We start from the raw sequence: 57,671 nt of genomic DNA on the forward strand, positions 1-57,671 counted from the left end.
GCCGACAACGGCGCCCGCGCCGGGCACGCGTTCAACCAAAGGCACGAACTGCTCGCTGCCGCCGGAACGCATCAGCACGCCGGAGGCGGTGATCTGAGCCAGTTCCCAGCCATCCGGCGTCGTCTTGCCCAGCAACAAGGCCACCGAACGGCCATTGTCGTCTATTACCGCGAAGCCGGGCACGCCGGAAGTCTGCGGCGCGTACACACCAATCAACTTGACCGGCGGCAAAGCCGCGGCTTGTTGCGCCACCGGCTCGCCAAACCAGTGCGCCATCGCCACATTGGCGGCGGCGGACTGCGGCGCCGGCTCGCTTAAGCCTCGCCACTGCTTGGCGGCGGGCCCCAGCAACGGCGCGGCGACCGTACCCAGCCACACGGCGGCGCTTGCCAGCGCCAGCCAAGGCAAAGCGGCGACCAGACGCCCCAGCGTCGCCGCCGACGGCAACAACCGCTTCCCCTTTTCACTCCAATGGACCACTTGCTTCATTGCATCCTGGCTTCTGTATTCATTCTTGAAATCTAAGCGCGGACCTTGCGGCCAAGTTCAAGCGGGCGCCTCGCGCCGCGATGGGATCGGCCGGGACTTGGCTCGAGCTTGGCTGTGAGTCATGCAGCGGATTATTTGCACGCCATCAGGATACGGTCAATCCAAAAAAAGACCGAATTGCATAGCCAGGCAATATTCAAGCGAATATCAGCGCGCTATGCGATTAATTCTTCTATTAAGAACTATTTTTCCGCCTGATTTCGCATACCGCCCGTAGCAAGGGGCGGTGCAAACACTATGCGGCAAAATATTTTTAATGACAAACAGTTTTTTATGCCGCGCCGCAGCAACTCACAACAAGGTCTTTTCCATTATCTCAAAGCCTGATTACAAGCTCATGCAAGAATCGCTCTTGCCCGCACGGCCATGCAAAAACGCCGCGGCGTGTCGACTCGCAGCAAGCTTGGGCTTGGAACCGGTTCAAAGTCTCGCGAACAGAGAGCGAGAAAAGGGAGAAAGTAGCTAGCTGCACAGCACATGAACTTCGAAGCGGCGCTCTCAGTGTTAGCCCTCACCACGCTCGACATACATTGGATAGCTGATATGGGTACGGCAGCCATGTGAGCAAGTCAAGACACTGCAAGCCCCTCCTCAAGGAAGGATGATGCAACGCTTCAGTACAATCCTGATAGTCAACCATGATGACTCATCAATACCGATACAAATAATAGAAACTACTTGCATTTTACATAATGAAAACAGAGTGCCACTAACAAGCCCATACCAACGAAGAGAAGCAGAGAGATCAGCCAGAATGGTGTGCTCTCCCCCCAAAATGGACTAGCGAGAACCGTTGAAAGGGAAAAATACACGATCAATATTGCAACTCTCCCCCCCCCTGCCCACATAGAGCCAATAGCTCCACACAAAGCAAGCAAAGCTGCGAAAATAGCAGGCGTAAAAGCCAAACTGGCCACAAAAGCCGCTACCGATAATAACAAGCAAAGCCAACCCACCCACAAACCCAACCTCACTCCTAATTTCGGCCTCATTGCCTGCTTCCATTCTGCTCATTGACCTTTTTTACATCTAGACTGATTTTCTCTGCAATCGCCATCGCCTCCGCTCTATTCATATTCAGAGTACTGATCGAAAAATCTCTACCACCACTCGACCAATGCACATTGATAATTTCCTTCTTATTTGAGTCATACAAACGCTCAACGGTTGCTGGAGCTCCGGCAATATAATCATTCACATTATCGGAAAATCGCCTAACACTCGTATCATTATTACCCAAGTAAATTTCACTCAATTCAACTCGTCTGACATCATTTCTCTCATTCAATAAATAGAATGCAGACCCCCATCCCTTTTCGGGGATAAAAACACCTGTGCGATCTGCCCCGACAATATCCATATCCGGCAACACACGAGCAAGATCAACTGAAGAGTAGCTTAGCCTTTTTCTCACGCCCTCCACCCCACCAAGCTCTAAAGCTCTTCGCTTTAAAAAATTATCGCTAACAAATTCATGCGTCACCTTACCACCGCTAAAGCTACCTTTTATTTTTAAATTATCAGATGACTTTCTAAAATCTTTTTTCATTTCCTCAGGATAGTTAGAGGAAGCAATTGAGATCAATAAAACCTCAGCACTTGGTTCATCAAAATCTGGAGTCCAAGACTTTAACAAACTAGCCACAACCGGTTTACCCCCACCCATCTGATCTGCTTCAACCTTATTCACCAGCCCATTTACCACACTTTTCCCTGCAAAAGACTGTTTCAAATTTTTATCTTCCCCCTTTAAAAACCACACCCCTACAAAGACAAACAAAAACAATATCAGAACGGTCTTCATAAGCAAACCCTCCGATCAAGTCCCGCGTCATTAACAATGACGCGGGATATTCATATAATTCACCAATCACCTGGATTGCAACCAGATGCGGCAGTAGTCCTAAAAGAAACCTGACTATTATTATCCAAGCGCTCCCAGTGCCGTCCTTGAATGCTGAAATTTGAGTTCAACACATTCCTCCCAGCATAATGCCTCCAACTACTCGAGTAGGGACTTGGCGACCTTAATACATCCACCCGGCCAGAGGCTCTATCTCGCTGATGAGACTCAACATAGGCTGAGTGCCCAGTTCCTCTTGGATCCCAAGTTACCGACTCATTAAATGTCGCACAATTAGCTCTGCTTAAAATATTTCCAAGATATGGAGCGGAAAATACAGCCGAGGACGCAAAAAGGGCAGACATGGTTAAAGCTATACTTAGTCCTAGCTTGAACATAAAACCTCCTGATTAGATAAATTCAATAACAATGCAATCACATTGACCAATTATCAATAGCAATGAGATGCACTTTCCACTTGAGGTCAGAAAAGCCATCAAAGTCAACCAAACTTATCCAATCTTTTAAAATCGCATCAATATAACAACACAAACATTAAATCAGCTGATATCCACTCACATTAAATAAATATATTTAATAAATAACAAAAAAAGTCGCGCTTATAGCGCGACTTTTACCAACGGCCTAACACGGTTTCAGAACCAGGCTTCGTCCATCTCCAGCACGCTGTCCGCGCCGTCAACGATGGCGGCCGCCAAGCCGCCCGCCTGCGGCAGCAGATGTTCGCCGTAGAAGCGCGCGGTGGCCAGCTTGGCGTTGAGGAAGTCTTGATCCGCGTCGGCCTCGCCCAGTTTGGCCTTGGCGATCAGCGCCGCGCGCGCCATCTGCCAGCCGCCCAGCGCAATGCCCATCAGCTTAAGGAAGGGCACGGATCCGGCCGCCGCCCGTTGCGGCTGTCCGGCGAAGGTGGCCAGGATGAAATCGACGCTGCGACGCGCCTGCTTGACCGCTTCGTCCAGATTGTCCGCCAGGCTGGCCAGCCCGGCGGCGCGCAGCTTGGCCACGCAGCCGGCGGCTTCTTCCAGCAAGGCGCGCGCGGTGATGCCGCCCTCGCCCGCGGTCTTGCGGCCGATCAAATCCAACGCCTGAATGCCGGTGGTGCCTTCGTAGATGGCGGTGATACGCGCGTCGCGATAGTACTGCGCTACGCCGGTTTCCTCGATATATCCCATGCCGCCGTGCACCTGCAGCGCCAGGCTGGTGATTTCATTGGCCTGCTCGGTGTTCCAGCCCTTGACGATGGGGATCAGGAAATTGGCCAGCGCCTGGTTGCGCGCTTTTTCACTCGCCACCGGATGGCGCGCGGCGCGGTCCAGCGCCGCCGCGGTATACAGGGCCAGCGCGCGCTGCGCCTCCACCTGGGCGCGCATGGTCAGCAGCATGCGGCGCACGTCCGGATGCTGGATGATGGCCACGCCGGACGGATCGGGCGAACCCACCGCGCGGCTCTGCACCCGTTCGCGCGCGTATTCCACCGCCTTCTGGTAGGCGCGCTCCGACACCGCCAGGCCTTCGATGCCCACGCCCAGACGCGCATGGTTCATCATGGTGAACATATAGTTCAGGCCCTTGTTGGCTTCGCCGACCAGATAGCCGACCGCGCCGTCCTGGTCGCCGAAGCTCATCACCGCGGTGGGGCTGCCGTGGATGCCCAGCTTGTGCTCCAGCGACACGCAGCGCACGTCGTTGCGCGCGCCCAGGCTGCCATCGGCGTTGACCAGGAATTTGGGCACGATGAACAAGGAGATGCCCTTCACCCCGGCCGGCGCGTCCGGCAGGCGGGCCAACACCAGATGGACGATGTTGTCCGCCATATCGTGCTCGCCCCAGGTGATGAAGATTTTCTGGCCGCTGACGCGATAGCTGCCGTCGGCCTGCGGCATCGCCTTGCTGCGCACTTGGGCCAGGTCTGAACCGGCTTGAGGCTCGGTCAAATTCATGGTGCCGGTCCAGGCGCCGCTGGACATCGGCGGCAGATAGACGCTCTTGAGTTCTTCCGAGGCGTGATGATGAATGGCCTCGATCGCGCCCAGCGTCAACAGCGGCGCCAGCGAGAAGGCCAGGTTAGCGGAACACCACATCTCCTCGGCCGCGGTGGCCACTAGGGCCGGCATGCCCTGACCGCCGTAGGCCTCCGGCGCGCGCAGGCCCACCCAGCCGGACTCGACGTATTGCCGCCAGGCGTCCTTGAAGCCGGGCGCGGCGCTGACTTCGCCGTCGCGCCATTTCGCGCCCTGATCGCCTTGCTTGTTGATCGGCGCCAACACGCCCTCGGCGAACTTGGCGCCCTCTTCCAAAATAGCGTCCACCAGTTCCACCGAGCACTCGCCATAGCCCGGCAGGCCGCAGACGGCCGGCAGCTCGGCCAGCTCGTTGAGCGCGAATTGAATGTCCTTGATCGGTGCTTGATAAATCATCGCCTTCTCCTCGTGTTTGGATGGCTGGGATTGCCTCTGCCGCCGGCAATCGGTTTCTATTCGCAGACATGAAAAAGCCGGCAAGCGCCGCGGCGGGTCCGGCCCGCATCGGGCCGATGACTGCGCGCGGGCGTTGCCGGCTGAATATTATTGTTCCGGGCGGCTCGCCCGGCCCGCTGTCCGCGCCGGCGAGAGACTCGCGGCGCGGATCCGGGATTATTTGGACAACTCGGCCATCAACTCCGGCACCACGGTGAACAGATCGCCGACGATGCCGTAATCCGCCACTTGGAAGATAGGCGCTTCCTCGTCCTTGTTGATGGCGACGATCACTTTGGAATCCTTCATGCCGGCCAAGTGCTGGATCGCGCCGGAAATGCCGACGGCGAAGTACAGCTGCGGCGCCACCACCTTGCCCGTCTGACCCACCTGGTAGTCGTTTGGCGCGTAGCCGGCGTCCACCGCGGCGCGGGAAGCGCCGACGGCGGCGGAGAGTTTGTCCGCCAGCGGATCGATCACCGCCTTGAACTGTTCCTCAGAACCCAGCGCGCGGCCGCCGGAAACGATGACCTTGGCCGAGCCCAGTTCCGGACGATCGGACTTGGTCAGTTCCTGACCCACAAAGCTGGACAGCTGCGCGTCGGCGGCCACGGCCACGGCCTCCACCGCGGCGGAGCCGCCCTGGCCCGCCGCGTCGAAGGCGGTGGTGCGCACGGTGATGACCTTGATCGGATCGGCGGACTGCACGGTGGCCAGCACGTTGCCGGCGTAGATGGGCCGCACGAAGGTATCGGCGGACTCAATGGCGACGATCTCGGAGATCTGCGCCACGTCCAGCAGCGCGGCCACGCGCGGCAGCAGGTTTTTGCCGAAGGAAGACGCCGGCGCCAACACGTGGCTGTAGCTCTTGGCCAGGCCGGACACCAGCGCGCCCAGGTTCTCCGCCAGGCCGTGCGCGTAGTGCGCGGCATCGGCCAGCAGCACTTTGGCGACGCCGGCCACGCTCTTGGCGGCCTCGGCGGCAGCGGCGGCGTTGTGGCCGGCCACCAGCAGGTGCACTTCTCCCAGCTTGGCGGCGGCGGTAATGGTATTCAGGGTGCCTGCTTTCAGGCTCTGGTTGTCGTGTTCAGCGATAACGAGAATGGCCATGGCTTACAGCACCTTTGCTTCGGTTTTCAGTTTGGCGACCAGCTCGGCGGCGTTGGCCACCTTGATGCCGGCGCTGCGCTTGGAAGGCTCCGCCACCTTCAACGTCTTCAGACGGGGAGCCGCGTCCACGCCCAGTTCCGCCGGCGTGGTCTTGTCCAGCGGCTTTTTCTTGGCAGCCATGATGTTGGGCAGCTTGATGAAACGCGGCTCGTTCAGGCGCAGGTCGGAAGTGACCACCGCCGGAAGACGCAGCTTGACGGTTTCCAAACCGCCGTCGATCTCGCGGGTCACATCCACGGTCTCCGCCGACAGTTCCACCTTGGAGGCGAAAGCGCCCTGGCCCCAGCCCAACAGCGCGGACACCATCTGGCCAGTTTGATTGGCGTCGTCGTCAATCGCCTGCTTGCCCACGATCAAGAGCTGCGGCTGTTCTTTCTCCGCCACGGCTTTCAACAGTTTGGCCACAGCCAGCGGCTGCAGCTCCACATCGGTTTCCACCAGGATGGCGCGATCCGCGCCCATCGCCAGCGCGGTGCGCAGGGTTTCCTCGCATTGCTTCACGCCCAGCGACACCGCGACGATTTCACTGACCTTGCCGGCTTCCTTGAGACGCACCGCCTCTTCCACCGCGATTTCGTCAAACGGGTTCATCGACATCTTGACGTTGGCGATATCCACGTCAGTGCCGTCGGCCTTGACCCGAACCTTCACGTTGTAATCCACAACGCGTTTCACAGCGACTAGAACTTTCATATTCCTCCAACAAACCTCTGGACATCTCTAAAAAGAAACCTGGAGCGGCTGATTGCCGCCGCCGCGCCGCCAAGCGCGGCCGTTTCAGAAATGCCGCCGTCTGGATTGATCGAACGCGGAAGCAGCTATTGCCGAAGCAAGCCTGATTATGCCCCAAGGACAAATTCAAACGAGCGTTTGGTTGATTTGTATTGCATACAGCGTGGCAAAAACGCAACTTATCTCCGATAGTACGTGATTTCTCGGCAATTTGCATTTCGGCCAAAAGCTGTCACAATGCACTGCAGCATTTCCTCGTCATATCAAGTCAGGAGCGGTCATGACTGTTTGGTTTGAAGATCTTCAGCTCGGCGATTTCTCCGAATTCAGCAAGACCATCACCGAAGCCGACGTGCTGATGTTCGCCGCCGTATCCGGCGACAACAACCCGGTGCACATCAATCAGGAATACGCGGAACAAACGCCGTTCGAGACACGCATCGCGCACGGCATGTTGACCGCCAGCCTGATCTCCACGGTGGTGGGGACCCAATTGCCCGGCCACGGCACCATCTATCTATCGCAATCCACCCGCTTCAAAGCGCCGGTGCGCATCGGCGATACTGTTACCGCCCGCGCCACCGTGATAGAGCTGAACCCGGACAAACACTTCGTCAAACTGGCGACTCAATGCTCGGTCCGCGGCAAGGTGGTGCTGGAAGGCGAATCCCTGGTCAAGGCGCCCAGCAAACCCTGAGCTTCAGACGATGACGCCGTGCCGGCCCAGCGCCCAGCGCACCGGCTCGGCCACCATCTCGTCGGGAAAATCCAAGCGCGCCCGCAGCCCCGCCACCACTTCCGGCGTGGTTGGCGCGTTCCCCAGGCCCACCGCCAAGTTAGACAGCCACTTCAGGTAGCCGATGCGGTAAATCGGGCTGCCGGCCATCTTTTCCTTGAACTCGGCCTCGCTCCAAGCGAACAACTCTAGCAAGCTCACGTCGTCCAGACCATGACGCACCGCAAAATCGGTCTCACGGGTATCGACCGCGAAACGGTTCCACGGACAGAACAGCTGACAATCGTCACAACCGTAAACCCGGTTGCCGATCAAGGGCCGCATCTCCTCCGGAATCGCTCGCTTCAATTCTATCGTCAGGTAGGAAATGCAACGCCGCGCGTCCACGGTATAGGGGGCGACGATGGCCGCGGTGGGACAGACATCGATGCAACGAGTGCAGCGGCCGCAATGGCCGTCCTCTACCGCGTCCTCCGGCAAGGGCAGATCGGTGAAGACCTCGCCCAGGAAAAACAAGGAGCCCTCGTTCTTGGTCAGCAGCAGAGTGTGTTTTCCGCGCCAACCCAGCCCGGCCTGGGCCGCCAGCGCCACCTCCGCCACCGGGGCGCTGTCGGTGAACACCCGATAGCCGAAATCGCCTATTTCCCGCTTGATTCGGTCCGCCAACGCCTGCAGTCGATTGCGCAAGACCTTGTGGTAGTCTCGCCCCAGCGCGTAACGCGATAAATAGGCTTTGCCGCCGTCGGCCAGCACTTCGGCCGAAGCGCGGGCCTGAGGCCAGTAATGCATGCGCAGAGAAATAACGGACAGGGTGCCGGGTACCAGATCCGCCGGCTTGACCCTCAAGGATCCGTGGCGGGCCATATAGTCCATCTCACCGTGATAACCGGCGGCCAACCAGGCGTTCAACTTCTGTTCCGCCTCCGGCGGCAGGCCGGCGCGACCGATTCTGGCGTCGGCGAAGCCCAATTCGCGCGCCCAGGCTTTGATTTGGCGCGCCAATTCGGGATAATCCGTTTTTTGTAAAGAGTTTTCGGTCATGGCCATGGATGATACCAGCGTTCGCTGCGGCTACCTGGAAGATGAAACCGCCACTCTGGCGCTGGGCAAAGCCTTCGCCGAAGCGGCGCGAGCCGGCCTCGTCGTCTATCTATTAGGCGACCTGGGCGCCGGCAAGACCACGTTCACGCGCGGCCTACTGACCGCGCTCGGCCATGCCGGCAAGGTCAAGAGCCCCACCTATACTCTGGTGGAGAGCTATTCTTTTCCTCACTATAGCGTGCACCATTTCGACCTGTACCGTTTCGCCGATCCCGAGGAATGGGAGGATGCCGGCTTCCGCGAATACTTCGGCCCAGACAGCCTGTGTCTGGTTGAATGGCCGGACAAGGCCGCGGATTTGCTGCCGCGCGCCGACATCGTACTGGAACTAGCCGTGGCCGGAAATGGTCGCAATTATCGTTTACTCGCCCACTCAGAAACCGGACAGTCATGCCTGATTCGACTTTCGATCCCATCCGCCGCCGCTTGATCGGCGCCGCGGCCGCCACCTTCATGCTGTCGGTGAGCCGCGTCGGCTTCGCCTCCGGCAGCCAGGTTGTCGCCTTGCGCATCTGGCCGGCGTCGACCTATACCCGGATCACGCTGGAGGCCAGCGAGGCCATCCAATACAAGCAGTTCACCATCGCCAACCCCAACCGCTTGGTGATCGACCTGCAAGGCGTGCAACTCAACAGCGTGCTAAAAGACATCGGCGGACAGATTTCCGCCGCCGATCCCTATATCAAAACAGCACGCGCCGGTCAGTTCGATCCGGAAACCGTGCGCCTGGTGCTGGAGTTGAAGGCCGACATCAAGCCGCAAGCCTTCACCCTGGCGCCGGTGGCCGAATACAAACATCGGCTGGTGGTGGACCTCTACCCGGCCGGCGGCCAACAAGACGATCCCCTGCTCGCCCTGCTTCAGGACTACAACAAGGGCAAGCTGGAACAACCGGCGCCGCAGATCAAGCCCAAGAAAAAAGACAGCAACCGCCCCATCATCGTGATGCTGGACCCGGGCCACGGCGGGGAAGACCCCGGTGCCGTCGGCCTGAACGGCACTCGCGAGAAAGACGTGGTGCTGCGCATCGGCAAGCAGTTGAAACGGCTGGTCGACGCGGAAAGCAATATGAAGGCCTATATGACCCGCGAGGAGGACGTGTTCATCCCGCTGGGCGTGCGCGTGGCCAAGGCGCGCAAGCTGAACGCCGACTTGTTCGTTTCCATCCACGCCGACGCCGCGCCCAACCGCGCAGCGCGCGGATCCTCGGTGTTCGCGCTGTCGGAAAAAGGCGCCACCAGCGCCTTCGCCAAAGCCCTGGCGCAAAGCCAGAACGACGCCGACCTGATCGGCGGCGTCAAGATAGGCAGCAAGGACAAATACCTGGCGCACACCCTGCTGGATCTGACCCAGACCGCCACCATCAACGACAGCCTGAAATTGGGCAAGACCGTGCTGGGGCATCTGGGCGGCCTCAACAAACTGCACAAGAGCGCGGTGGAGCAAGCCGGCTTCGCAGTCCTGAAAGCGCCGGACATCCCGTCCATCCTGGTGGAAACCGCCTTCATCTCCAACCCGGAGGAAGAACAGCGCCTGCTCAGCAGCGACTTCCAGCAGCAAATGGCCAATGCCATCTTCACCGGCATGAAGGGTTATTTTTCGCAAGGCGCGGCGCTGGCCGCCCGAGCCTGAATTCCCCTCCGCCCAAACAAAACAGGTCCCGTATGGGACCTGTTTTTCATTGAGGCCGGGCGCTTACTCGCCGCTGCTCGCCTCGCTCGGCGACTCTTCCTGCGCCGGCACTCGGTAGCTTTCCGTCGCCCACTCGCCCAAATCAATCAGACGGCAACGCTTGCTGCAAAACGGACGGAACTGGCTTTGCGGCTCCCAGCGCACCGGGGCGCGACAAGTGGGGCAGGCAACAACACGAACAGAATCAGACATGGCTTCTCAAAACGGGGCAAAGACCGGCGCACGTCGGTCAGAACTTGCAATTGGTCAGGTGAAACTCGACATCCTGCTCAGTCTGCCGCGGCCGGGATTCCCCGGTCACCGCGCTGACGAAGCGGATATTGAGCGCGTATTTATTGGCGGACAGCTCGGGCAACAGTTCCAGGCCGCCGTCGTAGGCCACGCGGATCAGTTGCACCACCTTGCCACCGGACATCTGCTGGAACACGCCGCGGCGCGCCACGTAATGGTGGGTCTTGCCGCTGTCGCGCAACAGGGTCAACAGAATGCCCGCCGCCTCGGCTGTGGGCATCAGCGGCGACGCCCAGCGTTTGATATCCTGGCGCCGCACTTCAGCCGACTTCTGCTGCCACTGGTGGTAAGACGGCAAATCGAACTGGCAGGTGCCGCCGGGAATGCCGGCGCGCTGCTTGATCGCCATCAGCCATTCGTTTTCACGCAAGTGTTGGCCGAACTTGCCGGTCAGCGCCAGCAGACGGCTGGACGCGTGCTCGATGTCCTCCAGCACGCCCTCCAGGGTTTCCTCCGCCACCTGCGGATTCTCGCGCAGCGCTTCCAGCATCTGTTTCTGCCGCTCCAGCTCCTGCAGCAGATCCGCCTTCAAGTCCGCGCGCGAGGCGGTTTCCATCAGCTCGAACAACACCAGCAGGGCCGCATGATGATCATACGGATGGTCCTTGCCGATGAAATACCCAAGACGTGCGTAAAGATGCTCCAGGCGGAGCAGGATGCGGGTTCGCTCGGTGACGGGAAACTCAAAACTGATCACGGCGCATCGGCCCTTCTGCTTGGCTCGCGAGAGCCCGGTTATGATCTATCGGCTAGGCTGGCAAGATAATAATCGTGTTTGGCGTCGACTTGAAGCCTCAATGCAGCCAAGCTGTCATTATTACAAATTATATCGTCGGCGCGTTCACGTCGCTGCGCTCGCGAACATTGCGCCGCCATGATCGCGCGCACGGCCTTTTCGTCCATGCCGTTGCGCCGCATCACCCGCTCCAGTTGCACCGACTCTTCGCAATCCACCAGCAAGGTGCGCGCCAGCATCGGCAGATAATGCCCGGTTTCGAACAACAAGGGCACCACCAACACGCAATACGGCCCGCGCGCAGCGGCCACCCTGGCCTCGCTCTGCCGCCGGATCAGCGGATGCAACACGCTCTCAAGCCGCTGCCGGCTGCCTGCGTCGGCGAACACCCGTTCGCGCATCCAGCCTCGATCCAAAGCCCCGTCGGCTCGCACCGCCCCCGCGCCGAACTCCGCCTCCAAGGCCGGCATCGCCGCGCCACACGGGCCGGTCAACTCGTGAGCAATGGCGTCGGTGTCGATCACCGGCACGCCCAATTCGGCGAAACGATCAGCCGCCGCGCTTTTGCCGGAGCCAATGCCGCCGGTCAAGCCCACGACTTTAATAGGCATGCAAATACCAATTCACGATGTCCTGCCCCCATATCAAAGCGATCCAACCAGCGGCCGCAAGATAAGGGCCAAACGGCAAGGGCTGACCACGGCCATGCTTGGCCAGCAAAATCAAGACCACGCCCACCGCCGCGCCCACCAGTGAAGACAACAAGATCACCAAAGGCAGCAAAGTCCATCCCAACCACGCGCCCAAAGCCGCCAGCAGCTTGAAGTCGCCATAGCCCATTCCTTCCTTGCCAGTGGCCAGCTTGAAGCCGTGAAACAGCAACCACAGACACAGATAGCCAGCCATCGCGCCTATCACCGCATCGGCCAGCGGCACGGTGCCGGTCAGCAAATTGAACAACAAGCCTCCCCACAACAAGGGCAAAGTCAGGTTGTCCGGCAGCAGCTGCGTATCCGCGTCGATAAAAGTCAGGGCCAACAGCACCGCGGTCAAAACCATATAGGCCGGCAGCTGTTCCGACCAGCCGAAGCGCCAGGCTAGGAAAGCGAACAACACCCCGGTCGACAGCTCCACCACCGGATAGCGCCAAGGGATCTTGGCCCGGCAGCTGCCACAGCGTCCGCGCAGCAACACAAAGCTCAACACGGGGATATTCTGCCACGGACGCACCGCAGCCCGGCATTGCGGGCAGTGCGAGCCCGGCCGCATTAAATTGTAGGGCTCGGACGCCTCGCCCTCTTCCAACTGCAGGCAATCAACGCAATTGCGTCGCCACTCGGCTTCCAACATCTTCGGCAAGCGATGGATGATCACATTCAAAAAGCTGCCAAGCAACAAGCCCAACGCCAGCGCTGCGCCGGCGAAAGCCAGCGGGTACGAGCCGGCGATCCAGCGCCACTCCTCAATCATCCAACCACCTGCCCCATTTTGAAAATCGGCATATACATCGCAATGATCAAACCGCCGATCAAGATCCCCAGAATCACCATAATGGCCGGCTCCAGCAAACTGGACAGCGCGGCAACCGCATTGTCGACTTCTTCTTCGTAAAAATCCGCCACCTTGTCCAACATCTGGTCCAGCGAACCGGACTCCTCCCCAATCGAGGTCATCTGCAGCACCATATTAGGGAACAAGTCGGTGCGCTGCATCGAATAGTTGAGGCTGGAACCGGTGCTGACATCGTTCTGAATCCGCTTGGTGGCGTCCGCATACACCTGATTGCCAGAGGCGCCACCCACCGAATCCAGCGCTTCCACCAACGGCACCCCGGCGGCGAACAAGGTGGACAAGGTGCGCGCCCAGCGCGCAATGGTGGCCTTGCGGATGATATCGCCGATCACCGGCAGACGCAGCAGGATGCGATCCATCCGCTCTTGCAGCTTAGGCGTGCGCTTGAAGGCGTAGAGAAAGCCGAACAGACTGCCGAAAATCACCCCGAAAATCAGCCACCAGTAATGGACGAAGCCATCCGACAGCCAGATCACGAACAGCGTCGGCGCCGGCAAATTGGCGCCGAAACTAGAGAACAAATCCTTGAACGCCGGAATCACGTAGATCATGATCACGGCGGTAATGATGAAGGCGGTGCCGACAATGGCAGACGGATAGATCAGGGCAGACTTGATCTTGCCCTTGATCGCCATCACCTTTTCCTTGTAAGTGGCCAATTTGTCCAGCAAGGAGTCCAGCACGCCGCCGGTTTCGCCCGCGGCGATAATGTTGCAGAACAGCTTGTCGAAGTACAAGGGACGTTTGCGGAAGGATTCCGCCAGCGACAAGCCGGTTTCAACGTCGGCTCGCACCTCCAGCAGCATCTTGGTCACGGCGGGGTTGCTGTGGCCCTTGGCCGCGATATCGAAAGCCTGCAACAAGGGCACGCCGGCGCGCATCATGGTCGCCAGTTGCCGGGTGAACAAGGTGATGTCCCGCTCGGTGATGCGCTTGCCAAAACCAGCGCGCCGGCGCTTGATCTTGACGACATTAATGCCCTGGCGCCGCAGTTGAGTCTTGGCCACCACCTCGGACTCCGCTCGCAATTCCCCGCGTATCGCCTTGCCCGCCCTGTCCTTGCCTTCCCATTCCCAGACAAAGCCCGGCGTCGCTTTTTTTGCTACCGTGACTGCCATTCCATGGCCTCTTTCTTATTCCAAGCCGTTAAGTCAGCGTTCCGGCGGCTGCCGGAGGTGAAAAGCCGCTCTTAGAACCTGTTCAAAGTCTCGCGAGCAAGAGCGCAAACGGCTTAAGAAGCTGGGTGTCCATACAGTACATAAGCATTCTGAAGTCGGTTTCAACGCCCTTATCTAAACAATCCTGCTGAAGCGCAGCAGACATTGAACAGGTTCTTACTCGTTAGTCACCGCCTCAATCTCCGTCAACGACGTCAAACCCGCCTTCACCTTAAGCAAACCGGCATGGCGCAAGTCCACCATGCCCTCCTTGCGCGCCAAGTCGGCGATATCGATGGCGGTGCCGTTCTGCATGATCAAACGCGTCATCGCATCGGTAATCGGCATCACTTCGTAAATGCCGGAACGGCCGCGATAGCCGGTATTGCGGCACTCCTCGCAGCCCACCGGCGCATAGGGCTTCCAACTGCCGTCCAGCTCCTCTTTCTTGAAACCCGCTCGCAGCAGCGCCTCTTCGGGAATGTCCGCCGGCTTCTTGCAATGCGCGCACAGACGGCGCGCCAAGCGCTGCGCCATGATCAGCAGCACTGAACTGGCGATATTGAACGGCGCCACTCCCATATTCAACATCCGGGTCAATGTCGCCGGCGCATTATTGGTATGCAGGGTGGAAAACACCATATGGCCGGTTTGCGCCGCCTTGATCGCAATGTCAGCCGTTTCGAAGTCCCGGATCTCGCCCACCATGATCACATCCGGATCCTGCCGCAAAAAAGCCTTCAAGGCCGAGGCGAAGGTTAGCCCGGCGCGCTCATTGACATTGACCTGGTTAATGCCCGGCAAGTTGATTTCCACCGGGTCCTCCGCCGTGGCGATATTGATATCAGGCTTATTCAACAAATTAAGACAGGTATACAACGATACCGTTTTACCGCTGCCGGTAGGCCCGGTCACCAACACCATGCCGTAAGGACGCTCGATCGCCTCCAGCAACAAGCGCTTCTGCTCCGGCTCGAAACCCAGCTGTTCGATATCCAGATTCGCCGCCGACGAGTCCAGGATACGCATCACGATCTTCTCACCGTACAAGGTAGGCAAGGTGCTGACCCGGAAGTCAATCGCCCGCGCCTTGGAAATGACCAGCTTCATGCGGCCATCCTGCGGCACCCGTTTCTCCGAAATATCCAGCTTGGAAATCACCTTGATCCGGGAAGCGATCTTTTCCTTCAATACCAGGGGAGGCTGCGAAATCTCCTTCAACACCCCGTCCACCCGGTAGCGAATGCGGTAAAACTTCTCATAGGGCTCGAAATGAATATCGGACGCGCCGCCATTGATCGCGTCCAACAGCACCTTATGGATGAACTTGACCACCGGCGCATCGTCGACATCCGGCTGTGGGCCGGTATCCGTCGGCGCATCCGGATCGGCGAATTCCAGATCGCCAAAATCCTCGTTCTCCAGGGCCTTAATCGCGGCAGTGGCGTCTTCGCTGTACTTACCGAGCATCTTGCCCAGCTTATCGTCCTCCACCACCACCACCTCCACCGTCATCCCGGTCTTGAAGGTGATGGCGTGATAGGCCGAAGTCTGGGTGGGGTCGGAGGTGCCGACATACAGCTTGTTGCCTCGCTTGAGCAGTGGCAGCAAGCGCCGGCTGGCGATCAACTCGTCATCCACCACGCCCTTGGGCAACTGATCAAGATCGATGGCCGACATGTCCAACAAGGGATAGCCAAAGGTCTTGGACGCGAACATCGCCACATCCTGCGCCGTCATCTTCTTGCTCTGAATCAGCTGCTCGACAAAGCTGATATGCGATGCCTGAGACTGACGCAGGATCGCATCCGCATCCTGCTGCAACAGCATATTGTTTTGCACCAAGGCCCGACCCAAGCCGGAAATGCCAGCCGAAGCTTCCATACGCTTGCAACTCACCAGTGAACAGATTAGACGACACCGCGCGGCGCTCCTGCGTCATAGCTCGCCACCTTGAAGACAGCCGCACTACCGTTACAACATTATATGCAAAATGCGGGGGCTGCTTTGACTTAAATCCCGGCGCAGCCGGATTACGCCAAGCATCCGCGCAAAAACAAAAAGGACTGCCGAAGCAGTCCTTTCAAGGTGGTACTCAGGTGCGCTTAGAAGCGGTGCACCAGACCCAAGCCGAAGGAGTTTTCCTTCTCCACATTATTGCCCTTCCACTTCACGTGACCGTAGGAAGTGTAAACCTCGGTACGCTTGGACAAGGCATAGTCCAGAGCCAATACATATTGGTCGTAACCAGAGTTGTTGACATCGCTACCACCAACGCTGATGTCGTAACCCTTCACGTAGGAGAAGTACGGGGTCAACGAACCGAAGGTATAACCCAGAGTCAGGGCCAGTTCGCGGGTTTTCACTTCTTTGCTCACATCCAAATTGCTAGAGCCAGCGGTCAAAGCGTTAAAGGCGGCTTTGTTATACAACACGCCCTTGGTATCGGCATAAACGCCGGCAGTGCCATCGATATAGCCACGAATTTGTTGATAGCCCAAGACCGCATAGATATTGTTGGCCATGTAGCCGCCTTCAAAGCGGTGCCAATCTTTATTCGAGCTACGACCGCCAGACACAAGCGCCTTATCGGCGTCACCCCAGTTCTGGTAGTTGTACTTGCCGAAGAAGCCGGAGTTTTCATAGCTCAGGCCCAGGTTCCAAGTCTGGCGATTGGTGCGGCTGCCATCAGTGCTTGCCCCGCGAGCTTCGTCGGTGCCATACAGGAACGCGAAGCTGAAGCCGGCCCAGTTCGGGCTGTCGTAGCGAATGGCATTGTTGACGCGGTCGTCAAGGCGGGTGAAGTAAGCCAGACCACCTACGCTTTGCGAACTGTAATAGCCCGGGTCCACCTGTTCCATCGAATCGTTAGCGTAGTTGGACAGACGCCCCAGACGGAACTTACCCCAGCTGTCGCCGGCCAAGCCGATGAAACTGTCGCGGGTATTAAAGCCAGAGGATTCGGAGCCGTCGATATTCACGCGATTCTCAACCTGCCAGATGGCTTTCAAGCCATTGCCCAGATCTTCGTTGCCCTTGAAGCCGATGCGCGAGGTCCAGTCGTTGATCTGGGAGTTACCCTGGGGCTTGCCGTTGGAGTCAAGGCTGGTATTCGAGCGGTAGGTCTTGTTGTACTCGTAACCACCGCGGATTTCACCATAGATGGTGACGTCGGCCATCGCGGCGGCGGCCGGCATCAGGGCGGCGATTGCAAGAGCGATATGCGTCTTGTTCATTGCAGTTCCTTTCAAGTCAGTTGATGTTGTCCTGTTGATTTCGCTGTTCTAAAGCCAGAGAACCCGGACATTTATGTGCCACCGATATGCTTCGGTGATCGCTAGCCTCAATATAAGACTGACGTTGCGAAAAAACAAAAACAGCATGTACTTTCGACAAAAAAGCACTCAAAAAAACAACACAAGCATCACAAGCCATTGTTTTACATGAACTCGACAGCTAAGTACCACCGCCATTTAGATGCAGTTACGCAACACAAGCAGTAATTTAGTGCAAAAAAGCAACAAACCCATGGGCATAAAAATGGACAATTCATTGTCAGACAATCAAACCACAGCAAATCTACCTACGAGCAAGGCTGTACTTTACTGGCTCAGGCGCGATTTGCGCCTGGAAGACAATCACGCCTTGCAGCAAGCGCTGGCCTCGGGTCTCCCGGTTCAATGCGTCTTTGTCTTCGACAGCAATATTCTAGACACGCTCTCCCCCACCGATCGGCGCCTCGGCTTCATCTGGCAATCCCTGCGGGAAATTCAGAACACCCTACGCGCGGCGGGCGGCGAGCTGTGGTGCGAAACCGGACCAGCGCCAGACATCATCCCCAGACTAGCGGCGCAGCTAGGCGCCGACGCCGTTTACGCGAACGAGGATTACGAGCCCTATGCGCGCCAGCGAGACACGCAGGTCGCTCAAGCCTTGGCGACGATGGGCAAGACCTTCCACGCCTACAAGGACCAGGTCATTTTCGCCCGGGACGAACTGCTCACGGCCAGCGGCAAACCATTCACCGTGTTTACCCCATATTGCAATGCCTGGCTCAAAAGGCTGAGCCCACAGCACAGCCAAGCGCTGACCGTGCCGCCGCTGACCGGCCGGCTGCGCCCGCCAGCGGGAACGCCGGCCATGCCCAGCCTGGCAGAATTAGGATTTGCCCAGACCGAGCCTTGCTTACTGGCGCCGGGTGCGTCCGGCGCAAAAGAACTGTTTGCCGATTTTTGTCAGCAACGCATCCAACGCTACCATCAACAAAGAGACTATCCCGGCGTAAAGGGCGTGTCCTACCTCTCCACCCACTTGCGTTTCGGCACCCTCTCGATTCGCCAATTGGTGCAATTCGCCTGCTTCGACGGCGGCGAGGGCGCTATGTGCTGGCTGAAGGAGTTGATCTGGCGAGAGTTTTATCAGCAACTGCTGTGGCACTTTCCGGATGCGTCCACTCACAGCTTCAAGCCGCAATACCGCGACCTGCCCTTTCCCAATCGCCCGGACTGGTTGGAAAGCTGGCAGAAAGGACTAAGCGGTTATCCGCTGATTGATGCGGCCATGCGACAACTGAACCAAACCGGCTATATGCACAACCGGCTGCGCATGATCGCCGCCAGCTTTCTGGTCAAGGATCTGCTGATTGACTGGCGTCTGGGAGAACGCTATTTCGCGGAGAAACTGCTGGATTTCGATCTGGCGTCGAACAACGGCGGCTGGCAATGGGCCGCCTCCACCGGCTGCGACGCACAGCCCTATTTCCGCATCTTCAACCCAGTGACTCAATCGCAGAAATTCGACCCGGACGGCCGCTTCATCCGCCGCTACGTACCGGAGCTGGCGGCACTAAACGATCAGGCGATTCACGCCCCCTGGCAAGCCAAGGCGCTGCCGGAAGGCTTCGAGCTGGGCCGCGACTATCCGCTCCCCATCGTCGACCACGCCGAGCAACGGCAGCTGGCTCTGGCCCTGTTCGGCAAGCAATGAAAAACGCCCGCATCCGCGGGCGTTGTTTCCAGCAAACCGTTACCTGACAAGCATCAAAGCTTTTTCTTGGCCGCCGGCTTGGAGGCTTCTTTCTTGGCGCCGGCCACCGGCTTGGCAGCCGTCGCAGCAGGTTTGGCGGCGGCAGCGGGCTTGGCCGCCGCTTTCGGGGCGGCGCTGGACGCTCCGCTGACCGAGATCTCGCTACGCAGCTTTTCCAGGGTCTTGTCGCCGATTCCACTGACACTCTTCAGGTCGTCGACACTCTTGAACGGCCCGTTCTTGGCGCGGTATTCCACGATGGCTTTGGCCTTGACCGGGCCGATGCCGTTCAGCGCCTCCAGCTCCTGCTGGTTAGCGGTATTGATGTTGACGGCGGCAAAAGCGGTGCCGCAAATCAGCATCAGGGCGGCAAACAGGGCTAACAATTTTTTCATCATTGATCTCCTTGTGAGACAGGACTGAGCAACCTCAACCGCGTTGCAGGATCAATTCTATGACGACCTTGCTGCCAATGTAAGCCAGCGCCAAGGACAGGAAACCAGCCAAAGTCCAGCGAATCGCCACCCGACCGCGCCAGCCTTGCAACTTGCGGCCGATCAACAAGCCGCCGAACAGCAGCCAGGACAACACGGCGAAAACGGTCTTGTGCGTCAGCGCCGCGGCGTGCCCCAGCACTTCCTCGGAAAACACCACCCCGGTCAACAAAGAAACCGTCAACAACAAAAAGCCGACGCCAATCACTTGGAACATCATTTTTTCCAGGGAAAGCAAAGGCGGCAATTGCCTAAGCAGCGGAGACGCCCGTTTATCGTGCAGAGCCTTTTCCAAAAACAGCATCAAAATGGCGATCAGGGCGCCGATGGCGAACAGGCTATAGGCAAACAAGGACACCAGGATATGCAGTACAAAAGCCGGATTGCTCAGGTCCTGGACCACGTGTTGGCCTGGAAACAGCAGAGCGAAACCCAGCGCAGCCATCGCCAGCGGCATCATGAACAGCTGCAAACCTTCCACGCGATAGAAAAAACTGCAGGTCCAATAAATCAGCATCATGATCCATACCATTACCGACAGCGCGCGGCCAACGCCAAGAGACAGCAAAGCCCCCTGAGTCAGCGGCAACAGCACGGCTATCGCCTGTAGCAGCAGCAACACGCCCAATAGGCTGTGCTCCAGCCGCGGCTTGCGCGGCCAGCAAGCCAGGCCGCGCCAGTTGGCGAAGTAATGCCAGGTAAAGACCCCGTAAGAGAGGATCAGCGCAATAGAAAGTACGAGCAGGAAGCTGGTCATGGCGAGTGTTTTATCAAAACCGGGTGCTGCCCGGCGGCTCGTGGTAAAATCAATGGTTTGAGAGTCTACACCAACCGGCAAGCCGTTGGCAGAAGTAAGGACGCACCATGCTAGACAACCTGACCAGCCGCCTGTCCGGCGTGATGAAAAATCTGCGCGGCAATGCGCGCTTGACCGAGACCAATATCCAGGACGCGATGCGCGAAGTGCGCATGGCCCTGCTGGAGGCCGACGTCGCCCTGCCCGTGGTCAAAACCTTTATCTCCCAGGTCAAGGAACGCGCCCTTGGCCAGGACGTGGCCGGCAGCCTGACTCCGGGCCAGGCCCTAGTGGGCGTGGTCAATGAGGAATTGACCAAATTGATGGGCGAGAAGAACGACGCCCTCAATCTGGCGGCCGTGCCCCCCGCCATTGTGCTGATGGCCGGCCTGCAGGGCGCCGGCAAGACCACCACGGTGGGCAAACTCGCCAAGCTGTTGAAAGAGACCCAGAAGAAAAAAGTACTGGTCGTCTCCGCCGACATCTACCGTCCCGCCGCGATCGAACAATTGAAACTGCTGGCCCAACAGGTCGAAGTCGAATGGTTTCCCTCCTCCGGCGACCAGAATCCCGTCGACATCGCCCGCGCCGCAGTGGATCACGCCAAGCGTCACTTCTTCGATGTCCTGATGGTGGACACCGCCGGCCGTTTGGCCATCGACGAGGCGATGATGGCCGAGATCAAAGCGCTGCATGCCGCGCTGAATCCGGTGGAAACCCTGTTCGTCGTCGATGCGATGCAGGGCCAAGACGCGGTCAACACCGCCCAGGCTTTCAATGAAGCGCTGCCGCTGACCGGCGTCATCCTCACCAAGATGGACGGCGACTCGCGTGGCGGCGCCGCGCTGTCGGTCCGCCACATCACCGGCAAGCCGATCAAATTCATCGGCGTCGGCGAAAAGGTGTCCGGCCTGGAACCCTTCCACCCGGACCGGATCGCCAGCCGCATTCTGGGCATGGGCGATGTGCTGTCGCTGATCGAGGAGGTGCAAAAAGGCATCGATCAGGACGAAGCCGCCGCCATGGCCAAGAAGTTGAAATCCGGCAAGGGTTTCGACCTCGAGGACTTCAAGGCCCAGATGCAGCAGATGAAAAAAATGGGCGGCATGAGCAACCTGCTGGAGAAAATGCCAGGGCAACTGGGCCAAATGGCCAAGGGCGTGCAGGGCGCGGAGGCGGAGAAAACCATGCGCCGCATCGAAGGCATCATCAATTCAATGACGCCGCAGGAACGCCACAAACCGGAATTGCTCAAGGCCAGCCGCAAGCGACGCATCGCCGCCGGCGCCGGCGTGACGGTGCAGGAGGTCAACAAGCTGCTGAACCAGTTCGAGCAGACGCAGAAAATGATGAAGCAGTTCTCCTCCAAGGGAGGCATGATGAAAATGCTTCGCGGCATGAAGGGCATGATGCCCGGCATGTAAGCTGAAACGGGTGCCTAGCACCCGTTTTTCTTGATGTAAAAGGATTTCGATGTCGCTCGATGTTGTCGTTCTGACCGATTCGCGCCTGCTGCCGCCTGACGACAGCGACTGGTATCGCCGCCAGGTTCATCATGAGGACGGCTTGGTCCTGGCAGCGCTACAGCGCCAGGGCTTGCGCGCCCGCCGCCTGGCCTGGGACGATCCTGACATGGACTGGGCCGGCGCGCGCTGCGCGCTGTTCCGCACCACTTGGGATTACTTCGAGCGCCTGCCCGCGTTTTCCGACTGGCTGACGCGCGCGGCCGGTCAAACACTGCTATTCAACGAGATTGGGCTGATTCGCTGGAATCTGGACAAACATTACCTGTCCGAACTGCAACAAAACGCTGTTCATACGGTAGACACCCGCTACATTGAGAAAGGCGCGCCGCAAACACTGCGCCAACTGCTGGCGGAGCGAGGCTGGAACGACGCCATCTTGAAGCCGGCCGTCTCCGGCGCCGCCCGGCACACGTATCGCGTCGCCCCGGCAAACGCGGAAATGCTGGAATGCGCGTACGCCGAGCTGATCCAAGAAGAAGCCATGTTGCTGCAACCCATGCAACACAGCGTGCTGAGCCAGGGGGAGCTGTCCCTGATCGTCATCGACGGCCATTTCAGCCACGCCATCCGCAAAACGCCGAAGTCCGGCGACTTCCGCGTGCAGGACGACCACGGCGGCCAGGTTCACCCGCACCAGGCCGACGCGCAAGAGATCGCCTTCGCAGAGGCCGCCGTACGAGCAGTGCCTTTCGACGTGCTGTACGCGCGCGTCGACGTGATTCGCGACAACCATGGCCGCCTAGCGGTCATGGAATTGGAAATGATCGAACCGGAGCTGTTTTTCCGCTTTCGGCCGCAAGCCGCGGAGGAGTTGGCCGCGGCGCTCGCGCGACGCCTGCGTTGAGCATTAAGCGATTTTGTACCGCAACCCGCCAGAACACCGGCAACCCACGTTTGGAACTACCCAGCATGAACCTGACCACGCTGACCGCCCTAAGCCCCCTGGATGGCCGCTACGCCGGCCAAGTCGAGGCCTTGCGCAATCTGTTTTCCGAGTACGGCCTGATGAAGTTCCGCATTAAAGTGGAGCTGGAATGGCTGAAGATGCTGGCCGCCGAGCCAGGCATCGAGGAAGTGCCTTCCTTCTCGGAGGCCACCATCCGTGAAATCGACGACGTGATCGCCAACTTCAACGTGCAGCACGGCGAAGAGGTCAAAGCCATCGAGGCGCGCACCAATCACGACGTGAAGGCCATCGAATACTGGCTGAAGGAACGCCTGTCCGGCAACCCGGAAGTGATGGCGGCCAGCGAGTTCATCCACTTCGCCTGCACCTCCGAAGACATCAACAACCTGTCGCACGCGCTGATGCTGAAAACCGCGCGCAACACCGTAGTACTGCCCACGATCGACGAAGTCATCCACAAGCTGCAAAAACTGGCGCACGAACTGGCCGACACCGCGATGATGTGCCGCACCCACGGCCAGCCGGCGACACCGTCCACCATGGGCAAGGAATTGGCCAATACGGTGTACCGCCTGAAACGCCAACGCGAGCAACTGGTACACCAGGAAATCCTGGGCAAGATCAATGGCGCGGTAGGCAATTACAACGCCCATCTGGTCGCTTACCCCAACATCGACTGGGAAAGCTTCTGCGGCCGCTTCGTCACCGGCCTGGGTCTGACCTTCAACCCCTACACCATCCAGATCGAACCGCATGACTATATGGCCGAGCTGTATCAGGTTCTGGCGCGGGTCAACACCATCCTGGTCGACCTGAACCGCGATATCTGGGGCTATATCTCGCTGGGCTATTTCAAGCAGAAGGTGAAGAAGGACGAAGTCGGCAGCTCCACCATGCCGCACAAGGTCAACCCGATCGACTTCGAAAACGCCGAGGGCAACCTGGGCATGGCCAACGCCATCCTGGGCCACTTGGCGGAAAAACTGCCGGTATCGCGCTGGCAGCGCGACCTGACCGACTCCACCGTGCTGCGCAATATGGGCGTGGGCTTCGGCTACACCATTCTGGGCCTCAAAGCCTGCCTGAAGGGCTTGAACAAGCTGGAAATAAATCCACAGGCAATCGCATTCGAGCTGGACAACAGCTGGGAGCTGCTGGCGGAGCCGGTGCAAACCGTGATGCGTCGCCACGGCGTACCCAACCCCTACGAGCAGCTGAAGGAATTGACGCGCGGCAAGGGCGGCATTACCCGTGAAACCCTGCACGCCTTCATCAAGAATCTGGAATTGCCCGAAGCGGAAAAAGCCCGCTTGCTGGAATTGACCCCGGCCGGCTATATCGGCAAGGCCTCGGAACTGGCCAAGCGCATTTAATCACGCCTGCGCGAGCAATAAAAAAAACCGCCGTTACCCGGCGGTTTTTTATTCAGCGGCCATTAATCAGACAGGCCGCCGGGAAAACAAAAAACCCAGATTTCACAAAGAAAGCTGGGTTTTTGGATTTGGTTGCGGGGGCAGGATTTGAACCTACGACCTTCGGGTTATGAGCCCGACGAGCTACCAGACTGCTCCACCCCGCGTCAGAGAGGTTGCATATTATACAAGCCCGCTTTAACTGTCAAGATATTTCTACCTTGAGCCAATTCAGACACTCCAATCCACCCAACCCAGCTGCCATGTGGCCAAAATCACCAGACCGAATACGATGCGATACCAGGCGAACGCATTGAAGTTGTGGCTGGACACATAGCGGATCAAACCACGCACCGCGAAGAAAGCGCTGATGAAGGCCGCGATGAAGCCAACGCCTATCACCGGCACATCCGCGGCGGTGAACTGGTGCCAATGCTTGTACACGTCGTAGAACGTAGCCGCGAACATGGTAGGCACCGCCAGGAAAAAGGAAAACTCGGTGGCTACTTTGCGGTCTAGGCCAAACAACATACCGCCGATAATGGTGGAGCCGGAGCGCGATGTGCCGGGCACCATGGCGAACACCTGAGCGATCCCCACTTTCAACGCGTCTTGCCAGCTCATCGCGTCCACGCTGCTCACCCGCGGCACGCGCTGTCTGCGCTCAACCAGCAGAATGATGACGCCGCCCACTATCAAGGCCAGCGCCACCGTCAGCGGGTTGAACAAATAGTGTTTGATCGCCTTGATCGCGAAGAAACCGATGACCGCCGCCGGCAGGAAGGCCACCAGCAAGTTGCCGATGAAGCGCAACGACTGCGCATCCCGCTGCAAAGCGCCCTGCGCCACGCCCAGAAAACGCTGACGGTATTCCCAAACCACCGCCAGGATTGCCCCCAGCTGAATCACCACCTCAAACACGTCGGCATTGTTTTGAAAACCGATCAGGTCCCCCACCACAATCAAGTGTCCGGTGCTGGAAATCGGAAAAAACTCCGTCACCCCTTCGACGATGCCCAGCAATAAAGCCTTAGCCAACAGCATCAAATCCATGTCCCCCCATCCCCCATCAAGGTTTAATATGCGCAAAAGGCAGCCCCCGGGGCTGCCTTCTTCACCAAGCGTCTTGCTCGATTCTTATTTTTTCTCGGCTCGGGCCTTAGCCACCAGCTCGTTGATCACCTGCACCATGCGCTCCGGCGCCACCGGCGTCACTACGTATTTACCGTTGACGATCACCGTCGGGGTACCCTGAATCGCATAATCGCGAGTCATCTTGGCCGCCTTGGCCACCTGCGCGTTCACGCCGAAGGATTTGTACGCCTGCATCACCTTGGCGGCGTCAACGCCCTTCTGCTGCTTGAGCCAATTGGCGAACACCCCCTCGTCAGACAGGTTGACGCGCGACTTCACCACAGCCTCGAAAGCCGGGCGGTGCAGTTTGTCGTAGGCGCCGGAAGTCTTGAAGGCGGAGAACATGCGCACGAAGCCTTCCATCGACTTTTGCCACACGATCTGCTCCTTGGAGAAAGCCACGTCGGCGGGCTTGCTCTTTTCCCAAGCGCTCATCGCCGGCTCAAGCTCCAGGCAGTGAATGCAGTGGTAGGAGAAGAACTCGATCACCTCTACCTTTTTCGAATCCGCCACCGGCTGCGGCGTCGCCAGCATGGTGTAATCCTTGCCCAGCTCAATCGCCGCGTTTGCCAAGCCGCTGAACAGCATCAACGAAAGCAATAACCACTTTTTCATTATCGATTCCCTAATAGAGGAAGAGTTTATTCCGCCTTGACGACTGTCGCGCCAATGCCATCCTGCTTCAACTGAGCCTTCACCCGATCCACCTCGTCCTGGCGGCTATACGGCCCCACCCTGACCCGATGCACCAGTCCCTTTTCCGGCACAGTTACCGACTGGATTTTGGCCTCTACGCCCAACAAAGCCAGCTTGGCCTTGAGGTTGTCCGCCTCGTCCTGATTCTGGAAAGAACCCAGCTGCAAGTAGACCTTTTTGGCCGCCTGCTGAGCAGAAGGTTCCGCCGCCTTGCCGTTCTTGCCTGGCACCGCATCCACCTGGCCAGGCAAGATCTTGTAGAAATCAAAGCGTTGCTCGTCCTTGCCGGCCTCCTTGGCCGCCGGTGCGGCCGAGGTCGGCTTGGCCGGAGTTTCCGCCGGCATCGGCGGTGGAGCGGATGGCGGCTGAGTCGGCTTGCTCACCGGGGCCGGCGCAGTGGCGGTTTCCGAAGCGGCGTCCGCAATGCGGGTGCCCGGCGCCAGCAACTCCGTTGGCGGCGCGGAAGCGCTGGCCGCTTTGCGATCCAACTTTTCCAAGTTGCTGAACGGCGTAGAGGACTTATTCAGATACATGGCGAGGCCTACCGCGACGGCAACCCCGACAATCAGGCCGATGACGATGCCCGCCACCATGCCGCCGCCTCCGCTTCTGGAGCTGGATGAGCGGCCGCGGGAACTACGGGAGGAATTTTTTAAATCTCGATTTGCCATGCAGCACTTACGCTTTTAACTAATCAAATAGTTCAAAAAACTATCTGGATTGATCAATTCTTTATTTATTGTTAGCCATTAGGCATTGCAGCGCGTCGTAATTGAATTGCCTGCAACACATGCTCCCGCATGACCATAGCCTGACCTTGTAAATCGGCAATGGTTCTGGAAACTCGAAGTATCCGATGATAACTGCGCGCCGACAAGCCGATCTTGTCCAAAACTTGCCGCAATAATGCCAGCCCCTCGGCGTGAAAATCGCCAAGCGCCTCCAATTCAGTCCCGCTCAAGCCGGCATTCGCCTTTCCCTGCCTCGCCAATTGTCGACGATACGCCGACTCTACCCGTTCACGCACCAAAGCGCTCGGCTCGCCGGCGACCCCACCCACCAGCTCGTCGGCAGGCAAGGACTGCACTTCAACATGCAAATCGATGCGATCCAATAAGGGGCCGGATATTTTACCTCGATAGCGCCCCACTTGCTCGGGCGTGCACCGGCATTTTCCGCTGAAATGCCCAAGATAGCCACACGGACAGGGATTCATTGCCGCAATCAGCTGAAATCGGGCGGGAAAACTGGCTTGGCGTGCGGCGCGCGAGATGTGGATCACCCCGGCCTCCAGCGGCTCGCGCAAGACTTCCAGCACTTTGCGATCGAACTCCGGCAATTCGTCCAGAAACAAGACGCCATGGTGCGCCAAGCTGATTTCCCCAGGCCGGGGATCGCTGCCTCCGCCCACCAACGCAACCGCGGACGCGGTATGGTGCGGGGAACGGAACGGCCGTACGCCCCAATCGTCCAGAGCGAAGCCATCGGTCCCCAAAGAACGCACGGCGGCGCTTTCCAGCGCCTCTTCATCCGGCATGCCGGGCAAGATACCGGGCAGGCGGGCTGCCAACATGGATTTGCCGGTGCCTGGCGGTCCGATCAACAAGAGGCTGTGCCGTCCGGCCGCGGCCACTTCCAGCGCATGACGCGCCAAGGACTGGCCTTTGATATCCAACAGATCAAGGTAATCCGGAAGCGATCGGGACGAGCCACCCTCTTGCCGATACGGTTCCAGCGTGGAAAGACCGTTGAGAAAGGCGCAGGCCTCAACCAGGGTGCTCACGCCATACAAAGGCATGCCCTCAAGCACGGCGGCCTCCTTGGCGCTGGCTACCGGCAAGATGAAGGCACGCCCCGCTTCCCTCGTCTTGCACGCCATCGCCAAAGCGCCGCGCACCGGCCGCAGGGCACCGGTCAAGGCCAGCTCTCCGGCGATTTCATATTCCGCCAACTGGGGACAGCGCACCTGTCCGCTGGCAACAAGAATGCCAATGGCGATGGGCAGATCAAAACGGCCGGAGTCTTTGGGAAGATCGGCCGGGGCCAGATTGACGGTGATGCGCCGGGCCGGGAACTCAAAACCAGAGGTCAAAATCGCCGCGCGGACCCGCTCCCGACTTTCCTTCACCTCAAGGTCCGGCAAACCGACAATGGTGAAAGCGGGCAAGCCGTTGGCCAAATGCACTTCCACCGCAACCTCAGGCGCGTCCACTCCGGCCAGCGCCCGACTTGCGACCACGGCCAGCGCCATGTCGCTCAGGAGTGGCCGAGTTCTGATTGGGCTTCTACCGTGGCTCGCGCTTCCTCCGGGAACACCTGCGCCTCTAAGCGCGCTAGCTTCTGCTCCAGTTGAGCCAGCTTCTCCCGAGTCCGCACCAACACTTCCTGCTGCACGTCGAACTCCTCGCGCGTCACCAGATCCATTTTGCTGAAGGTGGAGGCCATCATCGCTTTGACGTTTTTCTCAATGTCCTTGGCCGGGCTGGCGGCAATCGTTTCGCTGATCTTGTTGCCGATTTCCTCGAACAGCTTTTGGCTCAACATGACGCGGCTCCTTGAGTGAGTAAGTGATAACAGAGCAGAGTGTAGCAAAAAGCCAAGCCCATCACTCGCCAGCGCGTACCCATTGACGAGCGCCTCTCCCAACTCCGCGCCCTAACGGCACCAAATCAGTGCGGAGCCCCAACGCCGCATGCACCGGGAAAGTGCCAAAAAGGCCAGTACAGACCTTTTTTGCGTTGCAACATGATCTTAGCGTTTTCTTTTGCGCCAATCCGGCCTGGCACGATTCATGCGTATTGACGCGACAGCAGCCCTCAACTCAAGACACCGGATCATCAGACCCAAGGAGCAGTCATGAAACTCGTTTCTGCCATCATCAAGCCCTTCAAGCTGGACGAAGTCCGAGAAGCCTTGTCCGCCATCGGCGTGCAAGGCGTCACCGTCACCGAAGTCAAAGGCTTCGGTCGCCAGAAGGGGCATACCGAACTCTACCGCGGGGCCGAATACGTGGTGGACTTCCTGCCCAAGGTCAAACTGGAGATCGCCATAGACGACGCTTTGCTCGACCAGGTCGTGGAGGCCATCGAAAAATCCGCCCGCACCGGCAAGATCGGCGACGGCAAGATCTTCGTCTACGACCTGGAACAAGTGGTGCGCATCCGCACCGGCGAAACCGGCGCCGACGCGGTCTGAACCGCAATAGAGACTTAGGGGAAACGACAATGAAAAAACTGCTCGCAACCATTCAGCTCGCCGGCCTGGGTCTAATGGCTCCGCTGGCGTTCGCCGCCGCGCCGGCCGGCCCCGCGATTGCCGACGCCAAGAGCATCAGCGCCGGCGACACCGCCTGGATGCTGATCTCCACTGCCTTGGTGCTGTTCATGACGATTCCCGGCCTGGCCCTGTTCTATGGCGGCATGGTGCGCAAGAAAAACGTATTGGCGACGCTAATGCAAAGTTTCGCCATCACCGCGCTGATCACGGTGCTCTGGGCGGTCATCGGCTACAGCCTGGCCTTCACCGTCGGCACGCCTTATCTCGGCGACTTGAGCCGCGTGATGCTGGACGGCATGGTTTACCTGAAAGATGCCGGCAAATTGGCAGTACATCCGCTGGCCGGCACCATACCGGAATCGGTATTCATGACCTTTCAGATGACTTTCGCCATCATCACCCCCGCGCTGATCACCGGGGCCTTCGCCGAGCGAATGAAGTTTTCCGCGATGTTGGTCTTTATGGCCCTGTGGTCCTTGCTGGTCTACGTGCCAGTGGCCCATTGGGTCTGGGCTCCGGGTGGCTGGATGGCCGACAAGGGCGTGCTGGACTTCGCCGGCGGAACCGTAGTGCATATCAACGCCGGTATCGCCGGCTTGGTAACCGCCTTGGTGCTGGGCAAGCGCGTGGGTTTCGGCAAGGAAGCGATGCCCCCCCATAACCTGGTGCTGACCCTGGTGGGGGCATCGATGCTGTGGGTGGGCTGGTTCGGCTTCAACGCCGGTTCCGCCGCTGCGGCGGACGGCCGCGCCGGCATGGCCATGGTCACTACCCAGCTTGCCACCGCCGCCGCCGCGCTGGCCTGGATGTTTGCCGAATGGCTCACCAAGAAAAAGCCTTCGGTGCTGGGCATTGCCTCGGGCGCGGTCGCCGGTTTGGTCGCCATCACGCCTGCGGCCGGCTTCGTCGACGTCAAAGGCGCGCTGATTATTGGCCTGGCGGCCGGCGTGGTGTGCTTCTGGGGCGCCACCGGACTCAAGCACATGCTGGGTTATGACGACTCCTTGGACGCCTTCGGCGTGCATGGCATCGGCGGCATCCTGGGCGCATTGCTCACTGGAGTCTTCGCCGTCAAAGAAATCGGCGGCGCGGAAGGCAGCCTAGCCGCTCAAGCGCTCGGCGTGGGCGTCACCGCGGCCTATTGCGCCGTCATCACCTTCATCCTGCTAAAGCTGATCGATGTAGCGATTGGACTGCGCGTCGCGGAAGACGAAGAACGCGAAGGGCTGGACGTGATCCTGCACGGGGAGCGCGTCGAGTAAACCCAAATTTTCTTGTTGTGGTAAGGGACTTGGGGCGCCGCTGGCGCCTTTTTTTTTACAAGAACGTGCTTACGATTTCACGAGCTAAGAACGTGTTTACGATCTCGCGAGCTAAGGCAAGACAAGGCGAAAACAGCTAAGGGAGCGGAATGTACTTGCGGTACATGAGCATTTCGAAAGTGTTTTCAACGCCGTATCGCTGACGCGCAGCAGATCGTAAACAGGTTCTAAGACGCCCGTGAAAAAGCCGGCCCTATACGGACCGGCTTTCGCTTACGGCATTGAAACCGCTATTTGACGATGCGCAGGCTAGGACGCCCCGTCGGCTTGATCGGAGCCTCAGGCTCCGCCGGACTGTCCGCTGGCTTGGCTTCGTCGTCGGCCGCCACCGGTTTCAGTGCCGGCGCGGCGGCTTCAGCCTCTCCCAACTCGACTTCGAAACCCATGCCTTCACCGGTTTCCCGTGCAAAAATCGACATCACATTGCCAATCGGCACCCAGATGTCGCGGGAAACGCCGCCGAAGCGAGCGGAAAACGACAACCAGTCATTGTCGATACGCAGGTTCTTGGTGGCCGAAAGACCGATATTCAACACGATTTCGTTGTTTTTCACGTACTCGTGCGGCACATCGGCGCGCTCGTTGACCCATACCACCACATAGGGCGTGAAACCGTTGTCGCCGCACCACTCGTGCAGCGCTCGGATCATGTAGGGCTTGGTGCTGGAGCTCATTGGCAATCCTTATTTGCGCATAGCCTTTTCGGACGGCGTCAGCGAGTCAATGAAGGACTGGCGCTGGAAAATACGCTCGGCGTACTTCAGGATGGGCGCGGAGTTTTTGCCCAGATCAATATTGTAATGCTCCAAACGCCACATCAGCGGCGCAATCGCCACGTCGATCATGGAGAAATCATCGCCCAACATGAACTTCTGCTTGGCGAAAATCGGCGCGATCGTAGTCAAACCGTCACGGATGGCCTCGCGAGCCTTGTTCGCTTCCTTGCCGGTGGCACCGGCTTCCAGCGCCTTGACGTGGATGAACAGCTCGTTTTCAAAACGGTAGAGAAACAAACGCGCGCGCGCGCGCATCACCGGATCCGCCGGCATCAGCTGCGGGTGCGGGAAGCGTTCGTCGATGTACTCGTTGATGATATTGGATTCGTGCAGGATCAAATCGCGCTCGACCAATACCGGCACCTCATTGTAGGGGTTCATCACCGCCAGATCTTCCGGCTTGTTATGGATGTCCACATCAATGATTTCGAAATCCATTCCCTTTTCAAAAAGCACGATGCGACAACGCTGGCTGAACGGGCAGGTAATTCCGGAGTAAAGAGTCATCATGGCAGGAGGAAATCCTTAACTAACAATGGGTTGATTCAGCTGGGCATTCTAGCACTTTCCCCCACCCCATTTCCAGCACTGCATCATAAGCCCATGATTTGAAAATAAAAAAGGCGGATTTCTCCGCCTTGATCAAAGCTGAAAAACTCGCTTAATGCACGTCGCGCCAGTACTCTTTCTTCAAGAAATACGCCAGCGGCAACAGCAACAACGACAGGAACATCAATACAACATAGCCGATCTGCTGACGCTTCACTTGCGCCGGTTCGCCGACATAGACCAGGAAGTTGGTCAGGTCCGCCATCCGCTTGTCGAACTCCACGGTGTTGGCCTTGCCGTTTTCCAGCTTGGTCAGAGTACCGGCCTTGATCAGCTCCAGCTTGTGCTCCTCATGGCCTTCCGCGTTCTTCTCGGTTTTCAGCACCTGCTCGCCTTGCCATTCCCAGAAGATGTGAGGCATGCCCACCTTGTCGAACACCGCGTTGTTCCAGCCGGTAGGCCGGCTCGGATCGCGATAGAAGCCGCGCAGATAGCCGTACAGATAGTCGGCGCCGCGAGAACGCGCGATCAGCGACAAGTCCGGCGGCGTGGCGCCGAACCAGGCTTGAGCATCCTTCTTGTTCATCGCGATGTTCATCTGATCGCCAATCTTGACACCCTCCGGCAGCAGGTTCGCCTTGATCTGCTCTTCGGTCAGGCCGATATCGGTCAGGCGGTTGTAGCGCATCGCGCTGGCCGAGTGGCAAGACAGGCAGTAGTTGGTGAAGATCTGCGCGCCGCGTTGCAGGCTTTCCGTATCTTGGATATTGATAGGCGCCTTGGGCAGCTTGGCCCCTTCGCCTGCAGCCAACGCCGTGGCGCTGAACGGCAACGCCAGCGCCATGGCCGCGATCAGGTGGCGGATTTTGCTTTTCATGAGTCCTCTCCCCTTTTTACACGTTCATGGCGAATACGGCGGCGGCCACTATGGTCACCACCACTAGCACCGCAAACCGGATTTGGCGCTGGGCGTTGGTATCGGTCACCCGCGTCGGCACCGGAATGCTGCCCACATCGTTCTTGGTATAGAACGGCATCCCCAGGAAGAAGGCGAAGTAGACGAACGAGAGCACCTGCGCGATCACGGTACGGGCATTGGTGGACGGCAAGGCGCCCAGAATGCCAAGACCGATGAAGGACACGATGAACAGGACCAGCATGAACTTGAACTTGGGACCGCGGTAGCGGATGGACTTAATCGGCGAGCGATCCAGCCACGGCAGGAAGGCGATCAGCACCACGGCCGCGCCCATCGCCAATACACCCCATACCTGGGTACCCAGGAAGGACGGGATGGCGCGCAAGATGGCGTAGAACGGGGTGAAGTACCATACCGGCGCGATATGCGGCGGGGTCTTCAACGGGTCGGCCTGATCGAAGTTGGGGTTCTCCAAGAAGTAACCGCCCATTTCCGGCATGAAGAAGACAATAGCCGAGAACACGATCAGGAACACCACCACGCCCAACACATCCTTAACGGTGTAGTACGGGTGGAAGGGGATGCCGTCCAGCGGAATGCCCTTATCGTCCTTCAGTTTCTTGATCTCAACGCCGTCCGGGTTGTTGGAGCCTACTTCATGCAAGGCGATCAGGTGAGCAACCACCAGAGCCAGTAGCACCAGCGGCACGGCGATCACATGCAGCGCGAAGAAGCGGTTCAGCGTGGCGTCAGACACCACGTAGTCGCCGCGGATCCACACCGACAAGTCGGGACCGATCACCGGAATGGAACCGAACAGGTTGACGATCACCTGCGCGCCCCAGAACGACATCTGGCCCCAAGGCAACAGATAGCCCATGAAGGCCTCGGCCATCAGGCACAGGAAGATCAGCGTGCCGAACACCCACACCAGTTCGCGCGGCTGCTTGTAGGAACCGTAGATCAGGCCGCGGAACATGTGCAGATACACCACCACGAAGAACATCGATGCGCCGGTGGAGTGCATGTAGCGGATGATCCAGCCTCCGGCCACATCGCGCATGATGTATTCGACCGAAGCAAAGGCGACCGGGATGCCGGCTCCATTCAAGGTGCCGTCCGGTTTGTAGTTCATGGTCAGGAAGATGCCGGTGACAATCTGAATCACCAGCACCAGCATGGCCAGCGAACCGAAGAAGTACCAAAAGTTGAAGTTCTTCGGCGCGTAATACTCGGTAACGTGCTCCTTGAGCATCGACGATAGCGGAAAACGCTCGTCTACCCAGTTGAGCAGCTTTTGTCCTTTAGTCATGTAGCCCCCTCAGCTTATTTGTCTTCGCCAATCAGCAGGCGGGTGTCGGACAGATATTTGTGCGGCGGAATTTCCAGGTTCTTCGGCGCCGGCACGCCTTTGTAAACGCGCGCGGCCAAATCGAACTTGGAACCATGACAGGGGCAGTAGAAACCACCCAGCCAGTCCGGGCCCAAATCGGCGGGCGCGATATCCGGACGGTGGGTCGGCGAACAGCCCAAATGCGTGCAGATGCCGACGGCAATCAGCAACTCTGGTTTGATCGAGCGATGCTCATTCTGGCAATAGGCCGGCTGTTGATCCATCTCGGACTTCGGATCCACCAGCTTCTCGTCCAGCTTCGGCAGGTTTTTCAATTGCTCCGGCGTGCGGTTCAGCACCCATACCGGCTTGCCGCGCCACTCAACGTTGATCTTCTGGCCCGGCTCGATCTTGCCGATATCCACCTCGACGGGAGCGCCGGCGGCCTTTGCCCTCTCGGACGGGAAGAAACTCATCAGAAACGGCGTAGCCACTCCGGCCGCCGCCACACCACCAACAGCGCTGGTTGCAACCGTCAGAAAGCGACGGCGCCCCGCATCGACTTGTTGTTCACTCATTACAGTCATCCTCAAACGTGGAAACCGAGCCCAAAACTGCCTGATTTTACCCGATTCCGAGTAGGGACTTGAAGCTTCTATGCAAATAAATTGGCCGAAGCCCCGCTTAGCCTCTTAAACCGGGTTGGAAATGTCTACAAATTCAACACTTATGCCATGAAGCTGAGCCATGCGCTCGCCCAAAGCCTTGATGCCAAAACGCTCCGTGGCGTGATGCCCCGCGGCGATGAAAGCCACATCACACTCCATTGCCATATGATGATTTTGCTCTGACGCTTCTCCGGTGATGAAAGCATCCACCCCCAGATCGATGGCTTCGGCGAAGAAGCTCTGCGCGCCGCCGGTACACCAGGCCACGCGCGAAATCGGCTTGTCCGCCCTGCCCAAGAGCAAGGCCTCGCGCCCTAGGCGAGCGGAAACGTGCTCGCGAAAATCCACCGCGCGGCCTCCACGCCGCCATGACCCATGCCATAGCAAGCCCTGCTCGCCCCCCTGCCCCAGAGCGTCCAAATCCAGCACCTTGCCCAGCATCGCGTTATTGCCCAACTCCAGATGAGCATCCAAAGGCAGGTGGTAAGCCAACAAGCTCAAATCATGCTCCAGCAATGCCTTGACCCGTTGGCGCTTCATACCGCAAATCCGGGCGTCCTCTCCCTTCCAGAAATAACCGTGGTGCACCAACACGGCGTCCGCTCCACGCAACGCCGCCTCATCAACCAAGGCCTGGGAAGCCGTCACCCCAGTCACCAACTTGCACACCGTGGGCCGGCCTTCCACCTGCAGCCCGTTGGGGGCGTAGTCCTTGAACCGCCACGGCTCCAACATCGTGTCCAGACTACTCAGCAACGCCTTCAATTCCATCGCGCATTCCTTAATTTAATATATGCCCCAGCTTTATTTTGCCAGAAGCCAACTCATTTTAAGGCCACAAAAGAAAAACCCCGCCGTAGCGGGGTTGTTCAAAGCCGATGAGGCGTCAGCTTACATCATGCCGCCCATACCGCCCATGCCGCCCATATCCGGCATGCCAGCCGCCGGCTTGTCTTCCGGCAGTTCAGCGATCATGCAGTCGGTGGTCAGCATCAGGCCAGCAACGGAAGCAGCGTGCTGCAAAGCGGAGCGGGTCACCTTGGCCGGATCCAGCACGCCCATTTCCAGCATATCGCCGTACTCGCCGCTAGCCGCGTTGTAACCGAAGTTGCCTTTACCTTCCAGCACCTTATTCACCACAACCGACGGCTCTTCACCGGCGTTCTTGACGATCTGGCGCAGCGGCGCTTCGATGGCTTTCAGCACGATCTTAACACCGGCGTCTTGATCGGCGTTGTCGGTCTTCAAGCTGTCCAGAGTGGAGCGGGCACGCAGCAGAGCAACGCCGCCGCCAGCCACAACGCCTTCTTCCACAGCGGCGCGGGTAGCATGCAACGCGTCTTCAACGCGGGCCTTCTTCTCTTTCATTTCCACTTCAGTGGCAGCGCCAACCTTGATCACAGCAACGCCGCCGGCCAGCTTGGCCACGCGTTCTTGCAGTTTCTCGCGATCGTAATCGGAAGTGGCTTCTTCCATTTGCTTGCGGATCTCGCCCACGCGCGTCTGAATCTCAGTAGCCTGGCCGGCGCCGTCGATGATGGTGGTGTTTTCCTTGCCCACTTCAACGCGCTTGGCTTGGCCCAGCATTTCCAGCGAAGCTTTTTCCAGGGTCAGGCCCACTTCTTCGGCAATCACGGTGCCGCCGGTCAGGAAAGCGATATCCTGCAGCATGGCTTTGCGACGATCGCCAAAGCCCGGAGCCTTAACAGCAACGACTTTCAGGATGCCGCGGATGGTGTTGACCACCAGAGTGGCCAGCGCTTCGCCTTCCACATCTTCAGCAATGATCAGCAGCGGACGGCCGGATTTGGCCACTTGCTCCAGAACCGGCAGCAGGTCGCGGATATTGGAGATCTTCTTGTCGAACAACAGGATGAAGGGATTGTCCAGAGCGGCAATCTGCTTGTCCTGGTTGTTGATGAAGTACGGGGACAGGTAGCCGCGGTCGAACTGCATGCCTTCAACCACGTCCAGTTCGTTGTTCAGGCTCTTGCCGTCTTCAACAGTGATCACGCCTTCCTTGCCCACTTTTTCCATGGCATTGGCGATGATGTCGCCAATGTCGGAATCGGAGTTGGCGGAGATGGAGCCAACCTGAGCGATTTCCTTAGTGGTGGCGCACGGCTTGGCAATCTTGGCGATTTCGCCCACCAGCGAGGCAACGGCTTTGTCGATGCCGCGCTTCAGATCCATCGGGTTCATGCCGGCGGCAACGTACTTCATGCCTTCCAGCACGATGGCTTGAGCCAGCACGGTGGCGGTGGTTGTGCCGTCGCCGGCAACGTCGGAAGTCTTGGAAGCGACTTCTTTCACCATCTGCGCGCCCATGTTCTCGAACTTGTCTTTCAGCTCGATTTCCTTGGCGACGGATACACCGTCCTTGGTGATCGTCGGAGCGCCGAAGGAGCGGTCCAGCACCACGTTACGGCCTTTCGGGCCCAGAGTCACTTTAACGGCATCAGCCAGGATGTTGACGCCGGTTACCATCTTGGCGCGAGCGGAATCACCAAACTTTACGTCTTTAGCAGCCATTCTTAAATCTCCAGAATTCTGAGTAAGGGAAGTTCAGATGCGGGTCGGATTACTCAACGATGCCCATTACATCTTCCTCGCGCATCACGAGGACTTCATCGCCGTCAACCTTGACAGTCTGACCGGAGTACTTGCCGAAGATGACCTTGTCGCCAACTTTCAGCTCCAGCGAGCGACGCTCGCCGTTGTCCAAGATCTTGCCGTTGCCTACGGCCAACACCTGGCCCATGTCCGGCTTCTCTGCGGCTGCGCCCGGCAGAACGATGCCGGAAGCGGTTTTTTCTTCAGCCTCGAGGCGCTTGATAACAACACGGTCGTGCAAAGGACGAATTGCCATGGATCTCTCCTATTACAGTGGCTGTTGAGAGTTGAAACCTGTTGAGTTGAGGCGGGCGTTAGCACTCACCTGCTACGAGTGCTAATGATAGGGGCGAGGGGAAGGGTTTTCAAGAGCTTGCCGCAGCAATTTTCGACAGACTCCGGAGCGTCAGAGGCGGGTCGACTTACGCAGCAACATCCAGCGAGGTGTGCGGAAACGGATGATCATCCTGTACAGACGAACATAGCTGAAAATAAAAGCAAGTACGAAGCCAATCAGCACAGGTGTATTGTTCCAAAACAACATAGCAGGCACGACGGAAAGCGAGGACAAAGCCCACAGATACGGAGAGGTCAGGCTATTGCGCTGAGTCAAGTGAGCAGCATCTTTTGAACCTACCATCCATAATACAACTCGCTTGTAAATAATCTGGTGCAAATGCAAGGCATCAGGATATCCCACCGCGCGATTTTGCAGAAATTTTCTTCTATATATTGAAAATAATGTTTCAAAGACAGGGTAAATCACACACAGCATGGGGAACCATGGCGAGACACCGGAATGTCGTTGCACGAGAAGCACGGCGATCTCCGCAATCATAAAACCTACCAAGTAGGCTCCGCCATCTCCGGCAAAAATCAAGCCTCTAGGAAAATTCCAAAACAAAAAACCAGCAATTGCACCAATCATAGCAAAACAGAGCCCCATTAACTCTGCGTCTTGCACTTTGAAAGAAACATATGCCATGGCCAAGAAAATAAAGATAGCAACAACCCCAGAGAGCCCATTATACCCATCTATTATGTTAACAGCATGAGCCACTCCACCCACAGCGACAACCGTCAATAACAAAGATAGAGGCCACCAGTGAAACAAAATGGCATCCACAATGGGAATATCCAAACGAGCCAGCCCCGCATCAATAACAAAATAGGCAACAGCTGCGGCAAGAAAAGTAGCCATGAGACGAGGTCCAGGGCCAATTTTTTTTGTCAAATCTTCAATCAAACCCGCGCAAAAAGCAGGCAGGGAAGCCAACACCAACATGGAAGGCAACCATGACTTGGTGAAAAAAAACAAGACAAAACAACCAGAAACCAAGCCAGCCATAATCGGCCCCCCCCCTACCCGAGGGACTGGCTTTGCATGAAACTTCTGCACACCACACAAATCATGATCAGCAGAAAACTTTTCATGCAAATGAGAAAAACGAATCAAAACAGCACCAAATATCAGCGCAATAAATGTTGAGATCAATAATATCTGTAACATACCCTTCTCACGAATCTTTCTTTAAGGCTCCATCAAAACACTTGTCCAATGAGCCTGATTATCCCATGGCAGGGCAAACAGTTCCAAACACGCTGATATCCGAAATGACCAAAAAACCACAATCAGCTTCTAAGTATCAACATATAAGCCAGCCGCCGAACCCAATTCGGCAGCACACGAATACTAGCTCGGACAGTAAAATTAGACAAAAATTCAGAAAGAGAGAGAAATCCCCAACGATACATACGGTACAACATCGCCGCCTCTATAGGAATCTGAGACCAACCGCCTCTCCGTTTAAACATCTCTCGCCCTCCGCGCACTTCGACCAAAATTTCTGGCAGGTTTTGAAACCGAGCCCCATGCAACAACATTCTGACATAAAGATCATAGTCTTCAAATGTACGCATCTCCGTGTAGCCTCCTGCCTCCAAATACTTTGCTTTACGGAACATTGCAGTCACATTGTTCATAGGACTACGCCGTTTCGCATAACGCCACACGTCATCATGCATCTCGGGAACTTTGCGAATGGCCTTCATATCTCCTGGGAACTGATCGAACTCCCGAATCCAACCACCAACGACATCAGCGCCCCCATAGATCAGCACTAGTTGCTTTTCAAAACGCGTTGGTACGCTAAGATCATCTGCATCCATTACTGCGACCACTTCATGAGCCGCAGCAACAATTCCATGGTGACGAGCGCCACCAGGTCCTAGCGACTTCTCCAGCCTAAGCACGCGGACTGTTCCCAGCTTTCTTATCTGCTCAACAACTAGCTCATGCGAAAGCTCAACCGGACCGTCTAAGACCAGGACTAACTCATCCGGCACACGGGTCTGATTAAAAACGCTTTCCCCGGCAGCCAAAAGTTGCTCAGCATGGTCACCTCGATAGGTTGCCATAACTACGGACAGACCCTGTCCTATCATTCTATTTTTCCCCTAATACCCAATTTCGCCAACGGATATAACGCTCACGGCCGATAAGCCCCTTAGCAGCCCCCTTCACTTGATCTTCAAATACCCAGCGAAGACGCGTGCCCATTTTGGGCTCCATAACACCGACGATATCCTTCCAAACCATTGTTGAGTAAATTGAATTTCTAGGAATAATATATTCGGCTGCATTAACCACGCCATGCATAGATGTACATAAGTAACGATACCCCATAGACAGGCCAAGCTGATGCAACCTAGAGGAGCTGTCTCCGAAGGGATAAGAAAAAGCATCAACTGACGCCCCCAGAAAGGACTCTAACTGTTGCTTTGACTCGTAAAGCTCAATCTCAGCATCTTTTATAGAAAGCGCGCTCAGGCGCCGATGACTAACACTATGAGAACCAATGTACATCCCATATCGATGCATTTCATCTACCTGCGACCAACTAATATGGCCTGGCGTGCCAATTTTACTCGTAATCAAAAAGAAGGTCGCTTTAATTCCACGCTCGACCAATAAGGGGAAGACAATATCGTAATCCGAAAGATAACCATCATCAAAAGTGAGCATCCACTTTGCATTTTCGCCTAGTCCGTCTGGAGCAAAAACAGCCCACCGATTGCCAATAAAATCTATAATTTGACTAAAAGTATCTACTGATACATCCTCCCAATCGACTACAGCCCCACGATTAATCTTGTGCAACACCAATGGAATCATTCCATGCAAAGACAGATCTGAACGTACGGCCATCACACCCCTCCCAACCGGAGCCATCCTTTACTGACCGCCCACAACGCCATGGGCTCAACTATACCAAAGAGACGTGACCGATGAACCCATCTACTATGAGTGAACTCATACCCGCCAAAGCTGCGTTTAAACTTATCAATAGATGGCACACCAAGCCCCCCCATATCGTATTCGGTAACCCCCAACCGAATTGCCTCCTTAATGGCATGCCATTGCAATACAGATGTCGCAGCAGACCTCATCCCCAGTTCGTTTGCAGCCCCAGACAGATATAACATACGCGAACCATCAATCAAAAAAATACCTCCTGCAATCATCTCTCCATTCATGGTAGCGTTCACACAGTGCGCGACACCCTCCTTAGATAAAGAAATCATCTGGCGGTAAAAAGATAATGGGTGAGGTACCTTTAAATTTTGCCTTGCAAAGGTTCCAATCAACATGCCGTAGTAATCAGCAATCCATTTTTCATCAGGTAATAGCGAACTAACAACAACCCCAGCTTTTTCCGCCTTTCGCGTCATATTACGCGCGCGCCCCTCAAATGAACCCCAAACAGCATCCTCACCTTTGGCCAGATCAACCAGTAAAGTATCCCTTCGAACAAAGTCATAACCCAAGGAGAACAGTTCATCTCCCCAATTTTGACTTCCACGGCTTCCCCATTCAATATAGTGTCCCTCTTTTATCAGCAGGCCATGTATAGAAGCCATTGCAGCAGCTATCATTTTAGGCTCAGCGTCAGCGTGGAACAATGGCCCGGCAAACTCTGTATACATTCCACTCAGAGGGGTTCCAATCAAGCGAAACGGTCCCTTTCGCTTGCTCATGAAAGGAGTCAGTGCAAAAATTTTCCCATGATGGTCTAGGCAGCGAACAAAGCAGATATCGGCCCCAAATGCTTTTTTCAGTGCATCCAACCAGGGCAGCCTATGATAAATGGAGGCTATTCCCTCCCCAAATTCAACAAGACTCTCTTGGTACAATTCACGGGAAATCCATTCGCTTCTTATCTGCATCATCAAACAAACCCTGTAATGACTTACAAATTACAAACTATTGACATACCGACGAAGCACACTCAGGATGCGCACCAATTGGTACGGCCCAATACTCTGATGTACTGGCAACAGCGCCAGCCTAGTATTAAGCATATTACTGATAGGGTAAGACAATGGGTCCTGGGCAACTTCAGCTGGTAACTCATGCCATGGCCAGCGACAGGCACCAATCCCAGATCTTCGCAAATATGAAACCAGCTTGCCGGAATGATCTTCAAGAATTGCCCACTGCGGCGTACATCCCACGGGAAGTTTAGGAATATACGATATTAAACCCATAGCGGTGCAAGCCTCTACAAGCTGATTGTAATTGCCCTGTATAATCCGGCTTGTCTCTCTCAGGTAACATTCATCCGCCAAATAATGCCAAAGAGGCTTGGAAGCAATAGTAGGCAAGACCACACTGACTTGCTCTTCTACTTTACCCCCTCGTTGCAACTTGCGCCGGATATTATCAACCGTCTCAGAATAGATATTGGGCCAACCAAGTACGGCAATGCATCCCTCAAGAGCACGGCTGACAAAATAACGCACCGCATTTTGTGGCTCGCCAAGAGTATTTTTAAGGACACTCTGCTCATTTACAGAATGATTAAATCGCAGGGCCCCGCCATCCGGCACAGGCAAGGTTTTACGCATACTAAATATAGCGGCATCACCATACGAACCAACAGGAACACCATCAATGCTTGTAAGAAAGCTATGACAACAATCTTCAATAACTTTCACCCCTAGGGGGCGACACACTTCTACAATGTGTTTAACTGCGGCTGGAAAACCGAAAAAATGAACTAAGAGCACTGCCTTTACCTTATATTTTGCTATAGCAGCTAGAACTTTTTTTGAATCAAAATCCAAATTGGATTCAATATCCAAAAAAGCAACTTTATAGCCCATCTTTTGCAAAGGCTTAGTTATTGATGCACAGATGTATGCAGGAACAAGTATTACATCCCCTTGACTTAAACCCAGAAGAGGCAATCCGGCAAGTAAAGCATCTCGGCCACGCGGGTAAAATGAAAAAGGCCCAGCCGTCGATGGCACATGGTCCAAATTTTGAGAAAACAAATAATGCCAAGGAGATGGCCTAGCTAAAACTATCACCTACACTCCTACAGGTTGCAGCCTAATTTCACAGGCACTTTTTTCTTTGAAATAACACAAAAATTTTGCACTTCACCACAAAACGCCAACAACAATAACTCTTTCGTTGCGAACACGAAACACCAAACATAATGCCATGCGCAAGCATGGCTATTGAATATGGCATTCAACAATACCAACTTATACCAACTTATACCAACTCCAAATCTCTATGGCGAGAGAGACGAGTCCATACATGCCTAATGAGCCATAATGGTGCACGATAAAAAGCCCGAAGCAGCAGAAAAAAAGCCCTCCGCCACTGTCCGGTCTTCAGAACAGAAACCGCCTCCGCCAATAGCACTCTTGCAGAGACAAGGCGCCAAATCTTTTCATTGTTTTCCGTAAAATTTTGAACCTTAAAAACATGATCATGAAGCATGAAATTTAAATTCTTGTAATGTCTTGCTAAGTTAGCTGAGCTATTCCCCCCATGGATAAGGTACTCACCCTCAACTGAGTGCACGAAAGCAAAATCAGCTTTCTCATATGCAAGGCGAAGCCATAGATCGTAGTCCTCAACTGTTACAAGCTCACAATCCTCTCTAAATCGCAATTTTTTATCAACCAAAAATGACTTCCTCACTACAGTCGCAGAAGTAGAAAGTCGATTGCCCTCCATTAATAAAATACGATAAAAATCCTTACAAAAAGGGCCATACCTTAATACTACTTTTTTATCACTTTTATTACTTACAATCAATTCATCCGTGCTAATTACATCTGCCTGACTATTTTGAGCAATTTCTACTGAAACCACCTTTAGCTTACTAGAATACCAGAAATCATCTGAGTCCAAAAAAGCAAGCCATTCGCCCTGTGCATTTTCCACGCCCAAATTTCTAGAAGCCGCGATGACGCCATTATTGTGAATTTTAAGCAACCTTAAACGGCTATCCGAAAAAGAAGCAACAACCTCTTCCGTATGATCCGTCGAATGATTATCAATGATTAAGCACTCCCAGTCTGAAAAAGACTGGTTTATCACCGAGCCAATTGCACGCCTCAGAAATTCTGCATGATTAAATGTAGGGATAATCACAGTAAACATCGTCATTGACTAACCTCAATCACCGAAAATACTCATTGCAGTAGAGTAACAATTTATCAATCTCATCCATAAAACTCTCCATATCGCACAAAGATGGCAGATGATTACTCACATAATTTAGGGCTGGCCCCTCCTGTTCATTAGAACAAGACTGTCTTTTCAAGCCAACATCATAACCAAGAACCGGTTTGCAACGAGATTGTATTAACTCAGCCATAGCAATAACACTCATAGAGTAACCACTACCCACATTTAACAAAGGAGAAGGCCTCCCCCGACTCTCGTCAATTCGAAAGAAATCAACTTGACATAGTCTGTCAATTAATCCACATACAGCACTCAATGGAATGAAATCTCTATGCTGAAGTCCATTACCCTTCAAAGTTAGATTCTTGTTCTCCACCGCTTGGCGACATAAGTCATTAACCAATAGCATCCAACAACGAACTCGCGTAGCTAAGGGCCTACCAAATGCATTTGATAAACGCAGTACAATGCCTTCGATATGGCCTTGCTCGCCCGCCCACAATACGGTGTCCTCACCAGAGCGATGACTAGTCGCGTATGGATGCAAATTAGAGGGGCATGTCGACTCTGATATCCACCCTTGAAGTGGGCTTGCATAAACATGCGCTGTCGAAAGATGAATGAACCGCTTCACACCTGAAGCTATCGCTGCCTTTAACAATGATGCTACATACACACCATTTACCAACAAAGCTCCAGCAGGGTTGTAAGCACAATCAGTGGCATTCATCCCCATTGCGTTGACAATCACGTCAACATCCTGACAGATCGCTCGCAAACACTCTTCGTCCGACCACTCTATCGCAACCAAATCAACATCCAAAAGCCGACCTACGTCGGCTTTAATGTCTCGTGTTCCTAGGCGTACCTGGAAGCCGGAACATAACAAGTGTTCTGCTACTCTTCCACCAACAAGTCCACCTCCTCCAGTAATCAAAACACGTTTTGTTTTTCCCATTTTGTCGCCCATGGGGCAGCCCCTTTATCCCAAATAGACTGGAGAAGGTCGTTATCCCTTTTAGTATCCATACAATGCCAGAATCCTTCGTGACGGTAAGCCATCAGTTCGCCCGCAGCAGCAGCTCGCTCCATGGGCTCTCTTTCCAACATCGTCGCGTCATCATCAATCAAATCAAAAAAACCTGGTTCAAAGACAAAAAAACCACCATTGATCCACCCTTCTTGCAACTGGGGCTTTTCTTGAAAACTTGCGACACGGTCACCAGCAAGCTCCAACTCGCCAAATCTAGCTGCAGGTCTAACCGAAGATATTGTAACCATCTTTCCATGATTGATATGGAATGCTTCAAGGGCATTCAAATCAATATCAGCCAACCCGTCACCATAGGTCAACATACAGCGTTCATTTCCAATGAAATCACGTAACCGCTTGACTCGGCCACCAGTCATCGTCTGGCCACCCGTGTCAAATAATGAGACATTCCAATCGATATTATCATGTTGATGAGGAGTAACAACTCCACTACCCAAATTAACTGTAAAGTTAGAGTTCAGTGCATGATAATTTAAAAAGTAATCCTTTATAATATCAGCCTTATACCCTAATGCAACGACGAAATCTTTATAGCCATAGGACGCATAAGTCCTCATGATGTGCCACAAAACTGGTCGACCGCCAATTGGTACCATCGGCTTAGGAATAGTTCCAGTATACTCAGACAATCGAGTACCAAATCCACCAGCAAGAATAATTACTTTCATAAACTACCACTCCAATTAAAATCAATGTCGGCTAAAGCGAGACGATCCACCTCTTCCGGATCGTGCATCATATCTGCCAGATTCATCACTAAAGACTCAGAGCCACCAAGTCCTTCAAAGCCTAACCAAACCATGGGTGGAATAGTGAGACGGCCATAATTATCCGGAGAAAGATTTAACTGCTGAAACTGCCCACAAGTAGGCGATAGTGGACGATCATCGTACATAACAAAACGAACAGCGCCAACTGGCACAACCAGATTCAACGTCATTTTTTGATGACGCTTCCAGCCTTTAACAACCCCCTGTTTAATAAGAGAAAAGTATGCCTCACCAAAGCCCATATAGCCTGGATCGCAACACTTCATTGCATGTAAAACATCTCCACCGGGCACCTTCACACGAGCTAGCTTTGTCAACAGCACATCACTGATCATGCTTGAGCCCATGCCATACCCCTGCCTGCCGCAAGTGCTGAATATTCTTTGATTTGCGAAATCGAGAACTTAAGCATAGAGCCAAGCTCTTGCTCATAATGAGCTTTGTACCACTCAACCGTAAAACGCACCGTCTCCTCAAAATGCAACGTCGGCAGCCATTTCAAATCAACAAAAGCTTTATCGCAATTAAGTTTTAGCAAGCCGGCCTCATGCAAATGCTGCTGAGATGAAGTATCTACCCAGCTTACATTTTTCCAATGTTTACTCATCCCATTAATCAACTCACCAACAGTATGATTTTGATTAGCTGGAGGTCCAAAATTATAGGCCTCTCCATGCTTATCTGCATTGCGAGCGAGTTCAATACCTAGGGACAAATAGCCACTTAATGGTTCCAGAACGTGCTGCCATGGCCTCGTAGCCCTCGGACTACGAATTTCTACCTTTTCTCCACGTGACCATGCTCTCATGCAGTCCGGTACAATACGATCACTGGCCCAATCACCTCCGCCGATCACATTTCCCGCTCGGGCAATACCAAGGCGAACGTTACAATCTTCACTCGCAAAGAAAGAAGAGAAGTACGACCGTATAATGAGTTCAGCTACACCTTTTGAGCCGCTATATGGATCCTTGCCACCAATTCTATCAGTCTCTCGATACCCCCAAACCCACTCCACATTATCATAGGCCTTGTCACTGGTAATCATGACAGCAACAACGGGTTTATTCAAACTACGAAGCGACTCAAGCACATGTGCTGTACCCATTCCGTTCACAGAAAAAGTATCCACAGGATTGGCGTAAGAGTGTCTAACCAATGCTTGCGCTGCGAGATGAAATACAAAATCAGGTTGGACTTCATCTACAACCTGCTTCACAGCATAGCAATCACGGACATCTACTCTTCTGTCATCAACCAGAGCCCCGATACCCGACACTTCAAAATTACATGGCTCACTTGGTAAGGCATCAGAGAGTCCCACAACTTTTGCCCCCAATGAGGACAGCCAAATTGCGAGCCAAGACCCCTTGAAACCAGTATGCCCGGTAAGTAATACTGTTTTCCCACGATAAAAGTTCAACACGCTACGAATCTCCATCTAACCGATCTTAACACCATTGTGCCCGGCCAATTTTGCAGGGCATTATCGCTGCGTTGAGCCCAAATCTATGCTCAACAAATTCGACGTAGCAATAAAAAATTAGCTCCGTCTCAAGTCATCCTTCATTTCTCAATGATCAAAAGCTTTCTATATTCCTCAGCCATCCGCTGTGCAGCAAAGAGAGTCTCTGCTCGTTGACGTCCTAGTATGCCTAATTCTTTTCGAAGTTGTGGCTCCCGCAATAGACGAATGAGATGTGCAGCAAACCCTTTTACATCATCAGCTTCAACCACATACCCACCTTCACCATTATCACCAACGACTTCAGGCAGTCCGCCGACACGGGTTGCGACAACAGGGACTCCACGTGCCATTGCCTCAACCGCCGTCAAACCAAAAGACTCGAAGCTTTGGGAGCTAATCGCCACTACGTCAGCTTGATCAATTAGCTTTGGTCCATCAGGCACAAAACTTAGTAGATGAATATTCGCTTTGGGTGCAAGCTCACGACGGGCAGCCTCAACCACTGCACGCTCTTCAACACCACCACCACCACATGCAACTAGATGTGCGCTAGGAATAGCTTCCGCGACAAGAGAAAATACTTCGAAAAGAAAACGGTGCCCCTTCCTTGGCTCATAGTTAGCAAGGAGCAAACATAACGGCGCATTTCCGATTTTTAATTTTTTTCGTAAATCAAATTCATTATTTAAATCATGAGAAGCTTTTGAATTAATGCCATTATAAATATAGCCAATCGTCTCAGCCTCACGGAAACTACAACGAAAACGTAAAGAATTTGCACAGCTGCGTGACACACTAATCAGATGATTAGTAGAGCGCACCAACAATCGATCTAATCTATTTTCGAACCAACCAAGTCCAAATCTAGGCTTAACTGCAAAATTATGAAAGTTATGAACACTAGGCCTTACATGCCCAACTTTATCCAAATCAGCCCAAGCAATATTGGCAATACGGCAACTTTCCCCCCCTGGGAAGCCACCATTGACCACAAGAAGAGCATCACCCTTCAAACTACGCAATAGACTCCGCAAAGCGAGGAGTTGTAAAGGGTAAAAAATAATCCGCAAAAAAGGCTGAACACTTCGACGCGCTGCAAATGGTAGCCACCACAAAAACCTTCGAGAAATACTCCAACTCAAAGGAATGTTATGAAATATAAATTCACACTCACGCATTACCGCTTTTTGCAGCACCACTTTTCCAGGGTGACTCGAATTGCAAACAACGACAAAAACGTCCTCTGAATCAGGCCAAGCATTCAACAATGTGGAACAAAAAGTATCTAAGCCGCCGTGTTGAATATTTTCAACAAACAGTATTATCTTCAAGGTTACACCGCCTAACGATCTAAATTAAACCCATCACAACCAAACTTTTTTTATCAACATCGGCAAATCGACACCTGGCTGTATATCTCTCAAACTTACCACAAGCTTTAACTACAAACAAAAGCAAAGGAAAAATTAAAAATGTTTGATAATCAATAGACAGCCCATACATAAAGACCACAATTGCAATTGGTAAAAAATCTCTTAAGAAGAAACGCAAAACTAAAACATATGCCACGAGGCCAACCAAACCTGTTTGGTAAAATAATTGCGGCAATGCCGCAGGAAACTGCCTATACTCACCCCACCATGCATAACCGAAGAATGAAGCTAAGGGACTCTCAATCACCCTATTAAGCAAGAAAGAAGAGTCACTTTCCCTTACATCAAACGAACTTCTCTCAACTAAGCCTTGAATAAATTCGCCGAAAATATTAAACCACAGAATCATAACAGCACAAATTCCTAGCACTAGGGTAATACGTACACATTTATTCCCTTTATTCAAAAAATAGAAAACAAGAGCAAAAACAAAAGCAAAGTAAAATGCAACAGAATGCGTCGCAAATGCTGCCAATACGTTAGCCAAGCCAAACCAAAAACTAAAAATCTTTTGACGACTAAAAAAACTTAGCATTGCATTTACAAGGAAAAACATTGACATCATGCCTGGCTCAGCAAGAATTCCTGTAACTCTATAGAGCGCAAACACGCCATAGTCCTGCACTACAATCGCTCCAAATGGAGAAATCAAATAATTTCTTACATTTCCCTCGTAAAGCAAGCCAAAATCAATTTCTTTAAAAAAAGACAAGGCATACTGAGCTAAAATCCAATTTATTATAGAACAAATTGAAATGACCCAAAACAGCCCTCTCCACCATCGTACAATCAAATATACAAGCCCTTCTCTTTTTAAGTTTCCAGCGAGCACTAAGGCTAAAATCATTATTAGCGCCCCATTTATAGCTGGAGCCCCACCTTCAGCTGAAAAGCTAATCAGCACTCCAGATAAAAACATGATAAAAAAACAACAAATCCATCCAACGCAAAAATCTGGAGGCAGGCGATACCGCCCCATAAAAGCCAGCACAATTATTAGAAGTACAGGTGCCGCTTTCGACAAGAAGTCAGGAGCAAACCCCCGAAAAATAGATGGAGAAGATATTAATACAGAAAAAAACAATAACAATACAACAAGGAATTCACGCCGCAAGATCGGCTGCCGCAATGTAGGGAGTTTTTCCATATATACGCACACAAATTAACATACCGATTTTGATAAAAGCTAACGCCAGCAAACACTGAAAACACACTCAAGCAGACTATCAACAATGCAATAGGCAATTAGCAAGTTCGATTGCTGGGTTTTTGCTCATTTTTGAATATTTAGAACAAAAAATTTCAACAATTTTTTTCCGTTTTGGCTCACCCCACCAAGCTGCCGTATCATCCCAAATTTCATTTACCATATGAGCTGCCGATTTCGGCGAAAGATGTATAATTCCAATATCAACCAGCGCCTGAAAATCCTCTTTCACTTCATCACGTAAATGAGCAAGACCATTTTGCCAAAAAGCAATAGTTGGAATATTCAGGGCCATGGTTTCCAACAAGCCAGTAGAGTCATAGCTATGAACAACCAATCTTGATCTGCGAATTTGATCTTGAATATTTAGCAGGCCAAGATCTAACTTTATATCAGAGTCAAACTTCTTCCAGCGAGCCGGCTCATTCCAATCAAGACGAGCCCAATCATGGTGTAAACGAACATTCAACAATGACCTTACATTAGCATTCAGTCCATTCACAAAAGAGAACTGATCCTCCATATAATTAATAAACTGGTGCGAGCCATCCCAAGTGGATACACGATGACCAGCCCAGACCTGTACCAACAACAAGTCTCCTCTAGGATCTACTCGCAGTACTGTGTTTGCAGGAATTTTAAAATTAAAACCAGGTACATGTTGATGAAGGCCACCTTTCCACCCCCAACTTATAAAGTTATCGCTAGTTTCCTCCTCCACAGAGGGGTTCATATAACGATGTGTACCGTAATTATTTCCATGCTGTCCGACAATATACTTCACGCCACTTTGCACTTGCTTTGCAGTCCACACTTTAAATAACTCATCGGTCCCAAAGTTATTGCTGGTAAATATGAATTTTGGTGACTTTGGCCAAGGCAAATATTCTGCCTGACGCACAAGATGCGCATAGCCCTCCAAATAACATTTAGGGATAATCTCAAAGACCACGCTTCTGAATAAACTCTCGATATCACCAACACCTTCAATCTGAATCTGCGCGCAAAGTTTTTGACGTAATTTAAAATCAAACTCCTGAGCAAAATGAACTTCTGGCGACCTCCATAGCTGTGGAAACTGCTTTAAATATAGCTGAAGTTTTGCTTCTTCAAATCTAGGTAGATAAGAATTAATAATAAACGCATCACAATCTCGTACGAAATATTTTGAAAATTTACGAGTGCATTTCCACGCTAAAATTAATATTTGTTTTTTCACATTCCACTTCGAAATATTTACCTTATCCTCTGCCTCCATCTCTTGGCCGATCTCCGACCCTTGTATATATTGCAGAGATGGGGCAATTATTTTCAGAATACGAAGATTGAAATGACCATCCCACTTCGGATCACTGTAGGCCCAAAGAGCCTCTCCGGAGGTTGACCTCGGCAAGAGGTATTCATCCCCCTTCGGATCGATAACAAAACTAGGTTTATGTATTTCAAGACAGCTTTGGATGGTTCGGACACGATTAAATACAACAGAGATTGCCGTACGAAACCATTGCCCAAGCACAATTTTCCAATACCGAGAAGAGTAATTTACGCCATGGGCAGAATTTATCACTTTGCAAAAGTCAACAAACACTTTCTCTTCTAATGCTCGTACTATTGCATGATCCATGTCCCGTTGAGCGATAGAAAAACCATATGGTGTTCCTATATAAATTTCACGCAAATTTAATTCGCTATCAGAATGCCCATTCTTACACCACTCTCCCATTAGTACTGCTGGTCCAGCCTCGCTCCAGAACCGTCTATCTGAAGAAGCAATAAAACAAAGTTGATTATTTTCAGGCATTACATGCAATCCACAGGCTGAGAAATTCGTGGCTCATCTCTCAGCAAAGCTATACATCAGTCGGTTGCCAAATCCTGGATCGAAACGGGCATACCAAACACCACATCTCGAGTCATGACTTTACCAATCAAACTTTCCATATACTTGGGGGCAAGCCCATAACCAGGGCGGACACTACGTACAGAATCTGGAGTGATAACATCCCCCTTCTTAAGGTCTTTCACGAAGTAGAGCGAACGGCGAAACTTCACATTACCAATCTCACTCGACTTTCGCCCATAATTAACACTCCCCATAGCATCCCAAGCTGTTCTGGTGAACATACAAAGTTCCCGCAGCTCTGATGGCTCTAACGAGAAACTGTCATCTGGCCCACCTCCCTTACGATCTAAGGTAAAGTGCTTCTCGATAATGGATGCTCCAAGCGCCACACTTGCAATAGCAGTCGTATTGTCTAGCGTATGATCCGACAGCCCCGTCACCAAGCCAAAACGTTCGATCATGTCTGGAATGGTACGAAGGTTATAATCTGCAGCTGGAGCAGGATAGCCACTGACACAACGCAATATAGCTAACTCTTTGCAACCCGCCCCGCGAGCAGCCTCAATGGCCTCTCCAATCTCATCTGAGTCAGACATGCCTGTCGAAATAATCATAGGCTTTCCCGTACGGGCGACATAACGAATCAAAGGTAGGTCAATCGCTTCAAAAGATGCAATTTTATAGGCAGGCGCACCTAAATCTTCCAACAAATCCACTGCTGTCGTATCGAATGGAGAGCTAAAAATTGTGATATCAATTTTTTTTGCATATTCAAATAATATTTTGTGCCACTCCCATGGGGTATGTGCCCATTCGTAGAGTTCATAAAGGCTGCGCCCAGCCCATAAGCCTTCTTTTATTTGAAAATCAGGAAGATCGCAATTCAATGTAATTGTATCGGCACGATAAGTTTGGATCTTAATGGCATCGGCACCAGCCTTCTTCGCCTCATCCATGATACGCAAAGCAGCATCAAGATTCCCATTATGGTTAGCCGACATTTCGGCAATCACATAAGGATGATGCAACGGGCCTATTTTACGCCCGGAGATACATAAATCATTCATTATCATACTTCTCCAGTTTTAAAGCATAACGCTGCCCACGAAGCTCAAAAAATGCCGGAAAACGGTTGGGGTCACACACTCGTATCTGGTCAAATTGCTCAATAATGGATTTGTTCGGGTCTACTTGACTATCTTGCCATGTCCGCAAACGAAAATAAGTAGCTTCAACATCAATGGGTTGTTGCTGGGGGCAAATATTTCCAAACGAGGTCAACGCAAAATCCATCAACTCCATCTCGGCTGAAAATACTAGATCATTAATCTCATGCCATAGCGCAGTTTTTGGAATAGGAACCCAACGTTTACTCCAAATGCGCCCACTATCAACTTTATCTTCCGCCTCCAATAATGACATTACTATGCCATCAGCTCCAGCTAATAACTCCCAGATATGTGGGCTCCATCCTCTACCACGGGGTAAATCACTAGCATGCAACACGAGCGATGAGGTATACGCTTTGCGATCTCGTGCGGAAACAATTTCTCCGCAGGAAATTAGAAAAAGAATATCACCACCGCTAAGCTCACTTTTTTTGCGGACCAACTCCACTTGGTGTTCAAAATTATTGCGAGCAACCCATAACTGAAGGTATGTATTCACCGGATGCTCAGCATCGCTACAGAGAATAGAAATTCTCACGCTAAAAACCTCTCACTAGTTGTCTAGCTACACGCTCGGCACCAAAGCCATCCGTCACTTTAGCCGCAGCCTCTGACATAATGTAAAGCAAGGAGTTATCATTAAAAATTTGATCCAAGATGCGGTATAAATCTGTAGATAGTGTATTCATTTCAACAAGGCATGCTGCTCCAGCAGCACTCAGCGCCTCTGCGATGGGACGTTGATTATCCGCCAACACTAATTGAACTGATGGGAGGCCAAGACAGCACCTTTCCCAAGAAGTACTACCTGCAGCACCTATTGCAACATCCGCTTCACACATCAGCTCAGCCATGTGCTTAACACTTACAAGCACTTCCGCAGGAAATGGTAAAGTTCTCGCCTGCTCGATCACTTGATTTCGCCAAGGGGCACTCGGCCCTAAAACAACCGTCACGTGTAGCTCAAAAAACTTTTCAAATAATGCAAGTGCATCCAAAATAGCACCTGTCGCATTTTCAGCATCAACTCCACCCATGGTTATTAATAGCCGCCTGACCGTACTTAGTTTCCTCCTTGCCAGGCTCTTTTCACGCACAGCGGCAAACTCCGGGCGTAGTAATGCAAATTGCGGACCCGTCATACATATGCATGTGCTTGGAACAAGGCCATTATAGGCCATAGGGGTTTTGCCTAGATTTTGATCTAATAACAAGTCAACTGCATGCGGCCGATTTGCCAAGTCATCAATCGCTAGTAAATAGCGGAATCGAGAGCGCATTGCACACTCCCACACCGCATCTAAGCCATAGTGATCAACCACCATCCAATCAAAGTATTCATCTCCAATACAGGTCAGTGTCTCCATCGCATCTTTCAATGGCTCAACGCCTAACCAGGCTCGGTAGTCCACACTCTTTGTCAGTGATCGATTCACTGCGACGCCAGGCGCCAGCAATAAAGATTTAAAACCTCTCGCCTCTATATGTGGATGTAAATGCCCTTCATGTTCTCTTGTCAGAAAAGTGCAGTCGGCCCCGAAAGAACGCAAACGCTCCGCCAGAGTCAGGCACCGCATAACGTGGCCAGTACCTATAGTTACCGATGCATCAGCACGAAAAGCGAACTTCACTAGAGTCCCTTACTGCGATAAGCGGTATAGAGCAGCTCTGCCCGCTCCCAATCTGCCTGAGTATCAATATCTACTACTCGCCATTCAGGAATCACGATTGTGCGGCCGTGCAGATGAATGTTCTGCCCTTTTAACCACGCCTCGGCTTTACCCCAGTAAAACTGCCCTGCGTCAAAAAAGCCTGATTCAAGATCCTGAGTCCTAACTTCTGTATATTCAGCTTGGAAAGGTTGAACGTATCCATCTTCTGTACGCCGGAGGGCACGCTGTATCGGTGACGGAAAAGGTGCAACAGGGAAAACGTAATGGCTCCGCCCTTCACATAAAATATTGTATGCCTGCACAATATCCTCCGTCGAAATGAAAGGAACTGCCGGATAGATGCAACACACTTCTTTTGCACGCCAACCATTCTTTTCACAATCTTGAATCGCATGTGCGATAACAGGTACAGTCGGAGTATGATCACAGGCCAGTGCAGCAGGACGTATAAAAGGTGTTTCTGCTCCATATCCCCGAGCTAGATCAATGATATCAGCATCATCGGAGGAGACCAGCACCCGATCAAAAATTTGACTATCCAAAGCGGCACGAATTGCGTAAGCAATCATGGGCAAACCATGAAAATCTTTTATATTCTTACGGGGAATACGCTTGCTGCCCCCACGAGCAGGGATAACTGCCAGTTTCATAACTGGAGAGCCTTATGCAAGGCAGCCACAACTTTATCTTGCTGCACTTCAGTCAGAGTCGGATACATTGGCAGACTGATTGCCTCTGAATAGTACTTCTCAGCCTCAGGAAAATTACTAGGCTCATAGCCTAACTCTTGGTAATAGGGCTGCTTATACACAGGAATATAATGCAAGTTAACACCAATATCTTCTTTTCTAAGAACATCAAATACGGTTTTATGTGATACTTTAACCATATTTAAGCAAATACGAATAACATAAAGATGCAAGCCTGAATAATTATCCGGCCCCTGCCATGGCGTAATCACAGGCAGTTTCGCCAATAGTTCATCATATCGACATGCAAGTACATGGCGGCGCGCCACATACTCATCTAAACGAGAAGCCTGACTAAGACCGAGCGCAGCTTGCAGCTCGGTCATACGATAGTTAAATCCCAAATCAATTTGCTGGTAATACCAAGCCCCATCTGGGGCATGAGTCATTTTTTCAATTTCTCGGGTAATACCGTGGCTTCGAAGGAGTTCCATTCTGTTGGCCAAGGAGCGGTCATTAGTCAGAGCCATCCCTCCTTCGCCAGTAGTGATAATTTTAACTGGATGGAAGCTAAAAACAACGATATCACTATAACGACAGCTACCGATGAAATCTTCTTTATGCTTCCCGCCAACCGCATGTGATGCGTCTTCAATAATCCTAAAGCCAAAGCGCTTGCCCAATGCATAAATAGCCGCCATATCACACGATAGACCGCACAGGTGAACAGGCACAACAACTTTAGGAAGCCTCCCCTCTCTCTCTGCTAGCAGCAATTTTCGCTCGAGAGCTTGGGGGCACATATTATAGGTTTGTGAGTCGATATCGACAAAGTCCACATTGGCTCCACAATATCGGGCACAATTGGCTGATGCTACAAAAGTAATTGGGCTTGTCCACAGCCAGTCACCAGGTCCCAATTCGAGCGCAAGACACCCCAAGTGCAATGCTGCTGTTGCACTATTCACCGCCAATGCATATGTGGCTCCCACATGGTTCGCTATCGCCTGCTCGAAACGCGGGACCATTGGCCCTTGTGTAAGAAAATCAGACTGCAGTACGTCAATCACCGCATCAATGTCTGCTTGGGTAATTTCTTGGCGACCATATGGGATCATATTTAGATGCTCCCTATTTTTTCGTGATTAGTATCAATCCAATCATGCAGTGTTTCCGCAGACATCCACTCAGTATTGTTGTCACTGGTATAACTAAAGCCTTCAGGAACACGCTTGCCGTCTTTAATGCGATTACTGTCTTGATCCCAATTATGAATTGCAGGAAGTATTTTAAAATGCTCAGGATATTCATAGGTATAAAATGCATCCTCAGCACCAATCATCTGTTCATGCAACTTTTCACCAGGACGAATACCAACAGTCTCTTGCTTAGCATTTGGTGCAATTACTCCAGCAAGATCGGTGACTTTCATCGATGGGATCTTTTTGACATAAATCTCACCACCGACCATATCTTCGAACGCATGCCAAACAAGCTCGACCCCTTGTTCAAGAGAGATCATAAAACGAGTCATTCTGGGATCGGTAATCGGCAAGACACCTTGATCACGAATCGACATGAAGAAAGGAATAACAGATCCACGTGACCCCATCACATTGCCATAGCGGACTACTGCGAAACGAGTATCCTGACTTCCTGCATATGAATTGCCTGCGACAAAAAGCTTGTCCGATGCCAACTTGGTAGCGCCATACAGATTAACTGGACTACTCGCCTTATCCGTCGAGAGCGCAACTACTCTATTAATTCCCTTATCAATACATGCATCGATAAGGTTCATTGCACCAGTAACATTTGTTTTTACACACTCAAATGGATTATACTCGGCGGTTGGCACAATCTTGGTCGCTGCGGCATGTACTACGCAATCAATACCCGTTAGAGCTCGTGCTAAACGATCTTTATCCCGAACATCTCCGATGAAAAAACGAACACGTTCATCATCTTTGTACAGTTTAGCCATTTCCCACTGCTTCATCTCGTCACGGGAATAAATAACAAGACGCTTGGGATTGTACTTTTTTAAGGTCATTGGAACAAAAGTGTGTCCAAATGAACCAGTACCCCCGGTAATAAGAATAGATTTTTGATTTAGCATAATACCTATCTACATTTAGTCAGATTTCAAATCACTTCAGCTTCACCAGCGCTTTAAGCCTAGTTAAGCCCACTTTTAATTCACTCCTCGTCATTGACAGCAACCAAGGAGAAAAATAAACATATAAACTCACCAACCCAATATACAGCAAAGCCATCAATGGGAGCTTTAAAAACAAAGACCCATTTTCGCCGAGAAGACTCCAAACAGCCAAATGGGAAGACCACCCTAAGCCCACACATCCTAATAAAGCA

The 57,671-nt window shown here is 53.6% G+C and carries 57 protein-coding genes and 1 tRNA gene (1 of these 58 running past the window's edge); 9 read left to right on the plus strand and 49 right to left on the minus strand.

The window, feature by feature from the left end; all coding sequences use genetic code 11:
• From HA052_RS16925 to HA052_RS16945, 5 genes are all read right to left on the minus strand, one after another.
• A partial coding sequence (locus tag HA052_RS16925; protein WP_166452783.1) for a hypothetical protein occupies positions 1-489 on the minus strand: 489 nt, incomplete at its 3' end.
• Between the two features lie 1,048 nt (positions 490-1,537).
• Positions 1,538-2,353: a hypothetical protein gene (locus HA052_RS16930; protein ID WP_166452784.1), complete on the minus strand. Its 816-nt coding sequence runs from the start codon at positions 2,351-2,353 to the stop codon at positions 1,538-1,540.
• Between the two features lie 695 nt (positions 2,354-3,048).
• A complete protein-coding gene (locus HA052_RS16935) occupies positions 3,049-4,830 on the minus strand; it encodes an acyl-CoA dehydrogenase (protein WP_166452785.1) in 1,782 nt (593 codons plus the stop codon).
• Between the two features lie 216 nt (positions 4,831-5,046).
• The gene (locus HA052_RS16940) at positions 5,047-5,979 is read right to left on the minus strand and encodes an electron transfer flavoprotein subunit alpha/FixB family protein (protein WP_166452786.1); all 933 of its coding nucleotides are present in this window, start codon (positions 5,977-5,979) and stop codon (positions 5,047-5,049) included.
• Between the two features lie 3 nt (positions 5,980-5,982).
• Positions 5,983-6,732: an electron transfer flavoprotein subunit beta/FixA family protein gene (locus tag HA052_RS16945; RefSeq protein ID WP_043637914.1), complete on the minus strand. Its 750-nt coding sequence runs from the start codon at positions 6,730-6,732 to the stop codon at positions 5,983-5,985.
• 319 nt (positions 6,733-7,051) lie between these two features.
• Between HA052_RS16945 and HA052_RS16950 the strand changes: the two genes are divergently transcribed.
• Complete coding sequence (locus HA052_RS16950) at positions 7,052-7,468, plus strand: MaoC family dehydratase (protein ID WP_081545243.1); 417 nt, start codon at positions 7,052-7,054, stop codon at positions 7,466-7,468.
• A gap of 3 nt (positions 7,469-7,471) precedes the next feature.
• Here the strand turns inward: HA052_RS16950 and queG are convergent, their stop codons facing one another.
• The gene (queG, locus tag HA052_RS16955; protein ID WP_346774569.1) at positions 7,472-8,554 is read right to left on the minus strand and encodes a tRNA epoxyqueuosine(34) reductase QueG; all 1,083 of its coding nucleotides are present in this window, start codon (positions 8,552-8,554) and stop codon (positions 7,472-7,474) included.
• Here queG and tsaE point away from each other — a divergent pair.
• Together tsaE and HA052_RS16965 are read left to right on the plus strand one after the other, a co-directional pair.
• Positions 8,553-9,038 (plus strand): tRNA (adenosine(37)-N6)-threonylcarbamoyltransferase complex ATPase subunit type 1 TsaE, encoded by a 486-nt coding sequence (gene tsaE / locus HA052_RS16960; RefSeq protein ID WP_439823241.1) that lies wholly within the window; start codon positions 8,553-8,555, stop codon positions 9,036-9,038. The genes queG and tsaE overlap by 2 nt on opposite strands.
• The gene (locus HA052_RS16965) at positions 8,999-10,240 is read left to right on the plus strand and encodes an N-acetylmuramoyl-L-alanine amidase (protein ID WP_166452787.1); all 1,242 of its coding nucleotides are present in this window, start codon (positions 8,999-9,001) and stop codon (positions 10,238-10,240) included. The genes tsaE and HA052_RS16965 overlap by 40 nt, the downstream gene beginning before the upstream one ends.
• 63 nt (positions 10,241-10,303) lie before the next feature.
• Here the strand turns inward: HA052_RS16965 and yacG are convergent, their stop codons facing one another.
• The 7 genes from yacG to HA052_RS17000 form a co-directional block, all read right to left on the minus strand.
• Entirely contained in the window at positions 10,304-10,492 is a 189-nt protein-coding gene (gene yacG / locus HA052_RS16970) for a DNA gyrase inhibitor YacG (RefSeq protein WP_166452788.1), read from the minus strand.
• A 37-nt stretch (positions 10,493-10,529) separates the two neighbouring features.
• Positions 10,530-11,288, minus strand: coding sequence for a cell division protein ZapD (gene zapD / locus HA052_RS16975; protein WP_019100891.1), 759 nt, complete (start codon positions 11,286-11,288; stop codon positions 10,530-10,532).
• Positions 11,289-11,326: 38 nt separating this feature from the next.
• On the minus strand, positions 11,327-11,938 hold the full coding sequence (gene coaE / locus HA052_RS16980) for a dephospho-CoA kinase (protein WP_081545238.1): 612 nt from the start codon (positions 11,936-11,938) through the stop codon (positions 11,327-11,329).
• Positions 11,928-12,797, minus strand: a complete 870-nt coding sequence (locus HA052_RS16985) for a prepilin peptidase (RefSeq protein WP_166452789.1) — start codon at positions 12,795-12,797, stop codon at positions 11,928-11,930. Before HA052_RS16985 ends, coaE begins: the two co-directional genes overlap by 11 nt.
• Positions 12,794-14,017, minus strand: coding sequence for a type II secretion system F family protein (locus HA052_RS16990; protein WP_166452790.1), 1,224 nt, complete (start codon positions 14,015-14,017; stop codon positions 12,794-12,796). The genes HA052_RS16985 and HA052_RS16990 overlap by 4 nt, the downstream gene beginning before the upstream one ends.
• Before the next feature lie 216 nt (positions 14,018-14,233).
• Positions 14,234-15,940 (minus strand): type IV-A pilus assembly ATPase PilB, encoded by a 1,707-nt coding sequence (gene pilB / locus HA052_RS16995; protein ID WP_166452791.1) that lies wholly within the window; start codon positions 15,938-15,940, stop codon positions 14,234-14,236.
• Between the two features lie 221 nt (positions 15,941-16,161).
• On the minus strand, positions 16,162-17,292 hold the full coding sequence (locus HA052_RS17000; RefSeq protein WP_158274338.1) for a porin: 1,131 nt from the start codon (positions 17,290-17,292) through the stop codon (positions 16,162-16,164).
• Positions 17,293-17,596: 304 nt separating this feature from the next.
• Here HA052_RS17000 and HA052_RS17005 point away from each other — a divergent pair, with 304 nt between their 5' ends.
• Positions 17,597-19,042, plus strand: a complete 1,446-nt coding sequence (locus HA052_RS17005) for a cryptochrome/photolyase family protein (protein WP_166452792.1) — start codon at positions 17,597-17,599, stop codon at positions 19,040-19,042.
• A gap of 53 nt (positions 19,043-19,095) precedes the next feature.
• Here the strand turns inward: HA052_RS17005 and HA052_RS17010 are convergent, their stop codons facing one another.
• Together HA052_RS17010 and HA052_RS17015 are read right to left on the minus strand one after the other, a co-directional pair.
• Positions 19,096-19,476: a ComEA family DNA-binding protein gene (locus tag HA052_RS17010; RefSeq protein WP_166452793.1), complete on the minus strand. Its 381-nt coding sequence runs from the start codon at positions 19,474-19,476 to the stop codon at positions 19,096-19,098.
• A 34-nt stretch (positions 19,477-19,510) separates the two neighbouring features.
• On the minus strand, positions 19,511-20,332 hold the full coding sequence (locus HA052_RS17015) for a cytochrome C assembly family protein (RefSeq protein ID WP_081545232.1): 822 nt from the start codon (positions 20,330-20,332) through the stop codon (positions 19,511-19,513).
• A 107-nt stretch (positions 20,333-20,439) separates the two neighbouring features.
• On the opposite strand from HA052_RS17015, the gene ffh reads away from it, so the two are divergent.
• From ffh to purB, 3 genes are all read left to right on the plus strand, one after another.
• Positions 20,440-21,795 (plus strand): signal recognition particle protein, encoded by a 1,356-nt coding sequence (gene ffh / locus HA052_RS17020; protein ID WP_166452794.1) that lies wholly within the window; start codon positions 20,440-20,442, stop codon positions 21,793-21,795.
• 49 nt (positions 21,796-21,844) lie between these two features.
• Complete coding sequence (locus tag HA052_RS17025; protein WP_166452795.1) at positions 21,845-22,741, plus strand: ATP-grasp domain-containing protein; 897 nt, start codon at positions 21,845-21,847, stop codon at positions 22,739-22,741.
• 65 nt (positions 22,742-22,806) lie between these two features.
• Positions 22,807-24,177, plus strand: a complete 1,371-nt coding sequence (gene purB / locus HA052_RS17030) for an adenylosuccinate lyase (protein WP_166452796.1) — start codon at positions 22,807-22,809, stop codon at positions 24,175-24,177.
• Positions 24,178-24,306: 129 nt separating this feature from the next.
• Here the strand turns inward: purB and HA052_RS17035 are convergent.
• From HA052_RS17035 to HA052_RS17060, 6 genes are all read right to left on the minus strand, one after another.
• Positions 24,307-24,383 (minus strand) — tRNA-Met (locus tag HA052_RS17035).
• 64 nt (positions 24,384-24,447) lie between these two features.
• Positions 24,448-25,269 (minus strand): undecaprenyl-diphosphate phosphatase, encoded by an 822-nt coding sequence (locus HA052_RS17040; protein ID WP_166452797.1) that lies wholly within the window; start codon positions 25,267-25,269, stop codon positions 24,448-24,450.
• A gap of 84 nt (positions 25,270-25,353) precedes the next feature.
• The gene (locus HA052_RS17045) at positions 25,354-25,965 is read right to left on the minus strand and encodes a thiol:disulfide interchange protein DsbA/DsbL (protein WP_166452798.1); all 612 of its coding nucleotides are present in this window, start codon (positions 25,963-25,965) and stop codon (positions 25,354-25,356) included.
• A 26-nt stretch (positions 25,966-25,991) separates the two neighbouring features.
• Positions 25,992-26,639, minus strand: a complete 648-nt coding sequence (locus HA052_RS17050; RefSeq protein ID WP_240937402.1) for an SPOR domain-containing protein — start codon at positions 26,637-26,639, stop codon at positions 25,992-25,994.
• 149 nt (positions 26,640-26,788) lie between these two features.
• On the minus strand, positions 26,789-28,297 hold the full coding sequence (locus tag HA052_RS17055; RefSeq protein WP_166452800.1) for a YifB family Mg chelatase-like AAA ATPase: 1,509 nt from the start codon (positions 28,295-28,297) through the stop codon (positions 26,789-26,791).
• A 5-nt stretch (positions 28,298-28,302) separates the two neighbouring features.
• On the minus strand, positions 28,303-28,590 hold the full coding sequence (locus HA052_RS17060; RefSeq protein WP_019103588.1) for an accessory factor UbiK family protein: 288 nt from the start codon (positions 28,588-28,590) through the stop codon (positions 28,303-28,305).
• Positions 28,591-28,902: 312 nt separating this feature from the next.
• Here HA052_RS17060 and glnK point away from each other — a divergent pair, with 312 nt between their 5' ends.
• Together glnK and HA052_RS17070 are read left to right on the plus strand one after the other, a co-directional pair.
• A complete protein-coding gene (gene glnK / locus HA052_RS17065; RefSeq protein ID WP_043591378.1) occupies positions 28,903-29,241 on the plus strand; it encodes a P-II family nitrogen regulator in 339 nt (112 codons plus the stop codon).
• Positions 29,242-29,270: 29 nt separating this feature from the next.
• Positions 29,271-30,584, plus strand: coding sequence for an ammonium transporter (locus HA052_RS17070; protein ID WP_166452801.1), 1,314 nt, complete (start codon positions 29,271-29,273; stop codon positions 30,582-30,584).
• 290 nt (positions 30,585-30,874) lie between these two features.
• Here HA052_RS17070 and HA052_RS17075 read toward each other — a convergent pair whose 3' ends face one another.
• From HA052_RS17075 to HA052_RS17210, 28 genes are all read right to left on the minus strand, one after another.
• Positions 30,875-31,318 carry a ClpXP protease specificity-enhancing factor gene (locus HA052_RS17075; RefSeq protein WP_166452802.1) on the minus strand — a complete coding sequence of 148 codons (444 nt, stop codon included), beginning with the start codon at positions 31,316-31,318 and terminating at the stop codon, positions 30,875-30,877.
• A gap of 9 nt (positions 31,319-31,327) precedes the next feature.
• Complete coding sequence (locus HA052_RS17080) at positions 31,328-31,930, minus strand: glutathione S-transferase N-terminal domain-containing protein (RefSeq protein ID WP_039756141.1); 603 nt, start codon at positions 31,928-31,930, stop codon at positions 31,328-31,330.
• Between the two features lie 151 nt (positions 31,931-32,081).
• Positions 32,082-32,846, minus strand: coding sequence for a cytochrome c1 (locus HA052_RS17085; RefSeq protein ID WP_081545221.1), 765 nt, complete (start codon positions 32,844-32,846; stop codon positions 32,082-32,084).
• A gap of 16 nt (positions 32,847-32,862) precedes the next feature.
• Entirely contained in the window at positions 32,863-34,200 is a 1,338-nt protein-coding gene (locus tag HA052_RS17090) for a cytochrome b (RefSeq protein ID WP_166452803.1), read from the minus strand.
• A gap of 14 nt (positions 34,201-34,214) precedes the next feature.
• Entirely contained in the window at positions 34,215-34,799 is a 585-nt protein-coding gene (gene petA / locus HA052_RS17095; protein WP_081545219.1) for a ubiquinol-cytochrome c reductase iron-sulfur subunit, read from the minus strand.
• Between the two features lie 114 nt (positions 34,800-34,913).
• Complete coding sequence (locus HA052_RS17100; protein ID WP_166452804.1) at positions 34,914-35,660, minus strand: Nif3-like dinuclear metal center hexameric protein; 747 nt, start codon at positions 35,658-35,660, stop codon at positions 34,914-34,916.
• 120 nt (positions 35,661-35,780) lie between these two features.
• Positions 35,781-37,421: a chaperonin GroEL gene (gene groL, locus HA052_RS17105; RefSeq protein ID WP_081545217.1), complete on the minus strand. Its 1,641-nt coding sequence runs from the start codon at positions 37,419-37,421 to the stop codon at positions 35,781-35,783.
• A 49-nt stretch (positions 37,422-37,470) separates the two neighbouring features.
• Entirely contained in the window at positions 37,471-37,758 is a 288-nt protein-coding gene (gene groES / locus HA052_RS17110; RefSeq protein WP_081545216.1) for a co-chaperone GroES, read from the minus strand.
• Between the two features lie 150 nt (positions 37,759-37,908).
• Complete coding sequence (locus HA052_RS17115) at positions 37,909-39,012, minus strand: MraY family glycosyltransferase (protein WP_166452805.1); 1,104 nt, start codon at positions 39,010-39,012, stop codon at positions 37,909-37,911.
• 122 nt (positions 39,013-39,134) lie between these two features.
• On the minus strand, positions 39,135-39,947 hold the full coding sequence (locus HA052_RS17120) for a glycosyltransferase (protein WP_166452806.1): 813 nt from the start codon (positions 39,945-39,947) through the stop codon (positions 39,135-39,137).
• A gap of 1 nt (position 39,948) precedes the next feature.
• A complete protein-coding gene (locus HA052_RS17125; protein ID WP_166452807.1) occupies positions 39,949-40,710 on the minus strand; it encodes a polysaccharide deacetylase family protein in 762 nt (253 codons plus the stop codon).
• The gene (locus HA052_RS17130) at positions 40,710-41,732 is read right to left on the minus strand and encodes a lipid II:glycine glycyltransferase FemX (protein WP_166452808.1); all 1,023 of its coding nucleotides are present in this window, start codon (positions 41,730-41,732) and stop codon (positions 40,710-40,712) included. Before HA052_RS17130 ends, HA052_RS17125 begins: the two co-directional genes overlap by 1 nt.
• A 27-nt stretch (positions 41,733-41,759) precedes the next feature.
• Positions 41,760-42,875: a DegT/DnrJ/EryC1/StrS family aminotransferase gene (locus HA052_RS17135; protein WP_166452809.1), complete on the minus strand. Its 1,116-nt coding sequence runs from the start codon at positions 42,873-42,875 to the stop codon at positions 41,760-41,762.
• Positions 42,876-43,065: 190 nt separating this feature from the next.
• Positions 43,066-43,971: a glycosyltransferase gene (locus tag HA052_RS17140; protein WP_166452810.1), complete on the minus strand. Its 906-nt coding sequence runs from the start codon at positions 43,969-43,971 to the stop codon at positions 43,066-43,068.
• 13 nt (positions 43,972-43,984) lie between these two features.
• The gene (locus tag HA052_RS17145; RefSeq protein WP_166452811.1) at positions 43,985-44,962 is read right to left on the minus strand and encodes an NAD-dependent epimerase/dehydratase; all 978 of its coding nucleotides are present in this window, start codon (positions 44,960-44,962) and stop codon (positions 43,985-43,987) included.
• Positions 44,926-45,714, minus strand: coding sequence for a glucose-1-phosphate cytidylyltransferase (gene rfbF / locus HA052_RS17150; protein ID WP_166452812.1), 789 nt, complete (start codon positions 45,712-45,714; stop codon positions 44,926-44,928). Before rfbF ends, HA052_RS17145 begins: the two co-directional genes overlap by 37 nt.
• Positions 45,711-46,163: a dTDP-4-dehydrorhamnose 3,5-epimerase family protein gene (locus tag HA052_RS17155; RefSeq protein WP_206118941.1), complete on the minus strand. Its 453-nt coding sequence runs from the start codon at positions 46,161-46,163 to the stop codon at positions 45,711-45,713. Before HA052_RS17155 ends, rfbF begins: the two co-directional genes overlap by 4 nt.
• Positions 46,148-47,257: a CDP-glucose 4,6-dehydratase gene (gene rfbG / locus HA052_RS17160; RefSeq protein WP_166452813.1), complete on the minus strand. Its 1,110-nt coding sequence runs from the start codon at positions 47,255-47,257 to the stop codon at positions 46,148-46,150. The genes HA052_RS17155 and rfbG overlap by 16 nt, the downstream gene beginning before the upstream one ends.
• A gap of 125 nt (positions 47,258-47,382) precedes the next feature.
• A complete protein-coding gene (locus HA052_RS17165) occupies positions 47,383-48,615 on the minus strand; it encodes a glycosyltransferase family 4 protein (RefSeq protein ID WP_166452814.1) in 1,233 nt (410 codons plus the stop codon).
• Positions 48,616-48,634: 19 nt separating this feature from the next.
• The gene (locus tag HA052_RS17170) at positions 48,635-49,864 is read right to left on the minus strand and encodes a hypothetical protein (protein WP_166452815.1); all 1,230 of its coding nucleotides are present in this window, start codon (positions 49,862-49,864) and stop codon (positions 48,635-48,637) included.
• A 79-nt stretch (positions 49,865-49,943) separates the two neighbouring features.
• On the minus strand, positions 49,944-51,725 hold the full coding sequence (locus tag HA052_RS17175; RefSeq protein WP_166452816.1) for an LIC12162 family transferase: 1,782 nt from the start codon (positions 51,723-51,725) through the stop codon (positions 49,944-49,946).
• A gap of 56 nt (positions 51,726-51,781) precedes the next feature.
• On the minus strand, positions 51,782-52,834 hold the full coding sequence (pseI, locus tag HA052_RS17180; RefSeq protein ID WP_166452817.1) for a pseudaminic acid synthase: 1,053 nt from the start codon (positions 52,832-52,834) through the stop codon (positions 51,782-51,784).
• Entirely contained in the window at positions 52,827-53,474 is a 648-nt protein-coding gene (locus HA052_RS17185) for a UDP-glucuronic acid dehydrogenase (protein WP_166452818.1), read from the minus strand. Before HA052_RS17185 ends, pseI begins: the two co-directional genes overlap by 8 nt.
• A 1-nt stretch (position 53,475) precedes the next feature.
• On the minus strand, positions 53,476-54,567 hold the full coding sequence (gene pseG, locus HA052_RS17190; RefSeq protein ID WP_166452819.1) for a UDP-2,4-diacetamido-2,4,6-trideoxy-beta-L-altropyranose hydrolase: 1,092 nt from the start codon (positions 54,565-54,567) through the stop codon (positions 53,476-53,478).
• Positions 54,567-55,259, minus strand: coding sequence for a pseudaminic acid cytidylyltransferase (pseF, locus tag HA052_RS17195; RefSeq protein WP_166452820.1), 693 nt, complete (start codon positions 55,257-55,259; stop codon positions 54,567-54,569). Before pseF ends, pseG begins: the two co-directional genes overlap by 1 nt.
• Positions 55,256-56,416 carry a UDP-4-amino-4,6-dideoxy-N-acetyl-beta-L-altrosamine transaminase gene (pseC, locus tag HA052_RS17200; protein ID WP_166452821.1) on the minus strand — a complete coding sequence of 387 codons (1,161 nt, stop codon included), beginning with the start codon at positions 56,414-56,416 and terminating at the stop codon, positions 55,256-55,258. The genes pseF and pseC overlap by 4 nt, the downstream gene beginning before the upstream one ends.
• Before the next feature lie 2 nt (positions 56,417-56,418).
• The gene (gene pseB / locus HA052_RS17205) at positions 56,419-57,417 is read right to left on the minus strand and encodes a UDP-N-acetylglucosamine 4,6-dehydratase (inverting) (RefSeq protein ID WP_166452822.1); all 999 of its coding nucleotides are present in this window, start codon (positions 57,415-57,417) and stop codon (positions 56,419-56,421) included.
• Between the two features lie 31 nt (positions 57,418-57,448).
• Positions 57,449-57,671, minus strand: the 3' portion of a protein-coding gene (locus tag HA052_RS17210) for an oligosaccharide flippase family protein (RefSeq protein WP_166452823.1). 1,307 nt of this gene lie beyond the right edge of the window; the window shows 223 of its 1,530 coding nt (coding positions 1,308-1,530); its start codon lies beyond the right edge, outside the window — the gene reads right to left on this strand; it ends in the stop codon at positions 57,449-57,451.

The organism is Chromobacterium fluminis, from assembly GCF_011602385.1.
GTDB classification, from domain to species: domain Bacteria; phylum Pseudomonadota; class Gammaproteobacteria; order Burkholderiales; family Chromobacteriaceae; genus Chromobacterium; species Chromobacterium fluminis.

Coding starts and splice junctions, on each gene's coding strand:
- HA052_RS16930 (WP_166452784.1), bottom strand. CDS start 2,353: ATGAAGACCGTTCTGATATTGTTTTTGTTTGTCTTTGTAGGGGTGTGG.
- HA052_RS16935 (WP_166452785.1), bottom strand. CDS start 4,830: ATGATTTATCAAGCACCGATCAAGGACATTCAATTCGCGCTCAACGAG.
- HA052_RS16940 (WP_166452786.1), bottom strand. CDS start 5,979: ATGGCCATTCTCGTTATCGCTGAACACGACAACCAGAGCCTGAAAGCA.
- HA052_RS16945 (WP_043637914.1), bottom strand. CDS start 6,732: ATGAAAGTTCTAGTCGCTGTGAAACGCGTTGTGGATTACAACGTGAAG.
- HA052_RS16950 (WP_081545243.1), top strand. CDS start 7,052: ATGACTGTTTGGTTTGAAGATCTTCAGCTCGGCGATTTCTCCGAATTC.
- tsaE (WP_439823241.1), top strand. CDS start 8,553: ATGGATGATACCAGCGTTCGCTGCGGCTACCTGGAAGATGAAACCGCC.
- queG (WP_346774569.1), bottom strand. CDS start 8,554: ATGGCCATGACCGAAAACTCTTTACAAAAAACGGATTATCCCGAATTG.
- HA052_RS16965 (WP_166452787.1), top strand. CDS start 8,999: ATGCCTGATTCGACTTTCGATCCCATCCGCCGCCGCTTGATCGGCGCC.
- yacG (WP_166452788.1), bottom strand. CDS start 10,492: ATGTCTGATTCTGTTCGTGTTGTTGCCTGCCCCACTTGTCGCGCCCCG.
- coaE (WP_081545238.1), bottom strand. CDS start 11,938: ATGCCTATTAAAGTCGTGGGCTTGACCGGCGGCATTGGCTCCGGCAAA.
- HA052_RS16985 (WP_166452789.1), bottom strand. CDS start 12,797: ATGATTGAGGAGTGGCGCTGGATCGCCGGCTCGTACCCGCTGGCTTTC.
- HA052_RS16990 (WP_166452790.1), bottom strand. CDS start 14,017: ATGGCAGTCACGGTAGCAAAAAAAGCGACGCCGGGCTTTGTCTGGGAA.
- pilB (WP_166452791.1), bottom strand. CDS start 15,940: ATGGAAGCTTCGGCTGGCATTTCCGGCTTGGGTCGGGCCTTGGTGCAA.
- HA052_RS17000 (WP_158274338.1), bottom strand. CDS start 17,292: ATGAACAAGACGCATATCGCTCTTGCAATCGCCGCCCTGATGCCGGCC.
- HA052_RS17005 (WP_166452792.1), top strand. CDS start 17,597: ATGGACAATTCATTGTCAGACAATCAAACCACAGCAAATCTACCTACG.
- HA052_RS17010 (WP_166452793.1), bottom strand. CDS start 19,476: ATGAAAAAATTGTTAGCCCTGTTTGCCGCCCTGATGCTGATTTGCGGC.
- HA052_RS17015 (WP_081545232.1), bottom strand. CDS start 20,332: ATGACCAGCTTCCTGCTCGTACTTTCTATTGCGCTGATCCTCTCTTAC.
- ffh (WP_166452794.1), top strand. CDS start 20,440: ATGCTAGACAACCTGACCAGCCGCCTGTCCGGCGTGATGAAAAATCTG.
- HA052_RS17025 (WP_166452795.1), top strand. CDS start 21,845: ATGTCGCTCGATGTTGTCGTTCTGACCGATTCGCGCCTGCTGCCGCCT.
- purB (WP_166452796.1), top strand. CDS start 22,807: ATGAACCTGACCACGCTGACCGCCCTAAGCCCCCTGGATGGCCGCTAC.
- HA052_RS17040 (WP_166452797.1), bottom strand. CDS start 25,269: ATGGATTTGATGCTGTTGGCTAAGGCTTTATTGCTGGGCATCGTCGAA.
- HA052_RS17045 (WP_166452798.1), bottom strand. CDS start 25,965: ATGAAAAAGTGGTTATTGCTTTCGTTGATGCTGTTCAGCGGCTTGGCA.
- HA052_RS17050 (WP_240937402.1), bottom strand. CDS start 26,639: ATGGTGGCGGGCATCGTCATCGGCCTGATTGTCGGGGTTGCCGTCGCG.
- HA052_RS17055 (WP_166452800.1), bottom strand. CDS start 28,297: ATGGCGCTGGCCGTGGTCGCAAGTCGGGCGCTGGCCGGAGTGGACGCG.
- HA052_RS17060 (WP_019103588.1), bottom strand. CDS start 28,590: ATGTTGAGCCAAAAGCTGTTCGAGGAAATCGGCAACAAGATCAGCGAA.
- glnK (WP_043591378.1), top strand. CDS start 28,903: ATGAAACTCGTTTCTGCCATCATCAAGCCCTTCAAGCTGGACGAAGTC.
- HA052_RS17070 (WP_166452801.1), top strand. CDS start 29,271: ATGAAAAAACTGCTCGCAACCATTCAGCTCGCCGGCCTGGGTCTAATG.
- HA052_RS17075 (WP_166452802.1), bottom strand. CDS start 31,318: ATGAGCTCCAGCACCAAGCCCTACATGATCCGAGCGCTGCACGAGTGG.
- HA052_RS17080 (WP_039756141.1), bottom strand. CDS start 31,930: ATGATGACTCTTTACTCCGGAATTACCTGCCCGTTCAGCCAGCGTTGT.
- HA052_RS17085 (WP_081545221.1), bottom strand. CDS start 32,846: ATGAAAAGCAAAATCCGCCACCTGATCGCGGCCATGGCGCTGGCGTTG.
- HA052_RS17090 (WP_166452803.1), bottom strand. CDS start 34,200: ATGACTAAAGGACAAAAGCTGCTCAACTGGGTAGACGAGCGTTTTCCG.
- petA (WP_081545219.1), bottom strand. CDS start 34,799: ATGAGTGAACAACAAGTCGATGCGGGGCGCCGTCGCTTTCTGACGGTT.
- HA052_RS17100 (WP_166452804.1), bottom strand. CDS start 35,660: ATGGAATTGAAGGCGTTGCTGAGTAGTCTGGACACGATGTTGGAGCCG.
- groL (WP_081545217.1), bottom strand. CDS start 37,421: ATGGCTGCTAAAGACGTAAAGTTTGGTGATTCCGCTCGCGCCAAGATG.
- groES (WP_081545216.1), bottom strand. CDS start 37,758: ATGGCAATTCGTCCTTTGCACGACCGTGTTGTTATCAAGCGCCTCGAG.
- HA052_RS17115 (WP_166452805.1), bottom strand. CDS start 39,012: ATGTTACAGATATTATTGATCTCAACATTTATTGCGCTGATATTTGGT.
- HA052_RS17120 (WP_166452806.1), bottom strand. CDS start 39,947: ATGATAGGACAGGGTCTGTCCGTAGTTATGGCAACCTATCGAGGTGAC.
- HA052_RS17125 (WP_166452807.1), bottom strand. CDS start 40,710: ATGGCCGTACGTTCAGATCTGTCTTTGCATGGAATGATTCCATTGGTG.
- HA052_RS17130 (WP_166452808.1), bottom strand. CDS start 41,732: ATGATGCAGATAAGAAGCGAATGGATTTCCCGTGAATTGTACCAAGAG.
- HA052_RS17140 (WP_166452810.1), bottom strand. CDS start 43,971: ATGACGATGTTTACTGTGATTATCCCTACATTTAATCATGCAGAATTT.
- HA052_RS17145 (WP_166452811.1), bottom strand. CDS start 44,962: ATGGGCGACAAAATGGGAAAAACAAAACGTGTTTTGATTACTGGAGGA.
- rfbF (WP_166452812.1), bottom strand. CDS start 45,714: ATGAAAGTAATTATTCTTGCTGGTGGATTTGGTACTCGATTGTCTGAG.
- HA052_RS17155 (WP_206118941.1), bottom strand. CDS start 46,163: ATGGGCTCAAGCATGATCAGTGATGTGCTGTTGACAAAGCTAGCTCGT.
- rfbG (WP_166452813.1), bottom strand. CDS start 47,257: ATGGAGATTCGTAGCGTGTTGAACTTTTATCGTGGGAAAACAGTATTA.
- HA052_RS17170 (WP_166452815.1), bottom strand. CDS start 49,864: ATGGAAAAACTCCCTACATTGCGGCAGCCGATCTTGCGGCGTGAATTC.
- HA052_RS17175 (WP_166452816.1), bottom strand. CDS start 51,725: ATGCCTGAAAATAATCAACTTTGTTTTATTGCTTCTTCAGATAGACGG.
- pseI (WP_166452817.1), bottom strand. CDS start 52,834: ATGAATGATTTATGTATCTCCGGGCGTAAAATAGGCCCGTTGCATCAT.
- pseF (WP_166452820.1), bottom strand. CDS start 55,259: ATGAAACTGGCAGTTATCCCTGCTCGTGGGGGCAGCAAGCGTATTCCC.
- pseC (WP_166452821.1), bottom strand. CDS start 56,416: ATGATCCCATATGGTCGCCAAGAAATTACCCAAGCAGACATTGATGCG.
- pseB (WP_166452822.1), bottom strand. CDS start 57,417: ATGCTAAATCAAAAATCTATTCTTATTACCGGGGGTACTGGTTCATTT.